Raw genomic sequence first — 54,639 nt, 5'->3', positions numbered from 1 at the left:
GGGCAGCTCGGTAAACACACCTCCGAGGAGATCGACGACCTCCTCACCGCAATGCGATAGATCATGACCAGCAAGAAACGACGCCAGCGCGGTTCGCGCACGCACGGCGGCGGTTCCCACAAGAACCGCCGCGGGGCCGGCCACCGGGGCGGCCGCGGCGCGGCCGGGCGCGACAAACACGAGTTCCACAACTACGAACCGCTCGGCAAACACGGCTTCACCCGTCCGGACTCGGTCCAGGACGAGGTCCTCGAGATCGCGGTCCAGAAGCTCGACGAGGACGCCGCCGTCTACGCGGCGGAGGGCGACGCCGAGGAGACCGACGACGGGTTCCGCCTCGACGCGCGCGACATCGTCGAGGACGGCCACGAGGCCGACGTCGTCAAGGTGCTCGGCGGCGGGCAGGTCCGCAACCAGCTCGAAGTCGTCGCCGACGCCTTCTCCGCGAGCGCTCGCGCGCTCATCGAAGAGGAGGGCGGCGAAGCGACGCTGAGCGACCGCGCCGAGGAAGCAGAGGACGAGGACGAACCACAAGACGTATCCCAGACAGAGGCAGACGGGGAGTAAGACATGGGATGGAAGGAGGTCGCTGAACCGGTCCTGACGCGGATGCCGATCGTCCGCCAGCCGAAGAGCCACGTGCCGTTCAAGCGCAAGCTGATGTGGACCGGCGGGATCCTGATGCTGTATTTCCTGCTGACCAACATCTACCTGGTCGGCGTGCCCCGCGGCTCGGAGAGCGCGCTGTTCCAGCAGTTCCAGTCGATCCTGGCCGTCGGCCAGGGGACGCTGATGCAGGTCGGCATCGCGCCGATCGTCACCGCGAGCATCGTGCTCCAGCTGCTGGGCGGGACCGACCTGCTCGGGCTGGACACGGACGATCCGCGCGATCAGGTCCTCTACCAGGGCCTCCAGAAGCTGCTGGTGGTCGTGATGACCGTCATGATGGCCATCCCGACCGTCTGGGCCGGACTGCTGCAGGTCTCCGAAGGGATCGCCCAGTCGCTGGGCATCCCGATGATCGGCCTCGAGCTGCTGGTGTTCGCCCAGATCGTCGCCGGCGGAATCCTGATCCTCTACATGGACGAGATCGTCTCGAAGTGGGGGGTCGGCAGCGGCGTCGGGCTGTTCATCATCGCCGGCGTCAGCCAGAAGCTCGTCGCCGGGCTCTTCAGCCCGCGGGCCGGCGGGTTCTTCCCGACCTGGTTCGACATCGCGCTCGGCCGGGCGGGCCCCGAAGGCTCGCTCGTCGGCGGCAGCGGCCTCCAGTACCTGATCTTCGGGGAAGGCCAGCTGCTCGCGCTGTTCACGACGGTGCTGATCTTCGTCGTCGTCGTGTACGCCGAGAGCGTCCGGGTCGAGATCCCTCTCTCGCACAGCCGCGTGAAGGGTGCCCGCGGACGCTTCCCGGTGAAACTCATCTACGCGAGCGTCCTGCCGATGATCCTCGTCCGCGCGCTGCAGGCGAACCTGCAGTTCCTCGGGCAGATCCTCAACAGGACCGCGGGGATGCCGTCGTGGCTCGGCGTCTACCAGCAGGGGAGCCCGGTCAGCGGGTTCTTCTACTACACGTCGCCGATCTACAGCCCCGACCAGTGGATGTGGTGGGCCGGCGGCTCGGCCGCCAACTACGAGATCTGGCAGATCATGCTCCGGGTCGGCATCGACCTCACGGTGATGATCGTGGGTGGCGCAATCTTCGCCATCTTCTGGGTCGAGACGACCGACATGGGCCCTGAATCGACGGCCAAGCAGATCCAGAACTCGGGGATGCAGATCCCCGGATTCCGCCAGAACACCGGCGTGCTCGAGAAGGTCATGGAGCGGTACATCCCGCAAGTGACCGTCATCGGCGGCGCGCTGGTCGGCCTGCTGGCCGTGATGGCGAACATGCTCGGCACCATCGGGACGGTGACCGGCACCGGGCTGCTGCTGACGGTCTCGATCACGTACAAGCTGTACGAGGAGATCGCCGAGGAGCAGCTCATGGAGATGCACCCGATGATGCGGGACATGTTCGGCAAGTAGCGCCGAACGCCCGTCGCGACGTTTTCTTTTGACGCCAGCTCGCCAGCGACAGCTCCGATGTCGAGCCCCGGTTGCTCCGTGCGCTGCTGCTCGTAGCTCCGATCGACCGGAAAAACGGCGTCGCGACGCCGTCGCGGCGCCCTTACTTCTCGTCCTCGTCGGACGGGACGCTTTCCTCAGACGTCTCGGCGGCTTCGTCGACTTGCTCCGCGGCCTGCTCGCCGCCCTGCTCGACCTGCTGGGCGACCTCCTCGCCGCCTTCCTCGATCTGCTCGGCGGCCTCGCCGGTGACCGTCGAGATGCGCCCGGCTGCCTCGTCCGTTCGATCGGTGGTCTGCTCGGCGACGGTCTGGACCTGCTCGGCGGCCTGATCGACGACCTCGTCGACCGACCCCATCCGGGACTTGAGCGCGTACGCGGCGCCGACGGCGCCGACGGCCAGCACTAGATTACGCAGGACGCCGCCGCGACTCCGTCCGCTCCGGGTGCTTTCCTCGATGCGTTCTCGGGCGCGTTCGGTCTCGACCTCGTCGCTCCGGAGTCGGTAGCCGATCGCGACGCCGGCGCCGACGAGCAACAGCGTGCGGGCCAGTCGGCGGCCCCGCGCCCCCGCCGAGCGCTCCTGCTCGGCTTCCTCCATCGCTTCCTTGAACGCCTCCTTCAGCGGCTGCCGCACGGCGCCTTCGACTGATCTGGCGAGCGTCTCTTTTTTCTCCTGTGTTAGAACACTGCTCATAGTTCCCCCAGGGACGGATACATCGAACTCGTGGAAAACTGTACGGGGCTCTCGGCGCTCGCCGAGCGACCCGGAAATCAGGGATTGTCGGGGGTAGGGTCCGGACGTGTCGGCGCCGCCGCCGGCGTCGCGAACGCGATAGATGACTTACCTGTAAGGGCGCTGAAACGGGATAGACGCGGCGCTTATGCACGTACGGGACGTTCGAACCGACACTGAACGGCTGGCGAACCTGTGCCGTTCGCCGACCTCGCGTCAGCGACGCTCCTCTCGGCTGCCAGCAACTGCTATGATACACACTGACATCCCGACGTCCTCGACGAGAGATCGCACCGCGCGCCGACCGATTTGCGCTCCTACACGAGGGACGCCGTGAGCGGTTCCGCCGAAAGAGACTCCGCCGGCGATCGCAATAGCGGACTCGACGCTCTCCGGAAGCCCGACCCACTTCGCGACCCTGTCGGCTCGGACGACGGTCACGATCACGACGACCACATCGCGCTGCTGTACGAATCCCGCGCCGAGCAGTTCGCCGCCGTCGTCCCGTTCGTCCGGCAGGGGCTGGCCGACGGCGAGCACTGTCTGTACATCGTCGACGACAATTCGCGCGCCGACGTGATCGCGGCGCTGCGGGACGGCGGCGTCGACGTCGACGCCGCCCTCGAGTCCGGGGCGCTCGAGATTCGATCCCCGGCGGCCACCTACCGTTCCGACGGCGAGTTCGACCCCGACGACATGGTCGCGTTCCTCGAGAACGCCGTCGACGAGGCCCGCGAGGAGTACGAGGCCCTCCGGGTCACCGGCGAGATGACCTGGCTGCTCGACGCCGACGTCGACGCCGAGGAACTGCTCGAGTACGAGGGGAAGTTCGATACGGCGCTCCCCGCGGGGGACTGCATCGCGCTGTGCCAGTACGATCGCGATCGCTTTCCGCCGGCGGTCATCCGCGATCTCGTCAAGACCCATCCGCAGCTCGTCTACGACGGCGCCGTCTGTTCGAATCTCTACTACACGCCGGCGGCGGAACTGTTCTCGACCGAGCGCGCGAGTCGCGAGGTCGACCGAATGCTGGGGGTGCTCCGCGATCGCGCCGTCGCGACGACGTCGCTGCAGACCCACGAGCGATTTCTCCGCCGACTCTACGAGACGATCGCGGCTCCCGACGCCTCGTTCGACGAAAAAACCCGACGACTGCTCGATCTCGGGCGGGAGTACCTCGACCTCGACGTCGGCTTCCTCTCGCAGATCGACGGCGAGGCGTTCGAGATCGTCGACGCAGTGGGATCGCACGAGCTGATCCAGCCGGGTGACACGGCGCCGGTATCGGAGACGTACTGCCGGCGGGTCCTCGAATCCGACGGCCCGCTCGGCGTCGCGGACGCCGCAGCGGAGGGGTGGGAGAACGATCCGGCCTACGAGCAGTACGGGCTGGAGTCGTTCCTCGGCGTCACGGTCTCCGGCGGCGCAGATCGGTACGGAACCCTGTGCTTCGCGGACACGAACCCCCGCGATGTGCCGTTCACCGAGGGCCAGCAGGCGTTCGTCGAGTTGATGGGGGAGTGGTTCAGACACGAACTCGACCGCCTCGAGCGCGAGCGGTACCTCCGTCGCGCGTACGACGTCACCTCGGACACCGACCGGTCGTTCGACGAGAAGATCGACGCGCTGCTGGAGCTCGGGGCCGAGCGGTTCGGCGCCGACGCCGGACTGCTGGCCCGGGATCGCGGCGACGTCTTCGAGATCGAGGCGATGCACGGCGACCACCCCGAGATCGCGGAGGGGGCGACGACGCCGGCGTCGTCGACGCACTACTGCCGGGAGGTCGTCTCCGAGGGCGAGACGCTGTCGGTCAGCGACGCCGCCGCTGCGGGGTGGACCGACGACCCGCTCTACGAGCAGCTCGGACTGGCGTGTTACGCCGGCGTCGACATCGCCGTCGGCGACGAACAGTACGGCACGATCTGCTTTCTGGACCGCTCGCCGCGGGAGGCCGACTTCACGTCCGGCGAGCGGACGTTCTTGGAACTGATCGGGCAGTGGATCGAGTACGAACTCGACCGGCGCCACCGCGAGGACCGGCTGGCCGCGCTCAACGGACTGAGCCGCGAGCTGATGGATCCCGAGACGACGGCGGACATCGCCGAGCGCGTCGTCGCCGCGGCCGAGGACTCCCTGAACCTCCCCGTCGCGGCCGTCGCGATCGACGACGCGGAGACGGGCGTCCTGGAACCGCTGGCGGCGACCGGGGCGGGCGACCGTCTGCTGGCCGAGCACTCGCCGCTGTCGGTCGGCGAGGGCGTCGGCTGGAAGGCGTTCGTCAACGACGAGCCGCGACGGCGGGACGACCTCGATTCGGACGCCGGCGACGCGTCGGCGTCGCAGCGGGTATCCGAGATCGCGGCGTTCCCGCTGGGCAAGCAGGGCGTGTTTCTCGTCGGCGCGACGAGCGAGGGCGGGTTCTCGCCGGGCGACTACGACTTCGTCGAGACGGTCGCCGCCAACGTCGGCGCCGCGTTCGGGCGGACGCGCCGCGAACAGCAGCTCCGGGCCCGCGAGGCGACGCTGGAGGACCGGACGGAGACGCTCGGCCGGCTGGAGCGCATCAACTCCATCATCCGCAACATCGACCAGGCGCTCGTCGGCGCCTCGAGCCGGGACGAGATTTTCCGCGTGGTCTGCGAGGAGTTGGCGGCGGACGGCGGCCCCTACGAGCTCGCGTGGGTCGGCGACGCTGAAGCGGTGTCCGGAACGGTGACGCCCGTCGAACGAGCCGGCGCCACCTCGTGCTACCCTGAGGAGATCGAGGTGGACGTCGAGGGCGGCGTCGAGACGCTCGAACCCGCCGGTCGGGCGCTCCGGACGGGCGAGGTGCAGGTCGTCGACGAGGTGGTCGGCAGTCCGCCGTTCGAGTCCTGGCAGCGGGTCGCCCTCGAACGCGGGTTCCAGTCGATCGCCGCGCTCCCCCTCGTCCACGGCGACACGACGTTCGGCGTCCTCGGCGTCTACGCGTCCGAACCGGGGATGTTCGACGAGCTGGAGCGGGACGTCCTGACGGAGCTGAGCGACACGATCGCCTACGCCGCGAGCGCGCTGAAGAGCAAGCGCGCGCTGGTCAGCGACGAGGTCGCCGAGCTCGACTTTGCCGTCTCGGACGACGACTTCACGGTCGCGAAACTCACGCGCGACGCCGGGTGCGCGTTCGTCCACGAGACGATGGTCCCGCAGGCCGACGGCGGACTCCGGGTGTTCTTCCGGACGCGGGACGCCGCCCCCGAGGCGATCCTGGACGCCGCCGCCGGGCTCTCGATCAGCGAGGTGTCGCTCGTATCGGAGCGCGAGGACGGCGGCGAGCGGGTGTGCCTGTTCGAGGCGCTGCTCGCCGAGGACTGTCCCGCTGCGACGGTGCTCGACCACGGCGGCAGGCTCACCCGGCTCCGCGCCGAGGACGGCGAGGCCGAGGTGACCATCGAGATCGCGTCCGGCGAGCCCGCCCGCGAGTTCGCGGCGTCGTTCCGGTCGCGGTACCCCGAGGCGACGTTGACGGGCAAGCGCACCAGCGAACGATCCCGGGAGACGCTCACCGAGTTCCACGCCGCGCTGACCGACGACCTGACGCCGCGCCAGATCGAGGCGCTCCGGACCGCGTTCCACAGCGGCTACTTCGAGACGCCGCGGACGCGCTCGGGCAGCGAGGTCGCCGCGTCGATGGACATCACCCAGCCGACGTTCAACGACCACCTCCGGGCGGGCCAGCGCAAGCTCTTCGGGAAACTGTTCGCGTCCGAGTCCGGCGACGGGTGATCGTCTCCGGCTGTTTCCGTTCGCGCGCTACACTTCGGCCGCCCAGGCGCGGTACTCCTCGGGGCGTTCGTACACCTCGCGGAACGCACGGTCGAGGAACTGCGCGACGCGCTCGGGGTCGGTGCGGGCGGTCAGGCGGACGTTCGTCCCCTCGGCCTCCTCGGGCCTGTGGAGGTCGTCGATCGAGAACGCCGGGAACTCGTCGAGCAGCGACTTCAGACGGTCGAGTTCGGCGTCGGTGCAGTCGAGGTTGAGCGTGCCGTCGGCGTACTGGATCCAGGGCGGGTCGTCGTTCTCACCGTCTCCGCTCTCGTCGGTCTCCCCAGCGGCGCCGTCGGCCTCGGCAGCGGCGTCGGCCTCGATCGTCAGGAACGGGCTCGAGCGCTGCTCGTGGGCGTCGATGGCGTCGACGAACAGCGCCAGTCGCGCCTCGGCGTCGGCGGCGTCGAATCGCGTCATGGTCTCCGGTTGGTACCCCGGGGCCAAAAGCCCGGCCGGTTTTCTTTAAGCCTTTAACCCGGGAGGCTGAGATACGACCATGGCCAATCCGAACGTACTGATACTCGGAGCACCGGGTGCGGGCAAGGGAACGCAGAGTTCGCGGATCGTCGAGGAGTTCGGCGTCGAGCACGTCACGACGGGCGACGCGCTGCGCGCGAACAAGGACATGGACATCGGTCACCTCGACACCGAGTACGACACGCCCCGCGCGTACATGGAGGCCGGCGAGCTGGTCCCCGACGAGGTCGTCAACGAGATCGTCAAGACCGCCCTCCAGGAGGCCGACGGCTACGTGCTCGACGGCTACCCGCGCAACCCCGCGCAGGCGGAGTACCTCGACGAGATCACCGACCTTGACGTCGTGCTCCACCTCGACGTCGCCAAGGAGGAGCTGGTCGACCGCCTCACCGGCCGCCGCGTCTGCGACGAGTGCGGCACGAACTACCACGTCGAGTACGATCAGCCCGAGGAGGAGGGCGTCTGCGACGAGTGTGGCGGCGAACTGATCCAGCGCGACGACGACACCGAGGAGACCGTCCGCGAGCGCCTGAACGTGTACGAGGACAACACCGTCCCCGTCATCGAGCAGTACGAGGGCGACGACGAGTTCGTCCGCGTCGACGGCGAGCGCGCGCCCGACGCCGTCTGGGAGGACGTGCGCGACGCGATCGCCGAGAAGGCCTGATCGACCTCGGTCCCGTTTCTCTTCGACCTGCGAACGCGCGCCGCGCGTGAAGACTTCAGTCGCGGCGAGCGTACCAGAACGTCAGGAGCGCGAACAGCACGACGAAGCCGGTTACGAACGACGCCGCGAACAGCACTCGCCCCGGTAGACCGGTCGTTAACTCCTCGTAGCCCAGCGCGGTCAGCCCGTCGCGGGCGGCGATGGCTGTTCCGGCGGTGACGGCGAGTAGTGCAAGAGTCACGAGGATCGGTCGAACCCTGCGAAACGCGCTCTCGATCATTCGGTGATTCACGGCTAGAATTATGGCTGAATCCACTAATCAATTCCCCGAGCTGCACCTTCCGATCTACTCGACCGACGGCGAGCGTCCGACCGATCTCGTCTGGAAGGACGTGCGCGACGCGATCGCCGAACGGTCTGAACGGGGCGCCGCCGGCGTCGCTTCGGCGCCGTAGCGGGACGCCTATCGGAAACACCGCTCCGTCGGTCCGAACGCCCGACGAGCGGAGAATTTTACTGCAAACTGTCCGAACTGCGAACGATGCCCTCCAGACGAACGCTGCTTCGCTCCGCCAGCGTCGCCGGCGTCGGCGCGCTCGCCGGGTGTAACGCGCTCCGGCCCGGCGCCGAAGGGTACGTTCAGTTGAAGACGATCGAGGGGATGTACGGGGAGAACGGCGTCTGGAAGAGTGACACCGTAATCGACGTCGAACTGAGCTCACCGCCGGGCGAGAAGCCCCCGGAACTGGAGGGCCCCTTCGGTGAGTGGGATCGCTACTTCGACACGCCGCGCCGGCCCGTCGTCTCCGAGTCACTCCACGAGGAACTTCGACTATCCTACGAGGAAGTCCGCTACGTCGTCGGCGTCTGTACGCCGAAGTGGGCCGACGGCGGCGACGAGATCGGTTGTTACAACGTCGCGACGACCCGCGAGACGTTCAACGCGGCGCAGGTCCACGACCGCGTGCGGGCGTCCTCGGACGGGTCGTCGATGACGATTCACTCGGTCGACGGGCGGTGGCCGTTCGACGCGGAGTGACGCCCCGGCAGGTTCGGATCGTGTGCGGATTCGATCACAAACGATAATTACTTTGTCGCGAGCGCCCGGTCTACGTTCATGCGCGAAGCCACGATCGCGGGCGCCGGGATGACGCGGTTCGGCGTCCACGAGTCGACCCTTCCCGAACTGTTCGCGGACGCCGCACTCCCCGCGATGGACGACGCCGGCGTCGAGGCGGCGGATATCGACGCGCTGTACTTGGGCAACACGATGGGCGGCCAGATCGAGGGCGAGAGCCACCTCGCGCCGACGCTGGCGTCCCACGTCGGACTGGCTGGCGTCCCCTGCCAGCGCTTCGAGGACGCCTGCGCGACCTCCTCGAACGCGTTCAAGCACGCCGTCCGCGCCGTGGAGGCGGGCCACCACGACGCGGTGCTGGTCGGCGGCGTCGAGCGCTGCTCGGCGGCCACCGGCCGTGAGACCGACGAGATGACGCGGATCTTCGCCAGCGCCGCCCACGGAACGTACGAGCGCCCGACCGGCCTCACCTTCCCCGGCGTGTTCGCCCTGCTGACCAAGCGCCACATGCACGAGTACGGCACGACCGAGGAGCAACTCGCCGAGGTCGCCGTCAAGAACCACTACCACGGAAGTCTGAACCCCCGCGCGCACTTCGGCAAGGAGACCACCGTCGAGGAGGTGCTGGAGGGGCCGATCGTCGCCGATCCGTTCCACCTCCACGACTGCTGTCCGTTCTCGGACGGCGCGGCCGCGGTCGTCGTGGCGAGCGCCGAGGTCGCGGCGGAACTGGACTGCGACCTAGTACCGGTCGCGGGCGTCGGGCACGCCACCGACGTCGTCCCGATAGCCGACAAAGCTCACCCCTCCGTGACCCGTTCCGCGCGCGACGCCGCGAGTCAGGCCTACGAGACCGCGAGGATCGGTCCCGACGACGTGGACGTCGTCGAACTCCACGACTGTTTCACCGGCGCGGAAGTGCTGGCGACCGAGGCGCTGGGGCTGGTAGAGGACGGTCAGGGCGGCCCGGCAGCTGCGGCGGGCCGCACGTCGCTGGGCGGGGAGATTCCCGTCAATCCCAGCGGCGGGCTCAAAGCGAAGGGCCACCCGCTGGGCGCGACGGGCGTCGCCCAGCTCGTTGAGCTGACCGAGCAGCTCCGCGGCGACGCCGGCGATCGCCAGGTCGAAGACGCCGACGTCGGGCTGGCGCACAACCTCGGCGGCGACGCCGCGACGACCGTCGTCACCGTGCTGGAGGCCGCGCGATGACGAGCGATCTCGGCCAGTATCTGTCCGACGGCGAGCTCGGCGTCGACGGCTGGACGGCGGCGCTGGAAGACGACCGGCTGCTCGGGCAGGCCTGTCCCGACTGCGAGCACGTCACCGCGGCGCCGAAGGCGGCCTGCGCGCGCTGCGGCAGTCGCGATCTCGATCCCGTCGAACTCCCCGAAGAGGGAACGGTCTACTCGGCGACGCGCGTCGAGGTGGCGCCCGAGGGGTTCGCGGCGCCGTACACGGTCGCGCTGGTGACGGTCGGCGACGCGCGCGTGACCGCTCGCATCGACGCCGACGTCGAGATCGGCGACGACGTCCGGTTCCAGGGGGCGACAGAGTCCCCGGAGGGGCTGACGCCGCTTTTCGGGTGAGCGCACACCTCCTCCGGTCGCCGACCCCCGAAACGACGCGCCGAGAGTAAAAGGTTGATTACGGGGGGTCGCCTAGCCACCGTCAAATGGTGCGCACCGCGGAGAAAGTGCAGTCCCTCATCGAGGAAGATGAGGACTTCGCCGACGCGCTGGCGTCGGTCAAACGCGTCGCCGATCAGAACGGCGGCGAGGTCGAGTGGCAAGACGTCGAGGGCGACGTCACGAGCGGCCAGTGGGGCCGGTTGATCGAGCAAGGCGTCCTCCGGAGCGCGGAGGGCGACGCCTTCCGCCTGTCCGATCCCGAGGGGGTCGAGCAGGTCGTCGGCGACGACGGCTCCGTCGAGATGCCCGATACCCCCGACGTCGACAGCGAGGACAGCTCCTGGTCCCAGTGGGACAAGCTGGCCGGCCTCGCGACGCTGGGCATGATGGTCGGATACTACTTCAACCCGGTCCGGAACGCGGTCGGGAACTCGATCGATCTCATGCTCGGGCCGATCGACGCCGTGCTCCCGTTCTACGCCGTCGTGATGGTCGTCGCGATGCTGACGTCGGTGTACTCGATGCTGCTGCAGGCGAACCTGATGGACTCGGAGAAGATGTCCGAGTACCAAGAGCAGATGCAGGCCATCCAGGAAAAGCGCAAAGCCGCCAAGGAACGGGGCGACGACGAGGCCCTCGAACGCATCCAGGAGGAGCAGATGGAGGCCATGGGCGATCAGCTCGGCATGTTCAAAGAGCAGTTCCGCCCGATGGTGTGGATCATGGTGCTGACGATCCCCATCTTCCTGTGGCTCTACTGGATCACCAACACGGGCCAGATCCCGGCGGCCGAGCAGACGGCGATCATGCCGTTCGTCGGCGAGATCCAGTGGGACGAGGGGATCCTCGGCCCGATGCCGGCGTGGATCGTCTGGTACTTCCTCTCGACGATGGGGTTCCGCCAGCTGTTCGCCAAGCCGCTGAACATCCAGACGACGCCCTCGACCTGACGGCCGTTTTCCCGCCCGCCGCGCGGGTCGGCGACGCCGCCGGTCCGCTCACCGCGCCCTCCGGCGATCCGCCGCGCGCCGACCGAGTTCAAAACCTCTTTTAGCGCCAGTCGCTCAGTGTGTGTATGTTACTGACCGTTTCCGGCCCGCCCGGCGCCGGAAAGTCCACGACCGCCGCCGCGCTCGCGGAGGCGTTCGACGTAGAGCACGTCAGCGGCGGCGACATCTTTCGCGAACTCGCAGACGAGCGGGGTCACTCGCTCGCGGAGTTCAACGAGCTCGCCGAGACGGATCCGCAGATCGACCGCGATCTGGACCGCCGTCTCCAGGAGGTCGCCCGCGAGCGCGAGGACGTCGTGCTCGAATCCCGGCTCGCCGGCTGGCTCGCCGCCGACGAGGCCGACGTGCGCATCTGGCTGGACGCGCCGATCGAGGTCCGCGCGCGCCGGATCGCCGACCGCGAGGACAAGCCCGTGGCGCAGGCGCTCGACGAGACCAAGGAGCGCGCCGCCAGCGAGCGCCAGCGCTACCTGGAGTACTACGACATCGACATCGAGGACCTCTCGATCTACGACCTGACGGTCAACACCGCCCGCTGGGGCGAGGACGCGGTCCCGTCGCTGGTCGTCGACGCCGTCGAGCGCTACGACCCCGACGAGGACGAGGGCAAGACGCCGATCACCGGCGTCGACTACGACTTCTGAGATGCACCTGCCTCTACTATGATCCGCGGCCCGCCCGACGAACGCTCGCCCGCCGACCTGCTCGCCTTCGGCGTCGTCAACCTCGACAAGCCGCCCGGCCCCTCGGCCCACCAGGTGTCGGGCTGGGTGCGCGACGCGACCGGCGAGCACGTCGCGCCCGAGGATTCCGCCGGCGAGTGGGCCGCGGCCCACGCCGGGACGCTCGACCCCAAAGTGACGGGCTGTCTCCCGGTGCTGCTGGGCGACGCGACCCGCCTCGCGCAGGTGTTTCTCGAGGGCAGCAAGGAGTACGTCGCGGTGCTGGAACTCCACGACGAGGCACCGCGGGACGCCGAGGCGATCGTCGACAGCTTCGAGGGCGACCTCTACCAGAAGCCGCCGCGCAAGAGCGCCGTGACCCGGCGCCTGCGCACGCGCGAGATCTACGACCTCGACCTGCTGGAAGTCGAGGATCGACAGGCGCTCCTGCGCATCCGCTGCGAGAGCGGCACGTACGTCCGGAAGCTCTGTCACGACCTCGGGCTGGCGCTCGGAACCGGCGCCCACATGGGCGATCTGCGCCGGACCGCGACCGATCCTTTCGACGACCGGGACATGCACACGATGCACGATCTGGTCGACGCGCTGGCGTTCCTCGAGGAGGGGGACGAGGCGCCGCTGCGCGAGGTCGTCGAGCCGGCCGAGCGCGCGCTCGATCACCTCCCGCACGTGACGATCGCCGAGAGCGCCGCCCGCGAGGTCGCCGAAGGGGCGCCGGTGTACGCGCCCGGCGTGCTCTCGGTCGATTCGGACGCCGTTCCGGGCGCCGACGCGGACGCCGCCGGAGCGGACGGCGATGACGATGCGCCGCTGGTCGCCTGCTTCACGCCCGACGACGCCGCTGTCTGTCTCGGCCGTCTGGTCGGCGATCCGGACGCGGAGCGCGGCGTCGCCGTCGAACTCGAACGCGTACTGGTCTGAGCCGGCCGACGGAACGTATCTTTGCCGTCACTCCTCGCCGTGCTTGACGGGGAACGCGACCTCGACGGTCGTCTTGTACTGGGTGATCTCGCCGTCCTCGACGGACGCCGTCTGGTCCTCCACCTCGACGCCCTTGATGTCCTCGATGGTCTGCGACGCCTCGCGGACGGCCTCCTGAGTCGCGTCGTGGAACGATTCCTCGGACGTGCCGAGCACCTTGATGATCTTGACTGCCGACATACGATGTGGACGTCGACGCGCCGCGAGAAGTTCGTTCGCGCCACCTGTCTCGGTTTGTCAGCAGGCTCGTCGGGTTCGGTTGCCGACGTGTCCGTCGAGGAGACGGTCCGCGCCCCGAAGCGTCGACGCCGAGCTACTCCCAGAGCGGGTACAGTTCGTCGCGCGGCGGCTCTGCGAAGTGCTCGCCGTCGAGGTCGACGCCGTGGCGCTCGCTTTCGACGACTCGGCCGATCTCCGCTCCCTCGATGCCGGCGTCGTCGAGCGCCGCGAGCGCGTCCTCGACGCGCTCTGCGGGCAGCGTCGCCAGCAGCGCACCCGAGCCGAACGTTCGCAGGGGATCGACGCCCATCGCCGCGCAGACCCGCTCGGTTTCCTCGCGCACGGGGACCGCCGCGCGCTCGACCTCGACGCCGGCCTCGGCGGCCCGCGCGAGCTCGACCAGCCCGCCCAGCACGCCGCCCTCGGTGGGGTCGTGCATCGCCGTGGCGTGCTCCCGGAGGACGCGGGCCTCGGGGACGACGCTGATCTCCTCGAAAAAGGTCGCCGCGGCGTCGACGGCGTCGGCCGGAAGACCGAGCTCGTCCGCGAAGTCCGTCGCGAGGATCGCCGTCGCCTCGATCCCGGCGCCCTTCGTCAGGACGACGCGATCGCCCGGCTCGGCGCCGCCCGTGGGAACGAACCGGTCGGTCGTGCCGATCGCCGTCAGCGAGAGCAGCGGCCGCTCCAGCTGGTCGACGTACTCGGTGTGGCCGCCGACGATCGTCGCGTCGAGCGCGGCGGCCTCCCGGTCGAGATCGGCCACGATCGCGTCGATCGTCGCGTCGTCGGCGTCGCCGGGGAGCAGGAGGACGCTCGTCAGCCACTCGGGATCGCCGCCGCTCGCGGCGACGTCGTTGCACGCCACGTGGACGCCGAGCGTGCCGATGCGCTCGGCCGCGAGCGAGATCGGATCCGAACTGACGACCAGCGTCTGCTCGCCCAGTTCGATCGCCGCGGCGTCTTCGCCGAACCCGGGACCGACGCCGACCGCCGCGCTCGACGCGCCGGTTCCGGCGAGCACCCGCGCCAGCGTCTTCGGATCGACTTTTCCGACCATGCCGACACTCGACGCGTCGGCGCCTTCTACGTTGTGCTCCGCGCGGAGTTCGACCGTCCGGCCGGCCCGCGGATGACGCTCCGGTAAGCTCGCCTTTCCGACGGTCTCGCCGCCGTCGCATCTCGGTATTCCGAGGAAGAACCGCTGGACCGATAGATTAAAGCGGTCCTACCGCCGCTTCCGTGACGAGTACGATCGCCCTATGGACCCCCTCCAGCTCGCCGCGACGCCGCTCCGCCTCCTCGCGGTCGGCGCCGTCCTGCTCTGTACGCTCGGCCTCGGCACCGTCGCCCACGAGTACGCCCACGCGCTCGCGCTGCGCGCGATCGGCGTCGACTACGAGATCCGCTGGCTGGGAGATCGCGGATCGGCCGGGCTGCTCCGGGCCGGACTGCTGGGCACCTGGGCGTCGGTGCGACCCCGCACCGTCCCGGCCGACGCGCCGGCGTGGGGGGTCCGCCTCGCCGCGCTGATGCCGCTGACGCTCCTGGCGCCGTTCGCGCTGGTCGTCTTCGGCGTCCTGCCGGACCCGCTGGCGACGGGCGACCCTCGCGTCGTCGCCGCCGCGGTCGCGTGGGCCGCCTGCGCGCTGCCGAGCCCGCAGGACTTCTCGGTGGTGTGGTACGCCGAGACGGCGATCGAGCGCGCGGTCGCGGACGACTGAGCAAGACGGTCGATCCGCGCGTCAGGACGGCGACTCGACGGGAACCGGCCGTCCGATCACCCAAAAAGTTATCACGATGACGGATGACGGAAAAAATGATGCTCGACTCCGCGGGGGTGACCGATGAGCGACAACGACGATCGTAGCTGGGGACAGTTCGTCGAAGAGGTCCCCGACGAGGAGCTGTTATCCGAGTTCGAGGGCGCAGAGCCGCGCACCGCAGCCGAGATCGCCGACGCCATCGCGACGACGGAGTACGAGGCCCGGAGCAAGCTCGACGCGCTCTGCCGGGCGGGCGAACTGCGGCGCAAGCGAGTGCGCGAGGAGCCGCCGCTGACGGTGTGGTTTCGGCCGCGCGCGGCGTTCGTCGACGAGGACGGCGACGGCCGGCCGGTCGACGAACGCGTCGACGAGCTGCTGAAGGACATGGAGATGCCCGGCGTCAGCGGGATGATGCGCGACTGGCGCCGGGACGCCGTTCGCGCGGCCTTCGACCGGCTTCGCGAGGACGGTGAGCTGGAGGCGGCGGATTTCAAGCGCGACGTGTATCCGTCCCACGCGGCCGGGTACGACGACCCCGAGCCCTGGTGGGAGACGGTCAGCGAGCGCCTGGGTGACCTGCCGGGCGTCGTCGATCCCCACTGGGGCGGCGAAACGTGGCGCTACGACGGTCGGTGAACCCCCTCGTTTTCAGTAGATCAGCTCGTCGTCGCTTTCGACCATGTACACGGTCCGCGCGGAGATGTTGACCGCGTGGTCGCCGACGCGCTCGAGGTCGCGGATCGTCAGAAGCAGTCTCGAGACATCGTTGAGTAGCTCCTCGATCTCTTCGTCGTCGGGCGCGTCGAGCTCGCGCTCGATCAGGTCCCGGACGACGGTCTGGCTGGCCTGCTCGCACAGCTCGTCGAGCTCGTCGTCGCGGGAGGCTATCTCTCGGCACGCGTCGGTGTCGCGCTCGGCGTAGGCGGTCATCGCGTCCTCGATCATGTCGTGGGTCAAGGTTCCGATCGCCTGGACGTCGACCTCCGGGAACACGTCCTCGTAGGCGCTCAGCGAGTACTCCGCGAGGTTCGTCGCGAGGTCGCCGACCCGCTCGAGGTCGGTGATGATCTTGAACGACGACGCGATGAAGCGCAGGTCGCTCGCGACCGGCTGCTGGAGCGCGAGCAGGTCGATGCAGTCCTGTTCGAGATCGAGGTACAGCTGGTTGATCTCGTGGTCGCCCTCGATGACGTCCCGGGCGGTCTCCCGGTCTTTCTGTTCGAGCGCGTCGAGTCCCATGCGAAGTCGCTCCAGGACGAGTTCGCTCATGTACAGTACGTCTTCCTCTAGATCCGCGAGTTGCTGCTGGAAATCGTCTCGGGCCATACTGGTACGGTGCTGCTCTCGCGGTAAAAGTGCTATCGGACTGGGAAGGTTTGCCGCCGCCGCCGGAAGATCCTCCACCGACATGAATCCCAGATGTTTTGATCCATCCTCGCCACTTTTACCGCATGACTATTGAAGCGGCCCGGCCGTTCGATCTTTATCTGGACGCACCCTATCGTTCGACCGGCGGATGAAGATCCTCCAGGTGACACCCCGGTACGCCCCCCGAACCGGCGGCGTCGAAACCCACGTACGAGAGTTAGCTACTCGCCTGGTCAAAGCCGGTCACTCGGTGACGGTCGTCACTGCTGACCGCCGCTCCGACGACCCTCGGAACCAGACGATCGATGGCGTCGACGTCGTCCGCCACCGTGGCGTCGCCCCGGGCGGAGCGTTCCACGTGGCGCCCGGCGTCGCAGCGACTGTCCAGACTAGCGCCGCCGACATCGTCCACGCCCACAACTACCACTCTCTGCCGCTACTGTTCGCTGCCGCCGCCGTCGGTAGCGACCAGCGCTTCGTGGCGACACCGCACTACCACGGCGGGAGTGCTGATCGAGTCCGCGACGTGCTGCTCGATCTCTACCGGTACCCCGGCGGTTGGGCCCTGCGCCGCGCTGACGCCGTGATCGCGGTTAGCGACTGGGAACGAGATCGTCTCGCTCGGGACCTAGACGTCGATGCGCGAACGATCCCGAACGGGATTGACCGCGATCGGTTCGCGGACGCAACGCCCGAAACTCGCGATCGCCCGTATCTGCTCTGCGTGGGTCGGCTCGAGGAGTACAAGGGAATCCAGCACGTGATTCGGGGGCTCGACCGGCTTCCCGAGTACGACCTCGTCGTGGCGGGAAGCGGGCCCTACCGAGACCAATTGGAGCGGATCGCCGAGCGGGTCGGCGTCGCGGACCGCGTTCACTTCGAGGGGTTCGTTGCCGACGATCGACTGCCATCGCTGTACGCTGGTGCGTCGGTGTACGTCTCGCTCTCGGCGTTCGAGGCGTTCGGGATGACCGTCCAGGAAGCAATCGCCGCTGGGACGCCGTGCGTGGTCCGCGAGGCGGGCGCGCTCGCCGAGTGGGCGTACCGGGACGGAGTAGCGAGCATCACATCCGACGAGCACGACGCCGTGGCCGCGGGAATTCGTTCGGTACGCTGTGAATCGACTGATCCGTCAACGGTCAACGACTGGAACGACGTAGTGTCGAAGATAGAGTGCGTGTATTCTCGTTCTTAGTGCAGTAGTGAAATCGTTACACCGTAGATGTTCGCGGCGATGCGGATGCGTTATAGGCACGTACAATCAATCACCCAGATATCCGAGGTCTCTGAGCCTCTCTTTGTTTTTGGAGATTCGATCGTGATTGCCCTGCCCCGCCGCGATTTCGCGGCGCTCCCCGTCAATCTCTGCCCAAGGAACAGTAGTCAAGTTCGGATGATATACCCCCTCTGGGTGTGCATATCCACGAACAGGAATTGGCCATAGGATTTCGCCCAGTAGCTCGCCGTGATCTGCGCTAATCACCGTCTTCCCGTCCAGATCGTCCATCAGTTTCTCGGCGTAATGATACACGTACTGAAGATTTCTGCTGTACCCGTCCCAGATTTCCCCCGGTGAAACGCGGCCGGTAACCAGATTCGTTCTCGGTTCGAGTTCTTCGTCGATCTCTATCTCTCCGTCTCCTCTGCCGATAACCGGATCATGCGGCTGGAAGTAGTGGACAATAAGCCTTTTGTCCGGATGGGTATCGTGGATCTTCCGCGTCACGTCGTTCATCACGCTAGCCGGGACAGTGCCGACATCGTCCCACTTCTCGAAGTCGATCGAACTACAGGACTGGACCATCTCTTTCTCCTCGAACACGTCGATAACTTTGAAGAAAATGTCCTGTTCGAGAACGTGCGTCCAAGGGTTCGCGACGACGTATATCGTGTCGTTGTACGTTTTTCCGTTGAAATTGTTTCTTATCCATTCCGGGCTGTTTCCGCCCTTCGATCGTATCGTCTCGTACGAATCGAACTGATCTACTCCGACCACTTCTTCAAACATGTCCGACCTGCAGGCATCGAAGATGAACAGGTTATCCCAGTCTCTCGACATGACATCTTCGCCTCCGCTACCGTAGATGAGTCTTGTTAACGGACCGACAACACGAGAGAGCAACCGATGCCGCCACCACCATTGATCGTCGTAGTTTTCAAGAACGCTTCTGAGTTGGCCCATTGCCCTCGCTAAGAGCGGTCGTCGTGGTAAAAATACTTAGGTTCGTCTTCGGACCTGACGTGAGCGTTGTCTGCCGATCAGTACTTGCTCTGTGGGAGAGTCACGGTGAGCAGGACCAACAAACGTATATTTTCCCGGAACGAACGTAATATCCGACTCTCGACACCGTCTTCGCCGATCCCAATAGCTCCAACGGTGTCGAGGTATTTCAAACACCAAATATGACTCGAAATGTCGTTTTTGTCGTTCTGGATACAGTCCGAAAAGACTTCTTCGACAAGTACTCGTCCCGGCTACGAGAACGTTCCGACATCGAGGTCCAGCGCTGCTACGCGGCGAGCACTTGGACGATCCCGAGCCATGCCTCAATGCTGACGGGACATCTCCCCAATGAACACGGCATACATGCCTACTCTCCCTCCTATTCGACGATTTCCCTTGAGGACACGTTCATCGACGACCTCGACGAACATCGGTCCGTCGCTGTGAATGCGAACTTCAACCTGAACACTCGACAGGGATTTCGAGACCTGTTCGATCAGTACAACGCGATCTCGTTCACGAGGTTCGGATTCCTAGACGGGGGTGTCGATCTTGTGTCATTCGCGGCGAACCACGACGGAGGGTCATCGAAGTATGCCAAGTTCCTACTGAAGGCGGCTAGGGAGCGATCGCTTCTGCCGAGTCTGGTAAACGGCGCCGCAGTCAAGCTGTACGAAACCGGCAGTTGGTTCCCGGCCGTTCCTCGGTACGCCGACTACGGAGCACAGAACGTCGTTGCGGGCGCTAAGGATGCGCTCTCGAGCAGTAATTCCGGACGACCAGTATTCCTGTACGCAAATCTCATGGAGGCTCACATGCCTCACCGTGCGGTCGCCTCCTACGATCGATCACTGTACTCGACACCGGCGTCGTGGTCGTCGGACGAGGTTCCCAACTGGGAGATGAATACGGCGTCGGATTTCGACCAGTACTCGTCGTACGTCGAAAATCTCCGCGAACTGTACCGGGCATCGATCGACTACCTCGATCGAGTGATCGCCGAGTTCCTCGAGTGGACCGAACGAGAAATCGACACCGAGACGACGGTTATCGTAACCTCGGACCACGGCGAAAACCTCGGATACGACTACGAGGATAACCTGATCGGACACGCCGCAGGCGGCCTTTCAGAGGGGCTGTTGCACGTCCCGCTGCTGGTGTTCAATCCGCCGGATGAATTCGACCTTGACGAGAACCAACCGCTGTCACAACTCGACGTGGGCGAACTCTGTCGTGCGATCGTTGACGGATCTTCGCCTCGGTTACCGCGCACTGAGGTGCCTGCAGAGCGGGTGGCCGTACCCGGTCGCGACACGCTGAGTGAGGAACTTGAGGAGTTCGAGTACTGGGACCGCGCGGAACGCTGCGTATACCAAGACGATATGAAGATCGTGTGGGATTCGTTGGGACGCCGCCGCAAGTACGCCGTCGGTCGATCGCCCTCTCGAGAGGAACTCGTCGATGGGGAGGACGGCGACGAACCGGTCGTGAACGACTTCTCTACACCTCTCTCGGAATACAAAGAGCGTATGAACGAACGGTACGGAACAGACGTCGTTCTGGTTGATGACACAGTCGACGCTGGCGTCAAAGAACGGTTGAAGAACCTCGGCTACGGCTGAGGATATGCCACAGACCGGCCGACGCCGAACCTGGACCGCGGTGCCACCGTCAGCCGTACCGCTCGATTGCGTCGTCGAGAATACTCTTCGCGGTGAACAGAAATACGTCCGAGAGCGCGATCAGCGCGATCCCGTACACGGCTGCCCCGACGCTGACGATCGTGAGCAGTTCGAACCACGAACTGACGCCGATCCACCGGTGGAGCAACTCGACGACGGCGAACATCACGAGACCGGCGAGAAACTGGTATCGGAGCGGGTCCGGGAAGATGGCGTAGCGTACGTGGCGACGCGCGTAGTACGTTAACAGGACGTAGCTCGTCACTTCTGCGACGACTGTCGCCACGACGACCCCGAGCGCACCGATCTGGTAGATGAGCACGACCCCGAGCGCGACGTTTGTGACCACCGTGAGGGTCTTGATCCAGAGGAGTAGATCGGGCCGATCGTACCCCGAGAGCACCGACGAAACCTGGGTCGTCTGCGTCCGAAAGATCTGGTAGATGCCCAGTCCGATCAGGAGCGCGGCGGCGTCTCGATACTGCCCGCCGAACACGGTCACCACGATGCTTTCGGGCATCGCCAGGGCGCCGAAAAATAGTGGGACGGCGAACAGGGATGCGAACGCGACGTTGTTCGTAATTTGTCCATCGACCGCCTCGTCGCGGCTCACCTGCGCGCTGACTTCCGCGAACAGCCCGGATCCCATCACCGACGCGAGAAGCGTCGCAGGCAACATCAACTGCAGAGCGATCTGGTACTGCCCTGCGGCGGCGGTTCCGAGCACCGCGCTCAACAGGAGCACGTCGAGCTTGCTGTAGGCCGTTCCGACGAAGTTGTTCGGCACGGAAAAGCGGGCGTATGCCCAGAGACTCTCGAGGGTCGATCTGCTCGGCATCGCCGGCCGAACGCCGAGGACGAACAGTGTGAGGGGGACCGTCATCAGCGACGCTACCGTGAGTCCGTACACCATCCCGCTGACGCCCAGCCCGAAGACGACGACGAGGAGTAGCTGAAGCGGGATCGTGAACAGGGACCGGAGCATGTCGAGAGTGACCGCCGTTCCGAACTTTCCGAGTCCAGCGACCATCGGCTGGGCGATCTTGAAGAAGACGACGCCCGAGAACACGACGGCGACGAGCAGCGGGCCGTTCTCCATGTCAAAGTAGTCGACGAAGGACTCCGCAACCAGTGCGCCCGCGAACACGACGGCCGCGCCGACCAGCGCGACGGCGAACCCCGCAGTGAGAATTTCCCCGGGATCGTGATCGTACTCGGAAATACGCTTCTTACATGCGTTTCCGAACCCGCTGACCGGATTGTCGAGGACGGCCGATACGGCGAGGATCACGTGAAAGCTGCCGTAGCCGGCGGGGCCGAGCACTCGCGCGAAGACGATGCTGCCGAGGAAGCCGATGGCTGCCAAGACGATCTTCGCGACGAACCCCTTCGAGACTTCCAGCCCGAACTCGCCACCTTGACTCATCTCTCGTGCTCCCGTAATCGAGAGACGTACTTGAAACGCTCTACTACCCGGCGGTGTCGGGCGATGCTCACGGTCTGTGTCGACACCTTCGAGGTGCGCCGCCGGGTGCGTTGTGGGTGCGACTCGCGCATCACGTCGGCCGCGGGACTCCGGTGTATCCGGTCAGATCGGGCACTGCGTATCGGCGCCTCGGAAGCCGTCTCTCGGCCCGCGGACTGCTCCGTGTCACACCTTGTACCCGAGATCTCTGAGTCGGTCGTCGACGACGTCCTCTTCGACGGCCACGGTCCGGACGCCGTCGTTGGTGATCGACCTACGATCGCCGTGCTGGATCTCCGCCCACGGAACGTCGACGAGTTCGGGCGATCGGAGTCCGATAGGATGTGCGTACCCTCGGATCGGGAAGGGAGAGAGTCGCTCGCCGAACATCTCGCCGTGGTCGCTGGTCACGACCGATTTTCCACCCAGTTCTTCGGTGAGCGTTTCGGCGTGGTGCCACACGTACTCGAGGTTTTCGCGGTACAGCGACCACACCTCCTCGCGTTCGATTTCTCCCGCTGCTAGCGGGCGGCCGGGATGGATGTCCGGAACGGCGTCCTTTCGACTTCCGTCCGGATTTCCGACGAACGGGGCGTGGGGCTGGAAATAGTGGACGATCAGTCGCTTGTCGGGGTACTGCTCGGCTGCTTCCAGCGCCGCCTCGTTGACTCGTTCGGCGGGTACCGTCTCGCCAAATGTCATCCCAAGCTCATTGAGCACTTCAACCTCGGCCAGTTCCTCCTGTTCAATGTCGAAGTCCTCTAGCCAGATGTTCACGATGTCGTGAAATGCGTCGGGAGCGATTTTCGACACCCATGGATTCCCACTGACGTACACGGTATCGCCGAACGTCTCGCCGGCGAAATTCTCCTCCATCCACTCCGGTGTCGCCGACGCTTGCGACCTAACGACCTCGTACGCGTCGAACTTGTCGAGATCGATTGTCGCCTCGAACAGATCCGAGCGGCAGGCGTCCAGCACCAGCAGATTGTCCCAGTCACGGGCCATCACGTCGATTCCGGGGTCCTCCTCCAAGGACTCCTGAATCGGCCCAACGATGCGGTTTTGGAACCGCATTCGCCACCAGTACGTGTCGTGGTAGTTATTGCGTATCTCGCTTATTATGTATTTGATGTTTTTGCCGAACATTCTCAACACAGTATTCCTTGGCCTAAGAGTGACACGGTGATGCTATAATTGTCTTCTGCATTCTCCGAAGGTCAGCGACGGTTTTCGAGACCCTCATTTATAGATATTCGGATATTGATGTATGACTGGACTGTTCAACGACCTCTTCAATGACTGCTCCGATACGCCGACGAAACTCTTCGACGTCGTAGTCCGCGGCCGTCTGCTGAATCTCATTTCGAGTCATCGTAACGCCTTCTGACTCAAACGTTCGCACGGCGTCGGGAAGATCCCCTCTTTCGTAGAGAACCCCGTTTTTCCCGTTTATTATTTGGTAGGATGTGTACCCATCGTCGACACCAAGAACTGCCGTACCGCTGGCGAGCGCCTCCGCAGACGAAATCCCGAATTGTTCGACTCCTGAGTTCAGAATGTAACCACGACACGACCCGAGGAGGTCGTACTTTCTTTCCTCGCTGACCCAGCCCAGAATCTCTACGTTATCACCCGCGATACCTCGCAATCGATCCTCGATTGGGCCAGTCCCCGCCACCTTAAGTTTTCGGTTTGGCAGCTCTGTTGTAAACATCTGGACCAACTCTTCGACCCCTTTATCACCAGTTAGTCTGGAAACAGTAAGGTAGTACTCTTGTTGATCACGCTTGCTGTACTTTGATACGTCGATCGGCGGGTACGCGATAGCCGGTTTAATCCCGAAGTAACGGTTTAGCTCTTGAGCTGTGATCTCGGAGTTTGCGATATACGCATCGGCGTACCGGATTGTATGAGTTCGCAGTACGCGACTGACCAATCCAATTAGCCTATTGGTTCTAAATTTCGATAACTCTGAGAAGCTCCGGTAGGCGAGTTCCGGCGCTGAGTGCGCGTATCGGATCAGATTCTGTTCAGGTGGTGGCGTATACCAGTCGAAACTACTAGCAGACTGAATAACGATGTCGAAATCGGTTAATTCGGGAACGTGCTGAAATTCCCAAAGAGTATATAAGTTCCTCACGAGAGAGGATTCACCTGCAAGTTTGCCCGTGATTGATTTGTCATCACGGATGACATGACACTCTATGTCGGTGCTGACGTGTTCAGTTACGCCCGACCGGCAGAACCCGATATAGAGCGGGGCGTCGAAGGTTCGAGCGATTTCTTCCGCGACACGCATACCTCCCCCGTGTTCTAATGCGACACCATGAACGACGGCGACCTGGTCATCATCAGTAAGTCCCTGGCGTGATCTCATTGGTTTCTTTATAACGGAGGGTCAATTATCGTTCCGCAACGACTGTCTTGTGGTCCTTTTCAGGTGTGTCCCCCGGTAAGGCGTCGCACACGGCCGTAATCTCATATCCGTGTTCCACGAGTTTATCTTTAATTTCCTTGCTCGGCGCGCCTGCGAATCCATGCGCTTCGATGATGGCGCGCTCCGGATCAATCGTATCAAGACTTTCGATAATTTTTGTTTCTGCTCCCTCGCAGTCTGTAATCAAAACGTCTGCTTCGGGCAACTCGTCCGGGTCCACGAACCGTGCTCCCTCAAGCTCGCCGAATACATCCACGTTTTCGCCGACGAGCGCGTGAACTACTTCGACGCGCTCCTGCATGCCGTTCAACATGACCGTTTCTTTCGTGACATCATATCGAGAGCGGCTCGCTTCATACGTGGTGACCGTCCCTTCCTTTCCTGCACAGCGGGCTGCCCAGATTGTGGCGACGCCGAACCCACTTCCTATCTCAACGACTAAGTCTCCCGGCTCAACCGTGTTCCGGACGGCACTGATCGTTCCATCTTTCCATTCCGGTTTTGTATCCCGCATATCTAACAGTCGGGGCCACCTGACGGCTACACCGTTGAATGAACCGATCTTACGGGGTAGACGGCTTCGCAGGAGTTTATTGTATGGATACCGGAGCAGGGACCGTAACATGGCCCACACCACTGCTTCAAGTATATTCATGCTTTCGGCATCTCTCCGAAGCAGTGGGGATTGTAACCTCGTTTTGACTTACCAGAATCGATTGCCTCCTTTAACCAAGGGAAATAGAAATACCTGTCTCTGATCATCCGCCCGACGACGTATCAGCACGCTGGTATATGTCGAGTTGCTTTTCGACTACGCCTTCAAATGACCTGTCTGACCTGTACTTACCAACTCTTTCTTTCAGTTCTCTCGACCGCTCGTCGCTCTCGACGATCGTTCGCACGATCGAGGCCGCTCGGTCGATGTCGTTGAAGTCGACAACCTCTACGGCGTCCCAGTTGTCCGACAATCGCTCGAAGTACGGTTCATCGCTCCCGACGACTGGCCGCTCGTAGGCCGCACACCAGTTGAAGATGCCGCTCTGCGTGACCTCGCGGTAGGGAAGCACCACGAGGTCCGCAGCAATAAAGGCCGCGTGGAAGCGACGGTCGGACAGCACGCCCGTCATCTGGACGTTCTCCGGGATCTCGCGTCGTATCTCCTCGAAGTACTCATCGGCGCCCTGGCTCCCGCCGGCGAGGAGAAACGAGTAGTCCTCGAGACGCCGGGCGAGGTCGACGAAGAGATCGCACCCTTTCTCCGGCCGGACGTACCCCGGTTCGACAATCACCGTCTCGTCGGGATCGTAGCCGAACTCGGCTTTGGCGTCCGCTTCGTCCATCGGCTTCGTCTCCGTCGGCACGCCATGTGGCAGCACGGTGACGGACTCGAGCGGAGCGCTCTCGAGGAACTTTTCTTTGCAGTTTTCTGATAGAAACACGGCCTCGTCCGCGATGGCGGCGACCATCCGGTTGTTCAGCGCCACATACGCTCGCTTGAGCGGTCGCAGCGGTGCGCCGACCGTATCGCTGTTCCAGGCGCTGTGGAACGTCACCACGATTCGCTTGTCTCGGAGCGTCGCCAGAACAAACAAGATCGGAAAGAACAACCAACTCATCAGGCTCTTCGGGCCGAAGATTCCATACTCGTGCTGGACGTGAACGGTCGGCGCGTCCGAGAGTCCCGCCTCGAATGCCGCTCTCAGGAACTCGAAGGGGTCGAGCGATCCGAGTTCGACGTAGACTTCGTTCGCATCGAGCGCCTCCGGCATCGCGCGGAGGAGGTCGCCTGTGTAATTGCCGATCCCGCACGATCCGTCGTCGGGGGTCGTGACCATAGTGACGTCGCTCATCTGCTGATACTGTGAAGAACCTCTGTACGCGCTTAGATATTATGCCTCTCGCCGTCAGTTGAATGCTTCACGGAGCTCCTGGTCGACATCCCACGTCCCGTCGCCCTTCCCGGCCAACAGTTTCAGACTCGCCCGGAACAGCGACACCTGTGTGTCGAACAGCGAGTACAGCAACTGGAACGGCCCCAGCGCGTCGCGCGAACCGAGTAAGACGACCGCCGCTAGCGCCGACGGAACAACCAGCCCAACGGGGCCGCCGACGGTCAGAGCCCCAAGAGTCGCGATACCGACCATTCCGGCAATGAGCCACGGAGAAATTATCATGAACCACCAGTTGAACGGCAACACGACGCGTCCATACTTCCCGTACCGTCCCACCATCCCCCGTTGTCGCCACAGGAGCCGTAACAGGCCCATCGCCCGCCGATCTTTTTGCTGACGACGCTTCCCGAACGACGAATGGGCGGCCTCTCGGTACCGTATCGCGGGGTCGAACACTACGCGCCCACCTTCTTTCCGAATCTTCAGCGCGAGCTCCGTGTCGTCGGCGATCGAGTCCTCATCGATCGGTCGGATCGCGTCGCGCTCAAACGCCGAGAATGGTCCATGAAAGATGAACGTCGAGTCGAGGTGGGACTCCAGCGTCTGGATCTTCGACTGCACGTCGCGGTACCCCCGCTCGACCTTGCTGCCGCCCAGCACTTCGGCGTTTCGCCCTGTCACAGCCGCTACGTCCGGATCGGCGAGATTCGCTACCGCTTCCCGAATTGCGTCGGGCGCCACTTTCGAGTCGCAGTCCGTCTTGACGACGACCTCGTTGTCGGCTGCGGCGTACGCCTCGTTGAGCGCGACCGCTAAGCCACGACGCTCGTCTTCGCGCAGTAGCGTCAGTTCCGGCGCGTCCCGGTCCTCGAAGAACGCCTCGATCAGTTCCGGCGTCTCGTCGTCGCTGGAGTCGACCACGACCAGCTCGACTTTCTCCATCGGATAGTCCAGTTCCAGCAGATCTTCGAGTTTCGTCTCGACGATGTCGGCCTCGTTGTACGTCGGCAGCACGACGCTGACCGCCGGTTCGACCGGCTCCTTCTTTGCGGGCGACCCCTCCGGCTTTCGGAGTTCGTAGAGAATAATGTAAATCGCATACGGTAACCCCGTCAGGGCCACCAGCCCGCCGACGATCGCCAGTAGGCGTGTGACACCTCCGCGCAAATTCATAGGCCCGTCTTTCGAGACCGACCCAAAAACTCCATCGGTTAGCCCCTTGGTCTACCTCCCTTCCGCGACCGACATCCCGCACTCCCACTGCTTATACCTTCTCGGACGCTACCACGTTGATATGACAGAGACTGCGGAGCGCGTGGCCGCCGCGTGCCCCTCGTGTTCGCCCGACGTCGAGACGGTCCACGAGTTGCTCAAGGACGGCGGCCAGGCGACGGTGCGATGCACTGAGTGCGACCACGTCCACAAGACGAAAATCGAGCGCGACACCACGGTTCAGCGGAACGTCGTCGTCTCCCAGGAGGGCGAGTCGTTCACCGCGACCGCCGAGCCGCCCGCCGACGAGACCCTGGCGGTCGGCGAGGAGTTCGTCCTCGACACCGACGAGGCGATCATGACCGTCCGGATCACCAGCCTCGAACTCGACACCGGCGGGCGCGTCGAGGAGGCGACCGCCGAGGACGTCGACACGATCTGGACGCGCGCGGTGGGCAACGTCGGCGTCAACGCGACGATCCACCCGAAAGACGGGAAGCGAGACGACACCCGGAGCGTCACACTGCAGGTCCCCGGCGACTACGAGTTCACGGTCGACGCGACCGACGAACTCGGCGAGGAGGAGTTCACCGTCGAGGGGATCTACGTCCGCGACGACGCCGCCGGTTACAACCACGACAAGCTCGATCACCCGGGCGACTCGGCCCCCGCGAAGGACGTCAAGCGGCTGTACGTCCGCGACGAGTCGACGACCGCCTGGTCGGCCTGGTAAGGCGGTCCGCGATCCAGGGAACTCGCTCGAATCGTGCGACTTCCCCGCTCAATCCGACGCCTGCTTCCCATGTTCGGCTCCGACGACAACCCCGACGAATCGTTCGAGCGCCGACGCGACCGGATGGTCGATCGGCTCGCGGAAAGCGGGCGGGTCACCGATCCGGCGACGCTCGATGCCCTCCGCGCGGTACCGCGCCACGAGTTCGTCCCCGAGGGGCGCCGCGGGAACGCCTACGCCGACCGCCCGCTGCCGATCGGCGACGACCAGACGATCAGCGCGCCACACATGGTCGGCATCATGGTCGAGCTGCTCGACGCCGCGCCGGGTGACGACGTGCTCGAAGTCGGCACCGGCTGCGGGTATCACGCCGCGGTGACCGCCGAGGTCGTCGGCTCCGAGCACGTCTACAGCGTCGAGTACAGCGCCGAACTCGCGGAGCGAGCCCGCGAAACGCTCGCAGAGCTCGGCTACGAAGACGTCTCCGTCCGCGTCGGCGACGGGCGCGAAGGCTGGCCAGAGCACGCCCCCTACGACGCGGCGTATCTAACCTGCGCGGCCCGGGAGTTCCCCGACGCCGTCGGCGAGCAGCTGCGCGACGGCGGCGTCGCGCTGGCGCCGATCGGCGCTCGCAGTCAGACGCTACAGCGGTACCGCAAGCGATCCGACGGCGAATTCGACGTCGAGGATCACGGCGGCGTCCGATTCGTACAGATGCGCGGATAGCGTTGGGGTTCGCATAGCGGGATGCTCACTCCCCGAGCGGCCGCGCCGCCCTGCGATTGCAGGCCGGGTGCTCGCGACCGGCCGCGCGATTCTTAACCGTCCGGACCGTCACCTGAAACATGGAACCCGCGGTGCTGCGTGACGACATGGTCGACAGCCTCGAGCACGAGGCCAAGGCGGTCGTCCGTAGCGATCAGGTGAGCGTGGCGATGCGGGAGGTCCCGCGTCACGAGTTCGTCGAGGACGATCGCGGCGCGTACGCCGACACCAGCCACCGGTGTCTCGGGACGCGCGTGCTCGCCCCGAGCACGGCGGCGCGACTGCTCGAGGCGCTGGACGTCGAGGCCGACCACACGGTGCTGATCGTCGGCGCGGGCGTCGGCTACACCGCCGCCGTCGCCGCCGAGATCGCCGGTTCGTGCAACGTCCACGCCCTCGATATCGCACGCTCGCTCGTACTCGAAGCCAGGAGCAACCTCGCGGACGCCGGCTACGGCGAGGTACTGGTCGACCGCCGCGACGGCGCCGACGGGCTGCCCGAGTACGCGCCCTACGACCGGATTCTACTGGAAGCCGCCGCAGTCCGGCCGCCCGACGCCTTGCTCGACCAGCTCGACGACGACGGTCGGCTGGTGATGCCGCAGGGCGCGAGCGAGCAGTCGCTGACCGCGTTCGACGCCGACGGCGAGGCCGAAGAGCTCGGCGGCGTGGCGTTCGCGCCGCTGCTGGTCGACGGCGAGCAGGTCGACGCGGTCGAGCGCAACCGCACGGCTCGCGAGGACCGCGAGCGCGCCCGGCGCGAAGCCCAGTCGCGCCACGGCTGGCAACGGGACTGGATCGACTGGGAGGACCGCTGACTCAGCTGCGACGTCGAACGCTTTGTCTCCAGGCCCCGTCTACCGATCGACGACCAGCACCTCCGTGTTCTGGCGCTTGTCCTGGAAGTCGGTGCCGCTGGGGGGCTTGATGTCGATCTGCAGCGTGCCGCGATCCTGATTCTGGCGGAGCTCGGGGTCGATCCGGACCGACGCGGTGCCGTCCTCGCCGGAGGTACCGGTCGCGATCTCGTCGAGCTGGGCGGAGTCGCCGTCGACGACGACCGTCGCGCCCTCGACCGGCTCGCCGCTCTCGTCGACGACCGTCACCGAGAGCGTTCGCTCGTCGGCGTCGATCACCTCCGCTTCGGGCTGGGCGTCGAGTTCGGTCGCGCCGAGCGTGCCGATGCCGCCCAGCATCGACATCATGATGCTGAGACTCGCAACGCCGACGACGATCGCGATCACGAGCCTGATCGGCAACCCCTCGATGGCCCTGTCGTCCGACAGGAACGCCTCGTACGTTGGCATGGGGGCTCTCGCCGCGGCATCCGGTATAAACGGTCGGACTGGACGCAGATCGTCGTCGGGGCAAACGGCCCGTCACCGCGGCAAACGGTCCGTCACCACGGTACACGGCTCGTCCCGGGGTGGCTCAGTCTCGTCGGCCAGGTCACGACACCCCAGTTCGATCTCCTCTGCAGTGTGTCTATCACGGCGTTCTCCTACAGGGCGTCGAGGCGGACGCCGAGAGCGGTCGCCCGTTCGGCGACGGCGTCCAGCGCCGCGGCGTCGACGCGCCGAACCTCGGAGAGCCATCCCTCGCGTTCGGATGCCACGGCGCCCGCGGCCTCGACGAACCGCTCGCGCTCGACGCGGGGCATCGCGGCGCCCGCGACGAGCACCGGTCGCGGGAGCTCGCCCGCGCTCGCGATCGGTCGCAGGCCGGCGCGATCGGCCGCCGTCGCCGTCGTACCGATCGCCGCAACCTCGTCCGCCACCGCGGTGGCGCTTCCGCTGTCGACCCACCGGACCCCGAACTCGTCGTCGAGGGCGACGCCCCGGCCGAGTGTCTCCTCGATCGTCCCGAGCGGGTACAGCGAGTCGATGCCACAGAGCGGGTCGCCGAACGCGACGCGTCGGTCCCGCAGGTCCTCGATCCCGCGGACGTCGTCACGGGCAGTCGCGAGGACGCTCTCGACGCGTTGGCCGTCGCCGCGATCGATCCGGCCGTCGGCCGCCTGCGCCAGGACGGTGCCGATGCCCGCGCGCTCGGCCAGCAGCGCCGCGAGCGGGTCCAGCTCCGCCGCCGCGGCGCGCCCCTCGACGAGCCCCGAGAGCGCGACCGTCGGCGTCGGGACGCGCTTGACGGCCAGTTCCGGATCGTCGCCCACGGTTCGGCGTCCGGAGGCCGCGGCGGCCGTGCCGGACCCCGATTCGCTTGCTTCTGCCGTCCCGACGTCCGCCAGCCGCGTCGACGCCGGCGTCCGGAGCATCGTGAAGGGACGGTTCCACGGGCCGGCCCAGCGCTCGGCGTCGACCGCGCCGAGCACGCCCAGCGCGCCGATCGAGCGCAGCACCGTCCGGCGAGACGCCTGAAGTGATGCCGGCTCGGTGTTGTCGTCGGGCGGCACGCTCACTCACCTCCCCGTTCGTCGACGAGCGGAGCGGCGGCGAGTCGGCGCTCGGCCCACTCGGTCACCTTGCGGCCGACCTGATTCCCGCCGGCGCCGTGGAGGCGTACGTCGACGGCGGCCGTCGGCGTCTCGACGGGGACGAAGTGGATCGTCGTGCCCTCGGGCCCCACCTCAACGAGCAGGTACGCGCGCGGGTACGAGCACAGCGCGGGCGCGATCACCTCGCGGACGCCGCGCTCGCGGCTCGTCGCCGGCAGGTGGTGATGGCCCGAGAAAACCAGCGGGACGTCGTGGCCGGCGAGCACGTCGAGCGTCGCGTCGGCGTCGCGCAGCGTGAAGTGGCTTCTGGAGAACTGTTCGTGCTCCGGCAACGCCATCACCGGATGATGGCCGAGCACGATCGGTGTCTCCGCGTCGTCCAGCGCGTCGTCGAGCCACCGGCGCTGGCGCGCTCCGACCGCGCCGTCGTGGGATGTTCGAAGGCGACCGTGAGGATGGGTCGCGGTGTTCAGGGTAACGACGTCGACGCCGCCGAACGACCGCCGGGCGGGCAGTCCGTCCTCGCAGAAGCGCTCGGCGAACGCCTCGACGGGAATCACCCGGTGGTCGAGTTCTGCTTTCGGAACGTCGTGGTTGCCGGGAATCGTCGCAGTCGGCGCGTTCAGGCGCTCGATCAACTGCTCGTATCGGTCGAAGTTTCGACCCTCGCCGTCCTTCGTGAGATCGCCCGCGACGAGCGCGGCGTCGACGCCACGGTCGTTCACGTCCGCGATCGCGCGTTCGAGCGCCGTTTCGGTGCGGTGAAGCGCCTTCCACGATCCTTCGGCGCGCGTCGCGAGGTGGGCGTCGGCCAGCACGGCCAGCCGGACCGGCTCGTCGACGTGCGGACGCTCGAACCGCGCCAGCACCGACTGGTCGAGGGGCGCGATCGTCTCGGGGGACCGATCCAGTTCGTTCATCGTCTCGCGTCCGGGCAAGTGCGCGCTGCGGATAGTGGGACCCGCGTCGCTCGTCTACCGACCGTTACCGTTTCCATGACAAAAAACGACGCCCCGAGGCCCGGAGCCTCAGAACTGCGTCCCCTCGACTTCGATGTCGTACTCCGCGATGTCCTCCGAACTCTCGAGGATCAGCGCCTCGAACTGCCAGGAATCGCCGCCGTCGAGGTCCGACGTGATGTCGATGTACTGGTCGAGCTGGTTCCCGTCGGCGTCGTACACCGTCACCTGCACTTCGACGCTGTCGTAGGTCTCATCGCCGGTGTTCTCGACTACACCTTCGACGTACACCTCCTCGAACACGTCCCCCTCGGCGACGAACTCGTGTTCGGTGATCTCTAGATCTCCGTCTTCGAGCTGCTCGTCGCCGACGCTCACGGCGCCGTCCCCGCCGGAACCGTCTTCGCCGCTGCCGTCCCCTCCGGAGTCTTCCTCGGCCGTCTCGGCGAACTCGATCTGCATGGCCATACTCTCGTCGGCGAGATCGTTCCAGCTCACCGCGCCCGCCTCGGCGACGTTCTCCGGGTCGAGCGCATCGTCGTCCAGCACGGTCGCGGCAGTGAACTCCGGGCCGCGCTGCGCGGGGTACGTTTCCTCCCCGAAGTTTGCCTCGCCGCCGTCGACGACGATCCGGCCGACCATTCCAAAGATCTCGTGGGGCGCACAGAGGACGTCGTAGACGCCGGGTTCGTCGAAGCGGTAGAGCCAGAACGTCTCGGCGCCCAGAACCGGCGACGAGAACGGCGGAACGCCCTCGGGCACGCGGCGCTGGCGTCCGAGCGCCGGGTGGTAGGCCGTCACCGTGTGGTCGGGCGACGCGAGCGTGAACCGGACGACGTCGCCGGACTCGACGGCCAGCCCCGTCGGCTCGAAGACGAACTCGGGGAGCTCCTCGGCGCTTTCGGGCGGCTGTGGCGCTCCGTTGCCGTCTGGTCCACTCCCACCCGCTCCACCGTTGCCGCCACTGCTTCCCTCCCCGCTACCTCCGTTGTCGTCACCGTTGCTGCTTCCCGCTCCGCCGCCCGTCCGCGTCTCCAGGGCGACCTCGTGGTCCGGCTGGAGATCGTTTGGGAGCGAGTCTCCACTGTCGCCGGCCAGTCCGGAGTACCCCAGCGTCGGGTGAATGCAGTCCGGGAGCGCACACTCCTGTCCGCCGCCGTTCTCTCCACCGCCGCCGCCGGACTGGGTCGCGAGCGCGCCCGTTGCTCCCGTTCCGAGTGCCGATGCGGCGCCGACCGTCCGTAGCAGGTTGCGTCGCTGCATGATCGGGTGCACGACGCCTCTCCAGTTAGTTGCAGACGACCGTTCGAGAGTAGCGTCCCTCTCACGTCGTGCAAATACGGTTCGGTATTCGGAGAGGACGCCGCGACGCCGGGGTAAGTTTCGCCGCGCCGACGCCGCGATCGCCGGCCGCGTCCGGCGGTACCCGCGAGTACTGTTTGTCGCGAAAGGCGAAGGTTGTGACAAACGGTAACAAACACCAGTCATGACGTCAGGACCGACGCCCCGTCCGAAAGGACAGATCCAGCGTCGACGCGCTGTGGGTCAGCGCACCCATCGAGATCACGTCGACGCCCGTCGCGGCGTACTCGGGCACCGTCTCGACGGTGATGCCGCCCGACGCCTCCGCGAGGACGTCCGGGTCGGTCTCGCGGAGCAGGTCGACGGCCTCGCGCGTCTCGGCGGGCGTCATGTTGTCCAGCAGGACGACGTCGGCCCCCGCGTCGGCGGCCCGCGGCGCGTCCTCGGGCGATTCGACCTCGACGTCGATCTTCGTGGCGAACGACGCTTTCTCGCGGAAGTGCGTGACGGCCTCCTCCAGTCCCATCTCGGCGACGTGGTTGTCCTTCACCATCACCATGTGGGAGAGGTCGAGCCGGTGGGTGTCGCCGCCGCCGGCGACGACCGCGCGCTTCTCGACGCCGCGCAGGCCCGGCGTGGTCTTTCGCGTGGCGGCGATCGCCACGTCGTCGGACTCGGATCTGGCGGCGTCGACCGCCGCGCGCGTCTTCGTCGCGACGCCGGCGGCGTGGCCGGCGACGTTCACCGCGACGCGCTCGGCGCGCAGCACATCCCGAGACTCGCCCTCGACCCGGAGCACGGCGTCGCCCGGCTCGACTCGGTCGCCGTCGGCGACTGCCTTGACGACGTCGACGCCGAGGTACTCGAAGACGGCCGTCGCCGCCTCGACGCCCGCAAGGACGCCCGGTTCCTTCGTGACGAGCCGGCCGGTCGTCTCGTCGGGGACGTCGTTGGTCACGTCGTGGTGGCCCAGGTCCTCGCGCAGCCAGCGCTCGACTTGGCGGTCGGTGACGGGCATCTCAGTCGTCCGCCGGTTCGGCGTCGGGTTCGTTCGGCGCCTCGCCGTCGGCGTCCACGAGGTAGTGACAGCCGACCGACTCGGGGTTCTCGGCGGCCGCCCGCGCGATCAGCAGCGCGGTGACGCTGGCGTTGCGAAGCTCGTAGAGGTCCCTGGCCGTTCGCGTCCGGACGTAGGCGTCGACCTCGCCCTTGAGCCGCCGGAGCACGGCGGCCGCGCGGCGGAGCCTCTCGGGATCCCGCCGGAGACCGACGCGCTCGTCCATCACCCGGCGCAGGCGCGTGAACTTCTCGCCGGCGAACCGATCGGGGAGCGCGGGATCGCTGTCGAGCAGGTCGGGCACCTCGATCGGTTCGGGGTCGGCGCCGACCGCTTCCTCGCCCGCCCGCAGCCCCCAGACCAGCCCTTCGAGCAGGCTGGTGCTGGCCAGCCGGTTGGCGCCGTGGACGCCGGTGCGCGCGCACTCGCCGACCGCGAACAGGCGATCCAGGCTCGTCCGGCCGCGGTCGTCGACGTCGACGCCGCCACAGAGGAAGTGCTCGCAGGGCGCGACCGGGATCCCCTCGCTCCAGTCGACCCCGCGATCCTCGCACTCCGCGGCGAGGTCGGGAAACTCGCGCTCGAAGTCGAGCGGGCTCACGTCCAGCACAACCTCTCCGGTCGCCTCGCGTTCCTCCTGAACGGCGCGGGCGACGACGTCGCGCGGGGCGAGTTCGGCGTCCTCGTGGTACTCGGGCATGAACCGCTCGCCTGCGCCGTTCCGCAGCAGGGCGCCCTCACCGCGGACGGCCTCGCTGATCAGGAACGTTGTCGCGCGCTCGCTCGCGTCGCCGTCCCCGCCCGCGGCGTCGCCGCGCTCGGCACCGGTGTCGGGATCGAACGCGGTCGGGTGGAACTGCACGTACTCCATGTCCGCGACGTCGGCGCCCGCCAGCGCGGCCATCGCGACGCCGTCGCCGGTCGCGCCCGCCGGGTTCGTCGAGCGGGGGAACAGCGAGCCGACGCCGCCGGTCGCGAGGATCGTCGCGCCGGCGAAGGCGGGGTGGCCCGTCGGCGCGCGCTCGCCCGCCGGCGTCCGGTCGAGCTGGACGCCGTGGACGCGCCCCTCGTGGGCGATCAGGTCGAGCGCGGCGGTATCTTCGAGAATCGTCACGCGCTCGTGGTCGTCGAGATACTGCAGGAACGGCCGGAGGATGTGGGTTCCCGTCGAGGCGTCGACGTGGAGGATCCGCTCCTCGGAGTGGGCGGCCTCGCGCGCGAAGTCGAACTTCCGGTCCTCGGCGCCGTCTCCGGTCTCCGCGTCGGCGTTATCGTCGTCCTCGGTCGCCGCGTCGGCGTCCTCGCCGTTCGTGTCGAAGCCGACGTCGAGCGTGTCGAGCAGTACGTCTCGCACCGCGTCGTTGGCGTCCTCGACGAGCACGTCGACCGCCTCCGGATCGGCGGTGCCGGCGCTGGCCTCGATCACGTCGCGCTTGAACTGCTCGGGGTCGTCGCGCGAGGTCGCGATGCCGCCCTGAGCCCAGTCCGTACTGGCGTCCTCGGGACGCTCGGCTTTCGTTGCGACGAGCACGTCGGCGCCCTCGCGCGCGGCGGCGAGCGCGGCCGAACAGCCCGCGATGCCGCTCCCGACGACGAGCACGTCCGCGGTGAGGTGGTCCTCGCTCATCGGTCAGCCCTGTAGCTCCAGCATGCGGTCCATCGCCACCTCGGCGAGTTCCTTTTCGCGGGGCGCGACCTCGATCACGTTGCGCTCGCGGCCCGCGACGAGCTCTTCGAGCACCCAGGTCAGGTAGTTCGGGTCGATCTGGCGCATCGCGTTGCAGTCCATGCAGGCGTCGCCACAGAGCGGCAGCACCTCCACCTCGGGGTGCCAGCGGTCGAGGTGGTTCGCGAGGTGGATCTCGGTGCCGATCGCCCACTGGTCGCCCGGATCGGCCTCCTCGACGACCTCGCAGATCGTGCTGGTCGAGCCGACCACGTCCGCCGCCTCGACGACCTCGCGGCGACACTCCGGATGGACGACGACGTTCGCGTCGGGATGCTTCTCGCGGATGTCCTCGATGTGACTCTCGCGGAAGCGCTCGTGGACCTGGCAGTAGCCGTCCCAGAGGATGATGTCGGACTCGGCGACCTCCGCAGCGTCCTTGCCTTCGGGATCCCAGGGGTCCCAGTCGGCGGTCTCGTCTTCGAGCCCGAGCCGGTGGGCGGTGTTCTCGCCGAGGTGCTTGTCCGGAAGGAACAGCACCTTGTCGCCCTTCTCCAGCGCCCAGTCGAACACGAGATGCGCGTTAGAGGAGGTACAGACCGCGCCGCCGTGCTCGGCGGTGAACGCCTTGAGGTCTGCGTAGGAGTTCATGTACGTGATCGGAATAATATCGGCGTCGGGCGCGGCGTCGGTGATCTCGGCCCACGCGGCGTCGACCTGCAGCGCCTCGGCCATCCCGGCCATCGGGCAGGACGCCTCCATGCTCGGGAGGATCACGGTCTGGGAGTCGTCGGTGATGATGTCGGCGCTCTCGGCCATGAACGTCACCCCGCCGAAGATCACGTACTCGGCGTCGGCGTTCGCGGCCTCCTTCGAGAGCTGGTAGGAGTCGCCGATGAAGTCGGCGTGCTCGACGATCTCCCGGCGCTGGTAGTTGTGCCCGAGGATCACGACGTCGTCGCCGAGCGCGTCGAGCGCCGCTTCGATGCGCTCCGAACGCTCGGCCTCGTCCAGCTCCCGGTACTGTTCGGGCAGCTGTTCGAGGTTGTCGTACTTGAAGAGGCTGAGGTCGGTTTCGATGTCTGCTGTTTCCATTCGTGCCACGGTGGGACACCAGTGATTGCTAGCGACTTCAGAGTACAGTATTGAAAAGATTTTGTTTTCAACACGCCTGTGGCGCCACTCGGAGCTAACGAACGGAGTATTCACGGAAGATACCTGACTGTGGTTGGCGGCTGCGACGCTCGGGTTCGACGAGCTACTGTAGCGTCCCCAGAATCGTGTAGGCCGCGACGACGCCCCCGACGCCGGCGAGGATCGCGGTGATCGCCGCTCGGGCGTAGACGTTCCTCCACGCCACTCGCTCGTACAGCCTGTCGACGACGTACTTGATGCCTGCGGCGCACAGGAGGACCAGTCCGCCCGTTACTGTGATATCGACCACTCCGAAGGGCATACTTCCTCTTGGATCGGGCTGTATAAAAAACGACGCTGGGGCTGAGCGCTACCCGCCGTAGACCACGTCGCCGTCGACGACGGTTAGCGCGACGCCGATCTCGTCGATCGCCTCGGAGTGCTCCCACGGCGAGCGTTCCAGCGCGACTAGATCGGCCGTCTTGCCGACTTCGATCGTCCCCAGCCTGTCCTCGTCGCCCGCCGCGAACGCGCCGCCGTAGGTGTAGGCTCGCAGCGCTTCCGTCACCGAGATGCGCTGGGCGTCGGTCGGCGCGTTCACCGCCTGATCGACGCCGTAGAGGGGGTCCATCGGCATACAGTCGCTCCCGAACGCCACCGGGACGCCGGCGTCGAGCCAGCGCCGGAACCGGTCGGCCCGCTTGCGCCGCTCGACGCCGAGGCGGCGGTCGTACAGCCCGCCCTCGCCGGCCCACTGGAGGAAGTTCGGCTGGGCCGAGGCGACGACGCCCGCAGCGGCCATCCGGTCGATCTGCTCGTCGTCGGCCAGTTCGGCGTGCTCGATCCGGTAACGCCGGTTCGGATCCTCCAGGGCGGCGTCGGCGTTCTCGAAGGCGTCCAGCGCGGCGTCGATGGCGGCGTCGCCGATCGCGTGGGCGGCGACCGGGAAGTCGGACGCTGCGGCGTCCGCGACGATTTCCCGTAGCTCGTCCGGTTCGATCACCCACTGGCCATGCTCCTCCGGGTTGTCGTCGTACGGCTCGCCCAGCCTGGCGGTGTGGCTGCCGATCGCGCCGTCGGTGTAGCTCTTGATCGCGCCCGTCCGGACGAACTCGCTGCCGGCGCCGGGCGCGAGGCCGGCCTCCGAGACGGCGTCGAGGTGGTCCGCCCAGTAGTTGAGTCGGACGCGCAGGCGCAGGCAGTCCTCCCGATCCAGCGCGCGGTAGGCCCACGGCAGAGTCGTGTTCCGCACCATGTCGTGGACGCCGGTGACGCCGAGCCGGTGGGCGCGCTCCTGGGCGGCGACCAGCAGCTCGCGGGCGTCCTCACGATCGGGCGCGACGTGCTCCCAGAGCACGTCCAGCGCGTCCTCGACGATCACGCCAGTCGGATCGCCGCTCTCGGTGCGGACGTCGCTCTCGGGGAGGTCGTCGCGAAGTCGCTCCAGCGCTGCCCCGTTCAGCGAGGCGCTGTGGACGTCGATCCGGAAGACGGCGACGGGTCGGTCTTCGCTTACGGCGTCGAGATCCTCGCGGGTGAGGGGGCGGTCGGCGTCCCACGCGCTCTCGTCGTACCGGAACCCGACCACCCAGTCGTCCGACGGGCTGTCGGCATCCTCGCTTTCGGCGTCGAGCTCGGCGGCGTGGTCTCGGAGCGCATCCAGACATTCGCCGCGACTCTCGATCCCCCAGAGGTCGGCGTGTAGCTCGTACTGGCCGAGCAACTGGACGTGCGTGTGGGCATCGATGAACCCCGGCAGCACGACGCCGCCGTCGAGCTCGATAACGTCCGTCTCGACGCCCTCGAGGAATCGCACCTCGTACTCCGGTCCGACGCGGACGATCTCACCGTCACGGACCGCGACGGCCTCGGCGGTTCGGTCGGGATCTGTCAGCGCGTGCACCTCCGCTCCGGTCAGGAGCAGGTCGGCGGCCTCGGTCATGGGAAAGCCGGCGCGCGGCATCGGCAAAACGGTTGGGGGAGCGCCGTTCTATCGCGGCACGGCTCGTCGGCGGCGCGACGCCGATGCGGAATCCTTTCGACGCGGGACCGCCTACGTCCGCACATGTTCACCGGCATCGTCGAGGAGACCGGCGAGGTCGTCGGTCGCACCGAGACCGACGAGGGCGTCCGGCTGCGGATCGCGGGCGACGAGACGACCGCGGACCTGGAACACGGCCAGAGCGTCAGCGTCAGCGGCGCCTGTCTGACAGTCGAGGAATCTCGGGATGGATGGTTCGAGACGTTCCTCGCCGCCGAGACGATCGCGAAGACCTACCTCGGGGAGCTCGCGGAGGGCGACCGGGTCAATCTCGAACGCGCGATGCCGGCCGACGGCCGCTTCGACGGCCACGTCGTCCTAGGCCACGTCGACGCCACCGCCGAGGTCCGGGACGTGCGCCGCGTCGGCGACGACTGGGAGTTCGAGTTCGATCTGCCCGAGAAGTTCGCGCCCTACGTCGTCGAGAAAGGGTCGATCACGCTCGACGGCATCAGCCTCACCGTCGCCGAGCGCACCGAGGAGGCGATCACCGTCGCGATCATCCCGACGACCTACGAGCTGACGACGCTCTCGGAGAAGGAGCCGGGCGATCCGGTCCACCTGGAAGTCGACGTGATCGCGAAGTACGCCGAGCAGCTGCTCGACGGCTATCGGTAACGCGTCCGCGCCTACTCACGCGTCGCTGGTGCCCCCGACCGACCTCACACCATCGACGACTGCGTAGAGCATTCCTCCGATCCCGACGTACAGGCCCAGGTGAAAGTACACCGGCGAGCCCATCGTGTACTCGTGGGTGACGGTCGCCAACCCGTAGAGAACGAGGACGATCGCGAACAGTTCGACGAGCATCGCCTTCTGGACCGACATATCGTACGCGCCGTAGTCCAGCGCGAAAATTCTGGTGGAGGGCCCCTCGCGCTGACGCCGATGTTCCGGCCGATCCCGAGCCCGATCCGCAGTACCGTTAAAACTCCCAGTCGTCGAGCGAGTCCTCCTCGTCGTCTTCGTCGTCCTCGTCCGGCTGTGACGCCGCCGTCCGGTCGGCGTCCACGAACTCTCGCGCGTCGTCCGACTCCGAGGAGTCGGCGCTATCGTCGTCAGACGCCGGGTCAGATACCTTCCCCTCGGCTCCGGAGCCGACGGCATCGGCCGTCCCGCGACCGGAGTCTGTCGCCGTCGCGCCGGCGCCGCCGTTCGAGCGGGCGCCGGTCGTCCGGACGTCGTCCGATCGGTTGCCGGCGGATCCCGCTGCGGCGGCGTCGCCGTCCGCGCCGCGAGCGCCGAGACCGGGGCGATCCGGATCGGTCGCCGGATCGAACTCCGTCAGTTCGGGCAGCGGAACCCGATCGTCCCACCGCTCGGCCTCGACCGCGCGGTAGGTGTCGCGGTAGTTCCGGATCTTTCGGTAGAGGTAGTAGCCCGCCAGCGCGTCGAACGGCAGGATAAAGGCCATCGTCGCGCCCAGCGGCGACAGCGACGTCGACTGGTAGACCAGTCCGGGAACGATCGACGCGCCGACGTTGTACGTCCCGTGGAGCACGGCCGCGATCAGCAGCCCCTTCAACACCAGCGGCACGGCGTACTCGCGGTTGAACTTCGCCAGTCCGAGGTAGAAGCCGGCGACGCCCGAGTAGATCACGTGACCGGGGCCGGCCAGCGCCCGCGCGGCGGTGATCCCGTCGGCCGCGGCGATCGTCCCCAGCGCGGTGGTCGCGGGCTCTAACGCGCGCGTGATGTACAGCGCGTTCTCGATCGTCGCGAAGCCGAGCCCGGCGACGGCGCCGTACACCGCGCCGTCGATCACGGCGTCGAACCGGTCGCTCCGGTAGGCGTGGAGCCGCACCGCCACCAGCTTGGCCGTCTCCTCGACCGGCCCGACGACGAGGTAGTAAAACAGGATCGTCCCGACGCCGAACGCGCTTTCGCGGACGCCCAGTACGATACCGCCGAGTTCGTTGAGGATCGCGACGAACCCCGCCAGCAGCATGATCAGCAGGAACGTCACCGCGAGTAGCCCGATCGGCTCGCCGGTCGTCACGTCGGTGCGCCAGACGTAGCCCGCGAGCGCGAGCGCCGGCACGACCGACAGCACGACCAGCGCGGTCACGACGGGATCGGTGACGGCGTCGAGGTTCCCGACGTGGAACTCCGCGAGTAGCACCCACACGGAGAGCGCGGCCACCGAGAGGCCGATCAGTCCGGCGACGGCGTAGACGAGTAGCTGGGCGATCCGGCGGACGCCGCCGTCGATACCCACGACGAACCGGTCGAGCCGGGAGCGCGGTTCCCACGACGATACTTCGTAGAGGTCTCGCTCCTCTCCGGCAGCCTGCTGCACTGGGTCCCGGCCCGACGACATATCTCGACCATAGGACGGCCCGCGGTTAGGTTTTGCCCAACGCGGTGAGAGGAACGTTACGGCGGCAGAAGAAAACGATCCGACGGAGAACCGCTGCGTTGCTGCGAGGTTACGACTCCCGCTGGTACTTGTTCCGGATGAGGATCGCGCTGGCGTTCATCAGGAGCAACACCGTCAGCAGCGTCACGACGCCCGCGGCCATCACGCCGTACTGGAACTCCTGTTGGGGCATCCCGACCCACGCGTAGATCTGGCGCGGCATCGCGGAGAAGCGGTCGAACAGCCCGCTGGGCGGCGAGTACACCGACGCGGCGGCGCCGATCATCAGCAGCGGCGCGGTCTCGCCGATCGCGCGACCCAGTGCGAGGATCGTCCCGGTCAGGATCCCCGGCAGCGCCTCGGGCAGCACGACGTTCTTGGTCGTCTGCCAGCGCGTCGCGCCCATGCCGAACGACGCCTGCCGGCGGGAGTCCGGCACGCCGCGCAGCGCCTCCTGGGCGGAGATGATCACGATCGGGAGGATCAGCAGACCGACGGTGAACCCGCCGACGATGACGGTCCCCATCCCGAGGTTCATGATCTGGACGAACACCGCCAGTCCGAGCAGGCCGTAGACGACCGAGGGGACGCCCGCGAGGTTGCCGATGTTGATCTCGATGAACCGCACGAGCTTGTTGTCCGGCGCGTACTCCTCGAGGTAGATCGCGGCCCCGACGCCGATCGGCAGCGCCGACAGCGCGATCACGCCCATCATCATCACCGAACCGATGATCGCAGGGTACAGACCCGCTTCATCGGCGAACCGCGACGTCGCGTTTGTCAGGAAGCCCCAGTCGAGCCACGGTGCCGTGTTGGGTTGGCCGATGGCGAAGGCGTCCATCACGACGTACAGCAGCAGGATCATCACCATCCCGATGCCGAACAGGGTGGCCCCGAGACAGGCCCACGCGAACAGCCGTCCCCTGATCGCGCCGGTCTCGCTTCCGTCCCCGAACCAATCCGTGTCGGAGGATTCGGTCGCCATCAGGCTGTCACCTCGGCGTCGAGCGTCGTCTCGTAGCGTGTTTCGATCATTTGTACTCCTCCCTGTAGCGCATCTCGATGAGGGTGCTCGCCAGGTTCAGCGCGAACGTCATCGCGAACAGCGTAATGCCGATCGCGAACATCGCTTTGTACTGGGTCGCGTCGGCCGATATCTCGCCGGTAACGAGTTTGACCATCGCGACGGTCATCGTCTCGATCGAGGAGACGACGACCTCGTCGACGTTGCCGGGGTAGATCATCTTCGCGCTCTGGCCCGCCGCGACGACGACGATCATCGTCTCGCCGATCGCCCGGGAGATCCCGAGGATGAACGACGAGAAGATCCCGGAGACGGCCGCGGGAACGACGACGCCGGTCGACACCTGGAACTTCGTCGCGCCCATGCCGTAGCCGGCCTGACGGAGCTCGTCCGGGACGGCGCTCAGGGCGTCCTCGCTGATCGAGGAGACCATCGGAATGATCATCACGCCGACCATGATCGAGGCCGACAGCGCGTTGAACGTGCTGACCTGAAACAGGTAGTCGTCGATAAACGGCGTGATGTACACCAGCGCGAAGTACCCGTAGACGACCGTCGGAATCCCGGCGAGAATCTCCAGGCCGGGCTTGATGATCGAGCGCATCCGCTCGCTCGCGTACTCGCTGAGGTAGATCGCCGCGGCGAGGCCGACCGGCAGCGCGATGAACGCCGACAGGACGGTGACGAGCAGCGTGTTGAGGATCAGCGGCAACACGCCGTAGCTGTACGGCCTGATCACGGGGCTCCAGTCCGTCCCGGTGAAAAAGTCCACCGGCGACACTCGGGTGAAGAACTCGATCGCGTCGATCCCGAGCGTCAGGATGATCCCGCCCGTGACGAGGATCGACAGGGCCGCACAACCGAAAAGCACCGCCCTGATGGCGCTTTCCTTGAGCGACCGGCGGGAGCCGTCCGTGGTTAGTGTGGGCTGTTCTCCGGACATGAATATAGGTCTACTGTGGGTGGGGGGTTAGTTACCGTCTTCGGAAGCGAATCGGTCAGGCCGACTCGTTGCCGCTGGACGTGTTCCCGCTCGACTGATTGCCCGACCCTGCGTCGTCGCCGCTGACGATCGATTCGAACTTGTCGAGGTTCCGCTGCTGGATCTCGTCGCTGGCCGGGACGTACCCGATCTCGCTGACGATGTCCTTGGACGACTGGGTGAGGTAGAACTCGACGAACTGTCGGACCGCTTCGTTGTTCTTGATCTCGTCCCGGTTGACGTAGATGAACAGCGGTCGTGCCAGCGGGTACGAGCCGTCCCGTGCGTTCTCGAGGCTCGGTTTGACGCAGCCGTCCCCGGCGTCGATCTCGAGGGCCTTGAGCGAGTCTTTGTTCTGTTCGTAGTAGGAGTATCCGAAGTACCCGATCGTGTAGGGTGCACCCTGGACGCCCTGAATCAGCGTGTTGTCGTTCTCCGAGGACTGGTAGTTGTCGGTGTGGGAGCGCGCCTCGCCGATGATGTGCTCGGTGAAGTAGTCGAACGTTCCCGACGTCGTCGCGGGACCGTAGCGCTCGAACTCCTCGTCGGGCCACTCCGAGCGAACGTCGCTCCACGTCTGGGCGGGATCTGGCTTCCAGATCTGGCGAAGTTCATCTTCGGTGACACACTCCGCCCAGTCGTTTTCGGTGTTGACCGCGACCGTCAGCGCGTCGCTGGCGACCTGGAACTCGACCGGCTCGACGCCGTTGTCTCGGCAGCGCTGGAGTTCGCTGTCCTTGATCGGTCGCGATGCGCCGTTGATCGCGCTGCTACCGGTACAGAAGTTGTTCTCGAATCCGGCACCCGTCCCCGTCGGGTCGACGGACATTCCGACGTTCGAGTTCGCCTTCTTGAACTCCTCGCCCATCGCGTTCGACACCGGGTACACCGTGCTCGACCCGGAGATCACGACCTCGCCCGAGAGTCCACCGCTGCCGCCGCCCAGGCAGCCGGCGAGTGAGAGCGCCGCCGCGCCGCCGGCCGCGCCCAAGAACTTTCGTCGGGAGACGATCGAACGTTGCGAGTCGGGTCGGTTGCTTGCCATCGAGTGTACCAAGTCGATACCCACTGAAATACCGTTCTAATTTTGCTATAGCCAGGACCATAGATATATATAGATTCTTCGAATCGGACGATATCGGCGACGATAGGTCGATCAACGGCGCTTTAGCGCACGGGGCATGGGGCGTAGACCGGAAACTGCGTCACCATGTATAGAGGTCAGTTCCGTCCGTACCGGCACAGTACGCGTAGTCCGTCGTACGTAGTCTCGTCTCGGTTTCCGTAGTTCGACCGAGTAATACAGACAGGCACCGCTCCGGGGTGGACGTGAACGACGTCGGAAAACTGGACCGTACCGCGAACTCGGTATCGGCGTCGAACGCGAGTCACCCGAACTTGCCGGTGATGTAGTCCTCGACGCGCTGGTGGTCGGGGTTCTCGAAGATCTTCTGGGTGTTATCGAACTCGACGAGTTTGCCGCCGGTGAGGAACACGGCCGTCTTGTCCGAGATGCGTGCGGCCTGCTGCATGTTGTGCGTGACGACGATCACGGTGTAGTCTTCCGCCAGTTCGGCGATCAGGTCCTCGATCTTCGAGGTGGCGACCGGGTCGAGCGCGCTGGCGGGCTCGTCCATCAGGATCACTTCCGGGTCGGCGGCGATCGCCCGCGCGATGCAGAGCCGCTGTTGTTGCCCGCCCGAGAGTTCCAATCCCGACTCGTCGAGCTGGTCTTTCACCTCGTCCCAGAGCGCCGCGCGCTTGAGCGCCCGCTCGACGCGCTCGTCCAGGTTTTCGTCGTCGCCGCGGACGTTCAGCCCGTAGGCGACGTTGTCGTAGATCGACTTCGGGAACGGGTTGGGCTTCTGGAACACCATCCCGATCTTCCGGCGCAGCGCGACGGGATCGACGTCGTCGTCGTAGACGTTTTTCCCTTTGAACAGAAGTTCGCCGTCCATCTGCGCCGAGTCGACCAGATCGTTCATCCGGTTGATACAGCGCAGGAACGTCGACTTTCCGCATCCGGAGGGGCCGATGATCGCAGTGACCTCTCCCTGCGGGATGCCCATCGAGACGGGCTGAAGCGCTTGCACGTCGTCGTAGTGGACGGTGAGTTCGTTGGCTTTGACGACCGGGTTGTCGACGGTCGTGATCGTCGGGTCCGCCTCGTCGCCTACCGCCGCCTCGGCGACGGAGTCGGACCCCGTTTCCACCTCGCTCTCTGTCTCCGTCTCTATCTCGGGTGCTGTCGTATCGCCGATTGAGTCACTCATTGATCGCTCACTGAAGTTCGGGGGCTGTGGCCGGCACGGGCCGCGGACGGTCCGATCGGACGCCGCCGTTCGGGGGCGAAGACGGCGCGGACTCTTGCCATCGTGGTAAGGACGGGTACGAGGGTGTAAATACGCTTCTATGATCGGAATATAGTAGTATATAGACGTTGCAGGGCGCTTCGTAAAGATCTATAACGTCGGGTATTACGGATACCTCCATCGAGCGGTTTCGAGGTATCTCACGGGGATTGCTAATCTATAGATTTGCATGTCTTTATGTAACTCCGACCGATAGCTCTTCGCATGGAAACGCGGAAGGTCCAGCTCACCGGCGGCTCGACGTACACCGTCTCGCTCCCGAAGTCGTGGGCGACCGAGAACGACGTCAGCGCCGGCAGCGAGGTCGAGTTCCACAGCGAGGAGGACTCGCTGCTACTGACGCCAAAGACCGAGACCGAGCGCACCGAGGGGACGCTCGACGTCACCGACCTCGAGGGCGATCGGCTCACGCGCGCCGTGATGACGATGTACGTCAGCGGCTTCGATCGCATCTCGCTGGAGGGTACCAAGATCACCAGCGACCAGCGCCGGGCCATCCGGAGCGCCACTCAGAGCCTCGTCGGCGTCGAAGTCCTGGAGGAAACCAGCGACCGCGTCGTCCTGCAGGACCTGCTGGACTCCTCGGAGCTGTCGATCACCAACGCCGTCACGCGGATGCGCCTGATCGCCGAGTCGATGCTCGAAGACGCCGTCACCGCGCTGGTCGAGAACGACGAGGACCTCGCGCTGGACGTCATCGAGCGCGACGACGACGTCGACCGGCTCTGGTTCGTCGTCTCGCGGATCTTCCGGGCGACGCTGCGCTCGCCGCGGGCGGCCAGGGAACTCGGGCTGCCCCGAGAGGACTGCTTCGACTACCACTCCTCGGCCCGCCAGCTCGAGCGGATCGCCGACCACGCCGCGAAGATCGGCCAGCTGACGCGCAAGCTCGACGAGATCCCCGGGGAGGTCGCCGACGAGATCGAGTCGCTCCACGACGACGCGGCCGAGATCGTCGATCGGGCGATGGACGCGCTGCTGGCCGACGACAGCTCGACGTCGACGGAACTGGCCCACGAGGCACGCGAGTCGATCCTCGACCTCGACGAGCGCACCCGGCACGTCGACGAACTGCTCCGGGAGCTCGATCCCCACGAGGCGCAACTCCTGGGACTGATCGTCGACTCGCTGTCCCGGAGCGCCGACTACGGCGGCAACATCGCGGAAACCGCGCTGCAGAAGGCGGCGCCGCGGCCCTGATCGGCTGACTAGTCGCTCCGTTCCACTGGTCGAAGTAGCGGTGCCGCGCCGGACGTCGTCTGCACCGCGAAGTCGGACGCCCGGTCTCGTTTGGCTGTCCTTACTTTCGATATACCTGCCGTACTCTTTTTACCGATCTGGAATGTGCCCGCTTCGATTCCGGAAGGTAGCTCTCTAACACCCATCTTGTTGCGTATATATACCGTGGTCTCTCCGGTCAGCGTCTCGTGTGGTGTTCCCGGGCGAACCGGGGGCACACGGTGAAAGCATGTCGAAGGAATCCAAACCGAACATCACGCGACGCAACGTGCTCGCTGGCATCGGCGCGTCCGGCGCCGGGCTCGCGCTCGGCGCGCACGGCGTCGCCGCGGGCGAGAAGAACTACGACGACAAGTACGACGTCCCGGTAGCGATCGACTGGCAGGAGGCGTTCCACAAGCACGGCGAGTGGAAGAAGGTCGAGGCGTTCCCGGACGACGACAACAACGGGGTCCAGGACGACGATATCGACTACTGCGACGGGGGCGTGATGAACGACGCCCTGATCGGCGTCGAGAACCCACTCAGCGCCGACCTGCGGACGAACGACGACTACACGAGCTCGGGGGATCCGCTGATCAACTACCACGGCGTCAAACCCGGTTACGGCGGCGAGGTGACGCTCAGTTACCACATCTGCGACGAGCCGGGCAAGCTCAAACTCGAAGCCGACGACGTCAAGGTCGACAAGAAGCTCGCCCACCTGGCCCGGGCGCGCGTCTGGTACGACGAGTTCGACGGCGCGAATAACGGCCACAACGGTAACAACGGCAACAACGGCAATAATAACGGAGACTATACAGACGTAACTGGGGAAGTCGACGAGAATACCTCCCTGATTGACGAGATATACGATACGCGTACGGACGAACCGTTCGACACCGGCAATGCTCGCAACTTCACCTGCGACCAGTACGATAACGAAGAGTATCTCGGTCCGTTCGATGGGGGTGAACTCCAAGGTGAGGAGTACTTCGATGATGACTTCAGTGAGGGTGATATGGTGTCGGGTGCATGCGGCACGATCACGGTCATCAGCCGGGACACAGCAACGGGATCCGTCACGCTCTCCTCAGACGGCCCCGTCCGGCTCGTGAGCGTCAAGGGCGGTAACGAGGGAGAACACGTCTACGTGTTCAGCGAATCTGTCATCCTTGAGGATGCTACCTTTTCAACGCCCACCGGACAGGGGATCAGCAACATCGACATCTGCTGTACGGACAACGGCAACGGGAACGGCAACGGAAACGGCAAGCGCGGCGACAACGTCTACCAGCCTTACGAGCCGATTATCGTCCAGGGATCGCTCAAGAAGGTGCTCCACAAGCTGAAAAAGGGCGTCCACGTCTCCGGCGATCCCTACGTCGCCGGTCCGTTCGACCGCGAGGGGATCCACTACTACGGCTACCCGCGGACCAACACGAGCGACATGAAGACGCCGCCCGCCGAGAAGTACGATCCCGGCTGGATCACTGACGACAACGTCGACGAGTGCGTCGACGACAAGAAGGTCAAGAAGCTCAAGCACCTCGACGACGGCGTCAAGCTGTGTATCGACGGCACCGGCTATGTCGCCCGAAACGAGGAGAACCCGCTTCCGGACCTCTGCATCTACGTCAAGAAGGTCATCACGGGCAAGAAGGGCAAGCCGGTCGGGTTCAAGTGGAAGAGCAACCTGCCGATCTGCCGGATCAATGTCGCCAGCGGCGAGCACACCAAGCTCAACGTCTTCGACCGCGCGACCGAGGGCACGGCGCTGGCGCCGCGGTACGGTCACGACAACAACGACAACTGTGGCTGCGACAACAACAACGGCCACGAGAAGCACGGCCGCCGCCCGATCACCGGCGTCCGATTCGGCGTCTGCGATGATCACGACGAGGACGACTGGTGCATCGAAGATTCCAATACCGGCTACATCGGCTTCGAGTGGTGGCTCCCGAAGCACGCCGGGCTCAAAGGCAAGAAGAAGTTCCAGACGAACTTCGACTTCAAGGCCAAGCCGTGCGACGATAACAACAACTCGACGTAGCGGGAGGACGTCCCGACTCCATTTTTCGACAGCGGCATCGAACTGACCGCGGAGCGCTAACGGTTACGAGTAGAAAGCCCCGCGCTCGGAGACTACCTGGGCGGTTGTCCGTCGCTACCGACCCGCATTCGCCGTTCGTAGACGTAGTGAACGAACGCGGACCCGAGAAACAGGAAGCCGACGATCAACGTGGCGCCGCCCGCCGGCAGTAGCCCGAACGGAAAGGCGCCGACGAGAGTGAGCCCCGCAAACGCGATCGAGAGGCCGCCGAGACCGGCGTAGTATGCGCTCCAGGAGATGTCGTCGTGCGGAACCACGTCGAGGTACACGTCGAGACCGCTCGCCCGATCGGTCAGCTCGACCGTTCCGCGGTCGGCGTCGTACTCGACGATGTCGCAGCTGTCCATCTTCGGCAAGTGGCCCTGCCTGAGCGCGGTGTACACTCGAGCTCGCTCCTTGTAGGTCACCGCCTCGACCGGTTTCTCGTTCTCCCACGCGGCGATCTGACGCGAGAGCGACCGCAGCTCCGCGGAGCCGCCGTTCTGGCGAAGGTAGTGGAGAACGTCTCGACGCCGCTTGCAACTTAGCATCTCGAATGCGACGTCCTGCGAGACCGGCTCAACGGCGTTCTCGCTGCTCTCGTCGATGCTCGGGCCCGCGGCCGTCCCGGTGGTGCCGTCGCCGATCGGTGACGGAATGGTGCTCACGGCCGATCACCGGGCACTCTGCCGGCGCTTCCGTCGGGCCGGCTCCCGAGCGTGACGTTCGTGTACGCTGTGCGGATGCTAGATAGCACGATTCTATCGCGTCGTACCCCACATCATCTGATTGTTATGTGCAGTGTGACTACGGAAAGCTATCGTTAGAAACCAGTATGCTACGCGTACCACAGCGTTCTGGCCCGATTCGGCGAGTCGGACGCCCCCTCGTCTTGACGCCGTCTCGCCGCGTCGAGTTACCGATACTGGTTGAGTCGGCGCTTTAGTCGCCGTGCCGCCTCGCCCGAGGCGCCGGCGAACTGGCCGTCGTCGCCCTCGGTCGTGCGACGGCGCGACTGGTCGTCCTCCCAGGCGAAAATGATCCCGCGAGAGGAGTTAACGACGCCGACGCCGTCGGCCAGGCCGTGCTCGACCGCCGCTTCGGCGTCCCCGCCCTGGCTGCCGACGCCCGGCACAAGGAAGGGGAGATCGGGAACCTGCTCGCGGACCTCTTCGAGCTCGTCGGGCGTCGTCGCGCCGACGACGAGTCCGACGTTGTCGTGTCGGTTCCAGCCGTCGGCCAGCGCGGCCACCCGCTCGTAGACGAGGTCACCCTCCGCGAGTTCGAGATCCTGAATGTCCGAGCCGCCCGGGTTCGATGTCCGACAGAGAATGAAGACGCCCTTGTCCTCCTTGTCGAGGAACGGCTGGAGCGAGTCCCGGCCCATGTAGGGGTTGACGGTGATCGCGTCCGCGGCGGGCCCCTCGGCGTCGTCGTCGAGCAGGTTGGCGTACTGGCGCGTCGTGTTGCCGATGTCGGCGCGCTTGGCGTCGAGAATCACGGGGACGCCCTTGCCCTTCGCGTACGCGATGGTCTCCTCCAGCGCGCGCCAGCCGTCGGGATCCTCGTAGAACGCGGCGTTGGGCTTGTACGCCGCGGCGTGCTCGTGTGTGGCGTCGATGATCCGCCGGTTGAACGCCCAGCGCGGCAGGTCGCGATCGAGAAGATGTTCGGGGAGCCGATCCGGGTCGGGGTCGAGGCCGACGCTGACGACGCTGTCGACGGCGTCGATCCGGTCGGCGAGTCGATCGAAGAAGCGCATGGGCACCTCTCTGCGGGCGCTCCACTACAAGATATCGATGCGGGACGGGCGGGGCGACAATCGGCCCTGCCCCAGCGCTCCGTCGGACCCAGGGCCGGCACGCTCAACTTCCTTCGACGGCTAGAGGCGAGTATGCCCCCGTCCGCGGTCGTCTTCGATCTCGACTACACCCTGGCGGTCCCCAGCCGCGACCGCGCGACGCTGCTCTCGGAGTCGCTGGCCGCCGTCGACGCCCCGCAGGCGTCCAGGTCGGAGTACCTCGACGCCCACCGCCGGAACCTGACCGGCGAATCCCGCGCGCCGATCTTCGCCGAACTGTTCGCCGACCGCGCGACCGACGCCGATCCGACTGCGGCGGCCGACGCCTACCGCGCCGCGATCGCCGACGCGATCGAACCCGTCGACGGCGCGGCGGAGCTCGTCGCCGACCTCCGGGAGGAGTACCGCGTCGGACTACTCACGAACGGTCCGGTCCGCGCCCAGCACGACAAGCTGGAGACGCTGGGCTGGACCGACCTGTTCGACGCGACCGTCGTCACCGGCGAACTTCCCGCGGGCAAGCCCGACGAGCGCGCGTTCCGGGCTGCCCTGAACGCGCTTGGGGTCTCGGCCGAGGAGGCCGTCTACGTCGGCGACGAGATCGACGCCGACGTGCGGGGCGCGACCGAGGCCGGGCTGGCCGTCGTGCAAGTCATCTCGCAGGAGGGGCCGGCTCCCGACGAGCGCGCAGACGCCCACGTCGATCGGGCGGAGTTGGTCGACCGGCTTCCTGCGGTAGTCGCACGTCTGAATTAGCCGTCGTTACCCGGCCGCCGTCACTGACACCCGAGACTCGGCTGAAGGAGGCAGATTATATGTCGGCGCGGCGCCAACTTGAACTATGCCCTCCAGACGCGGTTTTCTCCGCCGAACCGGCGCGGCGGCTGGCACTGTCTCGCTGGTAGCGGCGGCTGGGTTTCTGAGCCCCGGCGTCGTTCGCACCAAACTCGGTGGCGGATTCTCTGAGTCGATCGATCTCTCCTCGCCTGACGAGGACGAGTTTGTCTCACCCAGCCAGTTCGGTGCGTACGCCGCACAAATCAGGGAAACGTACGGCGCGGCAGCGATCCCGTGGCAGGACCCCGGATCGTTCGCGGGCGAGTTCGTCGGCGCGTACACGCGCCGAGAGCAGATCGTTCCTGACCGACGATTCGCCGTTCAGGACGCCGTCGTTCTCGTCAACCAACTCGACGAGACAGTGTACCGTCTGCGGCTCTGGAGCGCCGGCCGTCTCCTCAAACAGAACTACGCGGTGGATCCGTGGGGGTACTACGACGAAGATCCGGCATTCACGCGACTCGAGCAGGCGATCGAAGCCGGACGCGAGGACGGACTCTCGGCGAATCGTTCGCTTTCGACGGACGGGGGCCGCGTCGACGTGGCGGGTGGGGCTGTGGCGGTTCCCGACGGCTCTTACGACGTAGATATCCCGGAACCCGCCCGCTATCGGTCCCGCTGGGAGGGTTTTCATTCGGGCGTCGTACCGCTCATCGGTGCCTGTGAGGTGTCGTTTGTGACCTCGGAGAAACAATATCTCGACTGGACGCTATCGAACGGCATTGGCATCCGTACGCCGTTCTGATCGCACATCTATCGGAACGTTCGATACGTACACGGCACTTCCGGATCAGCGCCTACGGCTCGGTTACCCTCTCGGCTCCTCCGTCGCGGCCCCGAGCGCATCGACGGCCCGCTTGACGGCGGGGCCGCTCTCGACGAGCAGCGCCGTCCCGCCGTCCTCGGCCGCGACGCGAAGATCGTCGCCCTTCGTGTGCGCGGCGATCGCCTCGCCGGCGGCTTCCAGCTCCAAGCGGACGCGATCCTCGTGAACGAACGCGCGCGCCAACGGCTCGCCCGCCCGCTCGACGTCGTAGGCGCGCTCGCCATCGGGCGAGGCCTCGACCGAGCGGTCGGCGTTGGTCACCGCGAGCCGGTCGAGCGCGCCGTCCTCGCGGCCGTCGAGCTCCGAGGAGAGTAGCTGCGCGATCCGGACGCCGTCGGTGACGCGTCTCTCGACCATGACTCCGGATTAGAATGGGCGTCGCTTCCGCGTTGCGATCGACCTTCGGTGCGTGCGTCGACGCCGCGCTTAGTCGTCGCCGCCGAGCGCGTCGCGGGCCTGGGCGGCGATCTGGGGCACGTCGACGCCGTTGCGGCGCGCGAACACGACCGCGGCGGTCTCGATCGTCACGCCCAGCTCGGACTGGAGCGAGTTGATCCCGGCCACGGCCTCCTGTTTCTCCATCCCGTCGTCGACCAGCGCCGCCAGCGCCTGCTCGAAGGGGGAGCGCTCCTGGATGACCTCCTCGTCGGGGACGAAGCCCTCGGGGATCTCCACCGCGTCGACGTCGAACCCCACTTCGAGGTGGTTCTCGTCGCGCTCCAGCAGTCCCCGGCCGGTCGCGACGTCGATCAGGCGCTTGGCCTGGTCGGGGGAGAACCAGTCCCGGTCGAGCGACAGCGCGACGACGAACTCGTTTTCGGCCATCCGGTCGGCGCCGCGCTGGCGAAACGGCGCGGCGACGGCGATCCGCAGACTCATCGTGACTCGTTGGAGCGAGGGGGCCGGTAAACCTGCCGATTTCCGGGGGCGCGAGTCGATCCATTCAAGTACGCCCCGGCGTTTCCATCCCGTATGGACGACCACGGACGCTCCACGCGCAAGCGAACGGGCGGACGACTGCGCCCGAACAGCGATCGAAAGAAGCACCAGCTGGGCCGCCAGCCCGCCGAGACGACGCTGGGCGAGACGCAGCTCCGCACCATCGACGCCCGCGGTAACTCTGTGAAGATCCGCGCGCTGTCGGTCGAGAACGCCAACGTCGCCGTCGGCGACGAGACCGTCGAGGTCGAGATCGAGGACGTCGTCGAGAACGAGGCGGACCCGAACTACGCCCGCCGAAACATCGTCACGAAGGGCGCCGTCATCGAGACCAGCGAAGGCAAGGCCCGCGTGACCTCCCGCCCCGGCCAGACCGGACAGGTCAACGCCGTTCTCGTCGAGGAGTAAACCGCTCTCGCGCTTTTCGATCGCACCGACGCCGTAGCGACGCGTCTCCCGTTCTCCGCTCAGAACTCCTGAATGGGACCGCCGCCCTCGCCGGGCGTCCCCTCGCTCGCGCACTGCGCGCACAGGCCGGTCGCCTCGCGGAAGTGGTCGTCGCAGACGAGCATCCCGCAGCGCGTGCAGTCGTGGCTCGCCGTCTGACTCTCGCAGATCTGACAGAGGCCGCTGACGCTCATACCCCGGCTACGTGCGCGAGGCGTATCAACCCCGGGCCAGCGT

At 66.1% G+C, this 54,639-nt stretch carries 58 protein-coding genes (1 of these 58 cut by a window edge); 25 read left to right on the top strand and 33 right to left on the bottom strand.

From position 1 onward, the window contains the following. The 3 genes in view from ABDZ81_RS08965 to secY are tightly spaced (at most 3 nt apart) and all read left to right on the top strand, a layout consistent with a single transcriptional unit that may run on beyond the window. Positions 1 to 60 carry the end of a 50S ribosomal protein L30 gene (locus tag ABDZ81_RS08965; protein ID WP_343773626.1) on the top strand. Its footprint begins 408 nt before the window's first position, so only the last 60 of its 468 coding nucleotides appear in the window; its start codon lies beyond the left edge, outside the window; its stop codon occupies positions 58 to 60. Between the two features lie 3 nt (positions 61 to 63). Beyond that, a complete protein-coding gene (locus ABDZ81_RS08960; protein WP_343773625.1) occupies positions 64 to 567 on the top strand; it encodes an uL15m family ribosomal protein in 504 nt (167 codons plus the stop codon). 3 nt (positions 568 to 570) lie between these two features. Beyond that, positions 571 to 2,028, top strand: coding sequence for a preprotein translocase subunit SecY (gene secY / locus ABDZ81_RS08955; RefSeq protein WP_343773624.1), 1,458 nt, complete (start codon positions 571 to 573; stop codon positions 2,026 to 2,028). Positions 2,029 to 2,170: 142 nt separating this feature from the next. Here the strand turns inward: secY and ABDZ81_RS08950 are convergent, their stop codons facing one another. Then, entirely contained in the window at positions 2,171 to 2,764 is a 594-nt protein-coding gene (locus ABDZ81_RS08950) for a hypothetical protein (RefSeq protein WP_343773623.1), read from the bottom strand. A 372-nt stretch (positions 2,765 to 3,136) separates the two neighbouring features. Here ABDZ81_RS08950 and ABDZ81_RS08945 point away from each other — a divergent pair, with 372 nt between their 5' ends. Then, on the top strand, positions 3,137 to 6,565 hold the full coding sequence (locus ABDZ81_RS08945; RefSeq protein WP_343773622.1) for an MEDS domain-containing protein: 3,429 nt from the start codon (positions 3,137 to 3,139) through the stop codon (positions 6,563 to 6,565). Between the two features lie 27 nt (positions 6,566 to 6,592). Here ABDZ81_RS08945 and ABDZ81_RS08940 read toward each other — a convergent pair whose 3' ends face one another. Continuing rightward, a complete protein-coding gene (locus tag ABDZ81_RS08940; protein ID WP_343773621.1) occupies positions 6,593 to 7,024 on the bottom strand; it encodes a DUF7975 family protein in 432 nt (143 codons plus the stop codon). A gap of 79 nt (positions 7,025 to 7,103) precedes the next feature. On the opposite strand from ABDZ81_RS08940, the gene ABDZ81_RS08935 reads away from it, so the two are divergent. Continuing rightward, positions 7,104 to 7,751, top strand: coding sequence for an adenylate kinase (locus tag ABDZ81_RS08935; protein ID WP_343773620.1), 648 nt, complete (start codon positions 7,104 to 7,106; stop codon positions 7,749 to 7,751). Positions 7,752 to 7,806: 55 nt separating this feature from the next. Here ABDZ81_RS08935 and ABDZ81_RS08930 read toward each other — a convergent pair whose 3' ends face one another. After that, positions 7,807 to 8,043 (bottom strand): hypothetical protein, encoded by a 237-nt coding sequence (locus ABDZ81_RS08930; protein ID WP_343773619.1) that lies wholly within the window; start codon positions 8,041 to 8,043, stop codon positions 7,807 to 7,809. 10 nt (positions 8,044 to 8,053) lie between these two features. Between ABDZ81_RS08930 and ABDZ81_RS08925 the strand changes: the two genes are divergently transcribed. From ABDZ81_RS08925 to ABDZ81_RS08895, 7 genes are all read left to right on the top strand, one after another. After that, entirely contained in the window at positions 8,054 to 8,206 is a 153-nt protein-coding gene (locus ABDZ81_RS08925; protein ID WP_343773618.1) for a hypothetical protein, read from the top strand. Positions 8,207 to 8,292: 86 nt separating this feature from the next. After that, entirely contained in the window at positions 8,293 to 8,790 is a 498-nt protein-coding gene (locus ABDZ81_RS08920; protein WP_343773617.1) for a hypothetical protein, read from the top strand. Between the two features lie 78 nt (positions 8,791 to 8,868). Further along, positions 8,869 to 10,038 carry a thiolase domain-containing protein gene (locus tag ABDZ81_RS08915; RefSeq protein WP_343773616.1) on the top strand — a complete coding sequence of 390 codons (1,170 nt, stop codon included), beginning with the start codon at positions 8,869 to 8,871 and terminating at the stop codon, positions 10,036 to 10,038. After that, on the top strand, positions 10,035 to 10,415 hold the full coding sequence (locus tag ABDZ81_RS08910) for a Zn-ribbon domain-containing OB-fold protein (protein WP_343773615.1): 381 nt from the start codon (positions 10,035 to 10,037) through the stop codon (positions 10,413 to 10,415). The genes ABDZ81_RS08915 and ABDZ81_RS08910 overlap by 4 nt, the downstream gene beginning before the upstream one ends. An 86-nt stretch (positions 10,416 to 10,501) precedes the next feature. Then, the gene (locus ABDZ81_RS08905; protein WP_343773614.1) at positions 10,502 to 11,407 is read left to right on the top strand and encodes a DUF106 domain-containing protein; all 906 of its coding nucleotides are present in this window, start codon (positions 10,502 to 10,504) and stop codon (positions 11,405 to 11,407) included. Between the two features lie 125 nt (positions 11,408 to 11,532). Next, the gene (gene cmk / locus ABDZ81_RS08900) at positions 11,533 to 12,111 is read left to right on the top strand and encodes a (d)CMP kinase (protein ID WP_343773613.1); all 579 of its coding nucleotides are present in this window, start codon (positions 11,533 to 11,535) and stop codon (positions 12,109 to 12,111) included. Positions 12,112 to 12,129: 18 nt separating this feature from the next. Continuing rightward, positions 12,130 to 13,071: an RNA-guided pseudouridylation complex pseudouridine synthase subunit Cbf5 gene (locus tag ABDZ81_RS08895; protein ID WP_343773611.1), complete on the top strand. Its 942-nt coding sequence runs from the start codon at positions 12,130 to 12,132 to the stop codon at positions 13,069 to 13,071. Between the two features lie 27 nt (positions 13,072 to 13,098). Here the strand turns inward: ABDZ81_RS08895 and ABDZ81_RS08890 are convergent, their stop codons facing one another. Both ABDZ81_RS08890 and ABDZ81_RS08885 read right to left on the bottom strand, forming a co-directional pair. Then, entirely contained in the window at positions 13,099 to 13,311 is a 213-nt protein-coding gene (locus ABDZ81_RS08890) for a dodecin family protein (RefSeq protein WP_343773609.1), read from the bottom strand. A gap of 133 nt (positions 13,312 to 13,444) precedes the next feature. Next, positions 13,445 to 14,407, bottom strand: a complete 963-nt coding sequence (locus ABDZ81_RS08885) for an AIR synthase family protein (protein WP_343773608.1) — start codon at positions 14,405 to 14,407, stop codon at positions 13,445 to 13,447. A 202-nt stretch (positions 14,408 to 14,609) separates the two neighbouring features. On the opposite strand from ABDZ81_RS08885, the gene ABDZ81_RS08880 reads away from it, so the two are divergent. Next, positions 14,610 to 15,071 carry a hypothetical protein gene (locus ABDZ81_RS08880; protein WP_343773607.1) on the top strand — a complete coding sequence of 154 codons (462 nt, stop codon included), beginning with the start codon at positions 14,610 to 14,612 and terminating at the stop codon, positions 15,069 to 15,071. 123 nt (positions 15,072 to 15,194) lie between these two features. Next, positions 15,195 to 15,749, top strand: coding sequence for a FaeA/PapI family transcriptional regulator (locus ABDZ81_RS08875; RefSeq protein ID WP_343773606.1), 555 nt, complete (start codon positions 15,195 to 15,197; stop codon positions 15,747 to 15,749). Positions 15,750 to 15,761: 12 nt separating this feature from the next. On the opposite strand, the gene phoU is transcribed toward ABDZ81_RS08875, so the two are convergent. Beyond that, positions 15,762 to 16,439, bottom strand: a complete 678-nt coding sequence (phoU, locus tag ABDZ81_RS08870) for a phosphate signaling complex protein PhoU (RefSeq protein ID WP_343773605.1) — start codon at positions 16,437 to 16,439, stop codon at positions 15,762 to 15,764. Positions 16,440 to 16,629: 190 nt separating this feature from the next. On the opposite strand from phoU, the gene ABDZ81_RS08865 reads away from it, so the two are divergent. Beyond that, positions 16,630 to 17,676, top strand: a complete 1,047-nt coding sequence (locus tag ABDZ81_RS08865) for a glycosyltransferase family 4 protein (RefSeq protein WP_343773604.1) — start codon at positions 16,630 to 16,632, stop codon at positions 17,674 to 17,676. Between the two features lie 66 nt (positions 17,677 to 17,742). Here ABDZ81_RS08865 and ABDZ81_RS08860 read toward each other — a convergent pair whose 3' ends face one another. Continuing rightward, positions 17,743 to 18,540 carry an alkaline phosphatase family protein gene (locus ABDZ81_RS08860; RefSeq protein WP_343773602.1) on the bottom strand — a complete coding sequence of 266 codons (798 nt, stop codon included), beginning with the start codon at positions 18,538 to 18,540 and terminating at the stop codon, positions 17,743 to 17,745. Positions 18,541 to 18,884: 344 nt separating this feature from the next. Between ABDZ81_RS08860 and ABDZ81_RS08855 the strand changes: the two genes are divergently transcribed. After that, entirely contained in the window at positions 18,885 to 20,327 is a 1,443-nt protein-coding gene (locus tag ABDZ81_RS08855; RefSeq protein ID WP_343773601.1) for a sulfatase-like hydrolase/transferase, read from the top strand. Positions 20,328 to 20,376: 49 nt separating this feature from the next. Here ABDZ81_RS08855 and ABDZ81_RS08850 read toward each other — a convergent pair whose 3' ends face one another. The 6 genes from ABDZ81_RS08850 to ABDZ81_RS08825 form a co-directional block, all read right to left on the bottom strand. Further along, on the bottom strand, positions 20,377 to 21,813 hold the full coding sequence (locus tag ABDZ81_RS08850) for an oligosaccharide flippase family protein (protein ID WP_343773600.1): 1,437 nt from the start codon (positions 21,811 to 21,813) through the stop codon (positions 20,377 to 20,379). Positions 21,814 to 22,038: 225 nt separating this feature from the next. Then, positions 22,039 to 22,929, bottom strand: a complete 891-nt coding sequence (locus ABDZ81_RS08845; RefSeq protein WP_343773599.1) for an alkaline phosphatase family protein — start codon at positions 22,927 to 22,929, stop codon at positions 22,039 to 22,041. Positions 22,930 to 23,098: 169 nt separating this feature from the next. Continuing rightward, positions 23,099 to 24,232: a glycosyltransferase gene (locus ABDZ81_RS08840; protein ID WP_343773598.1), complete on the bottom strand. Its 1,134-nt coding sequence runs from the start codon at positions 24,230 to 24,232 to the stop codon at positions 23,099 to 23,101. A 25-nt stretch (positions 24,233 to 24,257) separates the two neighbouring features. Further along, positions 24,258 to 24,806 carry an SAM-dependent methyltransferase gene (locus tag ABDZ81_RS08835; RefSeq protein WP_343773597.1) on the bottom strand — a complete coding sequence of 183 codons (549 nt, stop codon included), beginning with the start codon at positions 24,804 to 24,806 and terminating at the stop codon, positions 24,258 to 24,260. 244 nt (positions 24,807 to 25,050) lie between these two features. Continuing rightward, positions 25,051 to 26,142, bottom strand: coding sequence for a glycosyltransferase (locus tag ABDZ81_RS08830; RefSeq protein ID WP_343773596.1), 1,092 nt, complete (start codon positions 26,140 to 26,142; stop codon positions 25,051 to 25,053). Between the two features lie 54 nt (positions 26,143 to 26,196). Beyond that, on the bottom strand, positions 26,197 to 27,357 hold the full coding sequence (locus ABDZ81_RS08825) for a glycosyltransferase (protein ID WP_343773595.1): 1,161 nt from the start codon (positions 27,355 to 27,357) through the stop codon (positions 26,197 to 26,199). Positions 27,358 to 27,478: 121 nt separating this feature from the next. On the opposite strand from ABDZ81_RS08825, the gene ABDZ81_RS08820 reads away from it, so the two are divergent. The 3 genes from ABDZ81_RS08820 to ABDZ81_RS08810 all read left to right on the top strand — a co-directional run bounded on the left by ABDZ81_RS08820 (position 27,479) and on the right by ABDZ81_RS08810 (position 29,712). Beyond that, positions 27,479 to 28,129, top strand: a complete 651-nt coding sequence (locus ABDZ81_RS08820) for an HVO_0476 family zinc finger protein (protein WP_343773594.1) — start codon at positions 27,479 to 27,481, stop codon at positions 28,127 to 28,129. 60 nt (positions 28,130 to 28,189) lie between these two features. Further along, on the top strand, positions 28,190 to 28,855 hold the full coding sequence (locus ABDZ81_RS08815) for a protein-L-isoaspartate(D-aspartate) O-methyltransferase (RefSeq protein WP_343773960.1): 666 nt from the start codon (positions 28,190 to 28,192) through the stop codon (positions 28,853 to 28,855). 119 nt (positions 28,856 to 28,974) lie between these two features. Then, positions 28,975 to 29,712, top strand: a complete 738-nt coding sequence (locus ABDZ81_RS08810; protein WP_343773593.1) for a protein-L-isoaspartate O-methyltransferase family protein — start codon at positions 28,975 to 28,977, stop codon at positions 29,710 to 29,712. 39 nt (positions 29,713 to 29,751) lie between these two features. Here the strand turns inward: ABDZ81_RS08810 and ABDZ81_RS08805 are convergent, their stop codons facing one another. From ABDZ81_RS08805 to ABDZ81_RS08765, 9 genes are all read right to left on the bottom strand, one after another. Next, positions 29,752 to 30,201, bottom strand: coding sequence for a DUF7382 domain-containing protein (locus ABDZ81_RS08805; protein ID WP_343773592.1), 450 nt, complete (start codon positions 30,199 to 30,201; stop codon positions 29,752 to 29,754). A 194-nt stretch (positions 30,202 to 30,395) separates the two neighbouring features. Next, the gene (locus ABDZ81_RS08800) at positions 30,396 to 31,304 is read right to left on the bottom strand and encodes a PhnD/SsuA/transferrin family substrate-binding protein (RefSeq protein ID WP_343773591.1); all 909 of its coding nucleotides are present in this window, start codon (positions 31,302 to 31,304) and stop codon (positions 30,396 to 30,398) included. A 2-nt stretch (positions 31,305 to 31,306) separates the two neighbouring features. Then, a complete protein-coding gene (locus tag ABDZ81_RS08795) occupies positions 31,307 to 32,266 on the bottom strand; it encodes a metallophosphoesterase family protein (protein WP_343773590.1) in 960 nt (319 codons plus the stop codon). Between the two features lie 108 nt (positions 32,267 to 32,374). Next, a complete protein-coding gene (locus ABDZ81_RS08790) occupies positions 32,375 to 33,568 on the bottom strand; it encodes an FxLYD domain-containing protein (protein WP_343773589.1) in 1,194 nt (397 codons plus the stop codon). A 229-nt stretch (positions 33,569 to 33,797) separates the two neighbouring features. Beyond that, a complete protein-coding gene (gene nadC / locus ABDZ81_RS08785) occupies positions 33,798 to 34,625 on the bottom strand; it encodes a carboxylating nicotinate-nucleotide diphosphorylase (RefSeq protein ID WP_343773588.1) in 828 nt (275 codons plus the stop codon). A 1-nt stretch (position 34,626) separates the two neighbouring features. Beyond that, a complete protein-coding gene (locus ABDZ81_RS08780; protein WP_343773587.1) occupies positions 34,627 to 36,291 on the bottom strand; it encodes an L-aspartate oxidase in 1,665 nt (554 codons plus the stop codon). A gap of 3 nt (positions 36,292 to 36,294) precedes the next feature. Next, positions 36,295 to 37,434 carry a quinolinate synthase NadA gene (nadA, locus tag ABDZ81_RS08775; RefSeq protein WP_343773586.1) on the bottom strand — a complete coding sequence of 380 codons (1,140 nt, stop codon included), beginning with the start codon at positions 37,432 to 37,434 and terminating at the stop codon, positions 36,295 to 36,297. Between the two features lie 154 nt (positions 37,435 to 37,588). Next, positions 37,589 to 37,786, bottom strand: coding sequence for a hypothetical protein (locus ABDZ81_RS08770; protein ID WP_343773585.1), 198 nt, complete (start codon positions 37,784 to 37,786; stop codon positions 37,589 to 37,591). Positions 37,787 to 37,834: 48 nt separating this feature from the next. Then, positions 37,835 to 39,406, bottom strand: coding sequence for an amidohydrolase (locus ABDZ81_RS08765; protein ID WP_343773584.1), 1,572 nt, complete (start codon positions 39,404 to 39,406; stop codon positions 37,835 to 37,837). Between the two features lie 123 nt (positions 39,407 to 39,529). On the opposite strand from ABDZ81_RS08765, the gene ABDZ81_RS08760 reads away from it, so the two are divergent. Further along, positions 39,530 to 40,123 (top strand): riboflavin synthase, encoded by a 594-nt coding sequence (locus tag ABDZ81_RS08760; protein WP_343773583.1) that lies wholly within the window; start codon positions 39,530 to 39,532, stop codon positions 40,121 to 40,123. Positions 40,124 to 40,138: 15 nt separating this feature from the next. Here ABDZ81_RS08760 and ABDZ81_RS08755 read toward each other — a convergent pair whose 3' ends face one another. From ABDZ81_RS08755 to pstB, 6 genes are all read right to left on the bottom strand, one after another. Continuing rightward, entirely contained in the window at positions 40,139 to 40,333 is a 195-nt protein-coding gene (locus tag ABDZ81_RS08755; protein WP_343773582.1) for a hypothetical protein, read from the bottom strand. A gap of 97 nt (positions 40,334 to 40,430) precedes the next feature. Continuing rightward, a complete protein-coding gene (locus ABDZ81_RS08750; RefSeq protein ID WP_343773581.1) occupies positions 40,431 to 41,825 on the bottom strand; it encodes a PrsW family intramembrane metalloprotease in 1,395 nt (464 codons plus the stop codon). 109 nt (positions 41,826 to 41,934) lie between these two features. Then, on the bottom strand, positions 41,935 to 42,849 hold the full coding sequence (pstA, locus tag ABDZ81_RS08745; RefSeq protein WP_343773580.1) for a phosphate ABC transporter permease PstA: 915 nt from the start codon (positions 42,847 to 42,849) through the stop codon (positions 41,935 to 41,937). A gap of 46 nt (positions 42,850 to 42,895) precedes the next feature. Then, positions 42,896 to 43,831, bottom strand: a complete 936-nt coding sequence (pstC, locus tag ABDZ81_RS08740; protein ID WP_343773579.1) for a phosphate ABC transporter permease subunit PstC — start codon at positions 43,829 to 43,831, stop codon at positions 42,896 to 42,898. A 55-nt stretch (positions 43,832 to 43,886) separates the two neighbouring features. Continuing rightward, positions 43,887 to 44,915: a PstS family phosphate ABC transporter substrate-binding protein gene (locus ABDZ81_RS08735; protein WP_343773578.1), complete on the bottom strand. Its 1,029-nt coding sequence runs from the start codon at positions 44,913 to 44,915 to the stop codon at positions 43,887 to 43,889. A gap of 343 nt (positions 44,916 to 45,258) precedes the next feature. After that, a complete protein-coding gene (pstB, locus tag ABDZ81_RS08730) occupies positions 45,259 to 46,143 on the bottom strand; it encodes a phosphate ABC transporter ATP-binding protein PstB (RefSeq protein ID WP_343773577.1) in 885 nt (294 codons plus the stop codon). Between the two features lie 303 nt (positions 46,144 to 46,446). Here pstB and ABDZ81_RS08725 point away from each other — a divergent pair, with 303 nt between their 5' ends. Both ABDZ81_RS08725 and ABDZ81_RS08720 read left to right on the top strand, forming a co-directional pair. Next, complete coding sequence (locus ABDZ81_RS08725; RefSeq protein ID WP_343773576.1) at positions 46,447 to 47,442, top strand: PhoU domain-containing protein; 996 nt, start codon at positions 46,447 to 46,449, stop codon at positions 47,440 to 47,442. Between the two features lie 268 nt (positions 47,443 to 47,710). Beyond that, positions 47,711 to 49,513 (top strand): hypothetical protein, encoded by a 1,803-nt coding sequence (locus ABDZ81_RS08720; RefSeq protein ID WP_343773575.1) that lies wholly within the window; start codon positions 47,711 to 47,713, stop codon positions 49,511 to 49,513. A 92-nt stretch (positions 49,514 to 49,605) separates the two neighbouring features. On the opposite strand, the gene ABDZ81_RS08715 is transcribed toward ABDZ81_RS08720, so the two are convergent. After that, the gene (locus tag ABDZ81_RS08715) at positions 49,606 to 50,220 is read right to left on the bottom strand and encodes a DUF7344 domain-containing protein (protein ID WP_343773574.1); all 615 of its coding nucleotides are present in this window, start codon (positions 50,218 to 50,220) and stop codon (positions 49,606 to 49,608) included. A gap of 248 nt (positions 50,221 to 50,468) precedes the next feature. Further along, entirely contained in the window at positions 50,469 to 51,314 is an 846-nt protein-coding gene (gene pyrF / locus ABDZ81_RS08710; protein WP_343773573.1) for an orotidine-5'-phosphate decarboxylase, read from the bottom strand. A gap of 132 nt (positions 51,315 to 51,446) precedes the next feature. Between pyrF and ABDZ81_RS08705 the strand changes: the two genes are divergently transcribed. Next, a complete protein-coding gene (locus ABDZ81_RS08705) occupies positions 51,447 to 52,109 on the top strand; it encodes an HAD family hydrolase (RefSeq protein ID WP_343773572.1) in 663 nt (220 codons plus the stop codon). Positions 52,110 to 52,194: 85 nt separating this feature from the next. Further along, entirely contained in the window at positions 52,195 to 52,935 is a 741-nt protein-coding gene (locus tag ABDZ81_RS08700; protein WP_343773571.1) for a hypothetical protein, read from the top strand. A 63-nt stretch (positions 52,936 to 52,998) separates the two neighbouring features. Here the strand turns inward: ABDZ81_RS08700 and ABDZ81_RS08695 are convergent, their stop codons facing one another. Together ABDZ81_RS08695 and ABDZ81_RS08690 are read right to left on the bottom strand one after the other, a co-directional pair. Then, the gene (locus tag ABDZ81_RS08695) at positions 52,999 to 53,373 is read right to left on the bottom strand and encodes a DUF7993 family protein (protein ID WP_343773570.1); all 375 of its coding nucleotides are present in this window, start codon (positions 53,371 to 53,373) and stop codon (positions 52,999 to 53,001) included. A 69-nt stretch (positions 53,374 to 53,442) separates the two neighbouring features. Then, complete coding sequence (locus tag ABDZ81_RS08690) at positions 53,443 to 53,895, bottom strand: DUF2240 family protein (protein WP_343773569.1); 453 nt, start codon at positions 53,893 to 53,895, stop codon at positions 53,443 to 53,445. Between the two features lie 93 nt (positions 53,896 to 53,988). Here ABDZ81_RS08690 and ABDZ81_RS08685 point away from each other — a divergent pair, with 93 nt between their 5' ends. Then, the gene (locus ABDZ81_RS08685) at positions 53,989 to 54,363 is read left to right on the top strand and encodes a 30S ribosomal protein S8e (protein WP_343773568.1); all 375 of its coding nucleotides are present in this window, start codon (positions 53,989 to 53,991) and stop codon (positions 54,361 to 54,363) included. A 59-nt stretch (positions 54,364 to 54,422) separates the two neighbouring features. Here ABDZ81_RS08685 and ABDZ81_RS08680 read toward each other — a convergent pair whose 3' ends face one another. Next, a complete protein-coding gene (locus ABDZ81_RS08680; RefSeq protein WP_343773567.1) occupies positions 54,423 to 54,596 on the bottom strand; it encodes a hypothetical protein in 174 nt (57 codons plus the stop codon). Between the last annotated feature and the right edge of the window lie 43 nt (positions 54,597 to 54,639).

The sequence above is a fragment of the Natronoarchaeum mannanilyticum genome (genome assembly GCF_039522665.1).
GTDB classification, from domain to species: domain Archaea; phylum Halobacteriota; class Halobacteria; order Halobacteriales; family Natronoarchaeaceae; genus Natronoarchaeum; species Natronoarchaeum mannanilyticum.
This window is presented reverse-complemented; position numbering and strand designations above follow the sequence as displayed.

Coding starts and splice junctions, on each gene's coding strand:
- ABDZ81_RS08770 (WP_343773585.1), bottom strand. CDS start 37,786: ATGCCCTTCGGAGTGGTCGATATCACAGTAACGGGCGGACTGGTCCTC.
- pstA (WP_343773580.1), bottom strand. CDS start 42,849: ATGGCGACCGAATCCTCCGACACGGATTGGTTCGGGGACGGAAGCGAG.
- cmk (WP_343773613.1), top strand. CDS start 11,533: ATGTTACTGACCGTTTCCGGCCCGCCCGGCGCCGGAAAGTCCACGACC.
- ABDZ81_RS08820 (WP_343773594.1), top strand. CDS start 27,479: ATGACAGAGACTGCGGAGCGCGTGGCCGCCGCGTGCCCCTCGTGTTCG.
- ABDZ81_RS08685 (WP_343773568.1), top strand. CDS start 53,989: ATGGACGACCACGGACGCTCCACGCGCAAGCGAACGGGCGGACGACTG.
- ABDZ81_RS08725 (WP_343773576.1), top strand. CDS start 46,447: ATGGAAACGCGGAAGGTCCAGCTCACCGGCGGCTCGACGTACACCGTC.
- ABDZ81_RS08890 (WP_343773609.1), bottom strand. CDS start 13,311: ATGTCGGCAGTCAAGATCATCAAGGTGCTCGGCACGTCCGAGGAATCG.
- ABDZ81_RS08755 (WP_343773582.1), bottom strand. CDS start 40,333: ATGTCGGTCCAGAAGGCGATGCTCGTCGAACTGTTCGCGATCGTCCTC.
- ABDZ81_RS08940 (WP_343773621.1), bottom strand. CDS start 7,024: ATGACGCGATTCGACGCCGCCGACGCCGAGGCGCGACTGGCGCTGTTC.
- ABDZ81_RS08925 (WP_343773618.1), top strand. CDS start 8,054: ATGGCTGAATCCACTAATCAATTCCCCGAGCTGCACCTTCCGATCTAC.
- ABDZ81_RS08750 (WP_343773581.1), bottom strand. CDS start 41,825: ATGTCGTCGGGCCGGGACCCAGTGCAGCAGGCTGCCGGAGAGGAGCGA.
- pstC (WP_343773579.1), bottom strand. CDS start 43,831: ATGTCCGGAGAACAGCCCACACTAACCACGGACGGCTCCCGCCGGTCG.
- ABDZ81_RS08720 (WP_343773575.1), top strand. CDS start 47,711: ATGTCGAAGGAATCCAAACCGAACATCACGCGACGCAACGTGCTCGCT.
- ABDZ81_RS08865 (WP_343773604.1), top strand. CDS start 16,630: ATGAAGATCCTCCAGGTGACACCCCGGTACGCCCCCCGAACCGGCGGC.
- ABDZ81_RS08875 (WP_343773606.1), top strand. CDS start 15,195: ATGAGCGACAACGACGATCGTAGCTGGGGACAGTTCGTCGAAGAGGTC.
- ABDZ81_RS08910 (WP_343773615.1), top strand. CDS start 10,035: ATGACGAGCGATCTCGGCCAGTATCTGTCCGACGGCGAGCTCGGCGTC.
- ABDZ81_RS08885 (WP_343773608.1), bottom strand. CDS start 14,407: ATGGTCGGAAAAGTCGATCCGAAGACGCTGGCGCGGGTGCTCGCCGGA.
- ABDZ81_RS08860 (WP_343773602.1), bottom strand. CDS start 18,540: ATGTCGAGAGACTGGGATAACCTGTTCATCTTCGATGCCTGCAGGTCG.
- ABDZ81_RS08790 (WP_343773589.1), bottom strand. CDS start 33,568: ATGCAGCGACGCAACCTGCTACGGACGGTCGGCGCCGCATCGGCACTC.
- ABDZ81_RS08695 (WP_343773570.1), bottom strand. CDS start 53,373: ATGGTCGAGAGACGCGTCACCGACGGCGTCCGGATCGCGCAGCTACTC.
- ABDZ81_RS08920 (WP_343773617.1), top strand. CDS start 8,293: ATGCCCTCCAGACGAACGCTGCTTCGCTCCGCCAGCGTCGCCGGCGTC.
- ABDZ81_RS08935 (WP_343773620.1), top strand. CDS start 7,104: ATGGCCAATCCGAACGTACTGATACTCGGAGCACCGGGTGCGGGCAAG.
- ABDZ81_RS08810 (WP_343773593.1), top strand. CDS start 28,975: ATGGAACCCGCGGTGCTGCGTGACGACATGGTCGACAGCCTCGAGCAC.
- ABDZ81_RS08780 (WP_343773587.1), bottom strand. CDS start 36,291: ATGAGCGAGGACCACCTCACCGCGGACGTGCTCGTCGTCGGGAGCGGC.
- ABDZ81_RS08850 (WP_343773600.1), bottom strand. CDS start 21,813: ATGAGTCAAGGTGGCGAGTTCGGGCTGGAAGTCTCGAAGGGGTTCGTC.
- pyrF (WP_343773573.1), bottom strand. CDS start 51,314: ATGCGCTTCTTCGATCGACTCGCCGACCGGATCGACGCCGTCGACAGC.
- ABDZ81_RS08760 (WP_343773583.1), top strand. CDS start 39,530: ATGTTCACCGGCATCGTCGAGGAGACCGGCGAGGTCGTCGGTCGCACC.
- ABDZ81_RS08835 (WP_343773597.1), bottom strand. CDS start 24,806: ATGCGGGATACAAAACCGGAATGGAAAGATGGAACGATCAGTGCCGTC.
- ABDZ81_RS08700 (WP_343773571.1), top strand. CDS start 52,195: ATGCCCTCCAGACGCGGTTTTCTCCGCCGAACCGGCGCGGCGGCTGGC.
- ABDZ81_RS08840 (WP_343773598.1), bottom strand. CDS start 24,232: ATGAGATCACGCCAGGGACTTACTGATGATGACCAGGTCGCCGTCGTT.
- ABDZ81_RS08895 (WP_343773611.1), top strand. CDS start 12,130: ATGATCCGCGGCCCGCCCGACGAACGCTCGCCCGCCGACCTGCTCGCC.
- ABDZ81_RS08905 (WP_343773614.1), top strand. CDS start 10,502: ATGGTGCGCACCGCGGAGAAAGTGCAGTCCCTCATCGAGGAAGATGAG.
- ABDZ81_RS08735 (WP_343773578.1), bottom strand. CDS start 44,915: ATGGCAAGCAACCGACCCGACTCGCAACGTTCGATCGTCTCCCGACGA.
- ABDZ81_RS08825 (WP_343773595.1), bottom strand. CDS start 27,357: ATGAATTTGCGCGGAGGTGTCACACGCCTACTGGCGATCGTCGGCGGG.
- ABDZ81_RS08765 (WP_343773584.1), bottom strand. CDS start 39,406: ATGACCGAGGCCGCCGACCTGCTCCTGACCGGAGCGGAGGTGCACGCG.
- ABDZ81_RS08805 (WP_343773592.1), bottom strand. CDS start 30,201: ATGCCAACGTACGAGGCGTTCCTGTCGGACGACAGGGCCATCGAGGGG.
- secY (WP_343773624.1), top strand. CDS start 571: ATGGGATGGAAGGAGGTCGCTGAACCGGTCCTGACGCGGATGCCGATC.
- ABDZ81_RS08830 (WP_343773596.1), bottom strand. CDS start 26,142: ATGAGCGACGTCACTATGGTCACGACCCCCGACGACGGATCGTGCGGG.
- ABDZ81_RS08845 (WP_343773599.1), bottom strand. CDS start 22,929: ATGCGGTTCCAAAACCGCATCGTTGGGCCGATTCAGGAGTCCTTGGAG.
- ABDZ81_RS08950 (WP_343773623.1), bottom strand. CDS start 2,764: ATGAGCAGTGTTCTAACACAGGAGAAAAAAGAGACGCTCGCCAGATCA.
- pstB (WP_343773577.1), bottom strand. CDS start 46,143: ATGAGTGACTCAATCGGCGATACGACAGCACCCGAGATAGAGACGGAG.
- ABDZ81_RS08855 (WP_343773601.1), top strand. CDS start 18,885: ATGACTCGAAATGTCGTTTTTGTCGTTCTGGATACAGTCCGAAAAGAC.
- ABDZ81_RS08960 (WP_343773625.1), top strand. CDS start 64: ATGACCAGCAAGAAACGACGCCAGCGCGGTTCGCGCACGCACGGCGGC.
- ABDZ81_RS08680 (WP_343773567.1), bottom strand. CDS start 54,596: ATGAGCGTCAGCGGCCTCTGTCAGATCTGCGAGAGTCAGACGGCGAGC.
- ABDZ81_RS08880 (WP_343773607.1), top strand. CDS start 14,610: ATGGACCCCCTCCAGCTCGCCGCGACGCCGCTCCGCCTCCTCGCGGTC.
- ABDZ81_RS08795 (WP_343773590.1), bottom strand. CDS start 32,266: ATGAACGAACTGGATCGGTCCCCCGAGACGATCGCGCCCCTCGACCAG.
- ABDZ81_RS08915 (WP_343773616.1), top strand. CDS start 8,869: ATGCGCGAAGCCACGATCGCGGGCGCCGGGATGACGCGGTTCGGCGTC.
- ABDZ81_RS08690 (WP_343773569.1), bottom strand. CDS start 53,895: ATGAGTCTGCGGATCGCCGTCGCCGCGCCGTTTCGCCAGCGCGGCGCC.
- ABDZ81_RS08705 (WP_343773572.1), top strand. CDS start 51,447: ATGCCCCCGTCCGCGGTCGTCTTCGATCTCGACTACACCCTGGCGGTC.
- phoU (WP_343773605.1), bottom strand. CDS start 16,439: ATGGCCCGAGACGATTTCCAGCAGCAACTCGCGGATCTAGAGGAAGAC.
- nadC (WP_343773588.1), bottom strand. CDS start 34,625: ATGCCCGTCACCGACCGCCAAGTCGAGCGCTGGCTGCGCGAGGACCTG.